Origin of the sequence: Flavisphingomonas formosensis (assembly GCF_009755815.1) — a bacterium.
Classification (GTDB): Bacteria; Pseudomonadota; Alphaproteobacteria; order Sphingomonadales; family Sphingomonadaceae; genus Flavisphingomonas; species Flavisphingomonas formosensis.
Genome location: NZ_WRPK01000006.1, coordinates 115,167 through 172,837, shown reverse-complemented (window position 1 = coordinate 172,837; position 57,671 = coordinate 115,167). Strand labels below are relative to the sequence as shown.

At 64.1% G+C, this 57,671-nt stretch carries 50 protein-coding genes (2 of these 50 cut by a window edge); 28 read left to right on the top strand and 22 right to left on the bottom strand.

The window, feature by feature from the left end; all coding sequences use genetic code 11:
• The 5 genes in view from GQY20_RS17545 to GQY20_RS17525 are tightly spaced (at most 23 nt apart) and all read left to right on the top strand, a layout consistent with a single transcriptional unit that may run on beyond the window.
• A protein-coding gene (locus GQY20_RS17545; protein WP_157218429.1) for a glycosyltransferase family 4 protein crosses the window boundary here: on the top strand, positions 1–1,012 show its 3' portion. The gene continues 98 nt to the left of window position 1, outside the view; only the last 1,012 of its 1,110 coding nucleotides appear in the window; its start codon lies beyond the left edge, outside the window; it ends in the stop codon at positions 1,010–1,012.
• On the top strand, positions 1,009–2,127 hold the full coding sequence (locus tag GQY20_RS17540) for a CgeB family protein (protein ID WP_157218428.1): 1,119 nt from the start codon (positions 1,009–1,011) through the stop codon (positions 2,125–2,127). The genes GQY20_RS17545 and GQY20_RS17540 overlap by 4 nt, the downstream gene beginning before the upstream one ends.
• On the top strand, positions 2,124–3,212 hold the full coding sequence (locus tag GQY20_RS17535) for a CgeB family protein (protein ID WP_157218427.1): 1,089 nt from the start codon (positions 2,124–2,126) through the stop codon (positions 3,210–3,212). Before GQY20_RS17540 ends, GQY20_RS17535 begins: the two co-directional genes overlap by 4 nt.
• Entirely contained in the window at positions 3,209–4,279 is a 1,071-nt protein-coding gene (locus tag GQY20_RS17530) for a CgeB family protein (protein ID WP_157218426.1), read from the top strand. Before GQY20_RS17535 ends, GQY20_RS17530 begins: the two co-directional genes overlap by 4 nt.
• 23 nt (positions 4,280–4,302) lie before the next feature.
• On the top strand, positions 4,303–5,337 hold the full coding sequence (locus GQY20_RS17525) for a UDP-glucuronic acid decarboxylase family protein (RefSeq protein ID WP_157218425.1): 1,035 nt from the start codon (positions 4,303–4,305) through the stop codon (positions 5,335–5,337).
• Between the two features lie 11 nt (positions 5,338–5,348).
• Here GQY20_RS17525 and GQY20_RS17520 read toward each other — a convergent pair whose 3' ends face one another.
• Entirely contained in the window at positions 5,349–5,546 is a 198-nt protein-coding gene (locus tag GQY20_RS17520; protein ID WP_157218628.1) for a KTSC domain-containing protein, read from the bottom strand.
• On the opposite strand from GQY20_RS17520, the gene GQY20_RS32200 reads away from it, so the two are divergent.
• The 3 genes from GQY20_RS32200 (at position 5,530) to GQY20_RS17505 (ending at position 7,577) form a co-directional block, all read left to right on the top strand.
• Positions 5,530–5,925 carry a hypothetical protein gene (locus tag GQY20_RS32200; protein ID WP_198351055.1) on the top strand — a complete coding sequence of 132 codons (396 nt, stop codon included), beginning with the start codon at positions 5,530–5,532 and terminating at the stop codon, positions 5,923–5,925. The genes GQY20_RS17520 and GQY20_RS32200 overlap by 17 nt on opposite strands.
• Before the next feature lie 328 nt (positions 5,926–6,253).
• Complete coding sequence (locus GQY20_RS17510; RefSeq protein WP_157218423.1) at positions 6,254–7,144, top strand: glycosyltransferase family 9 protein; 891 nt, start codon at positions 6,254–6,256, stop codon at positions 7,142–7,144.
• 4 nt (positions 7,145–7,148) lie between these two features.
• On the top strand, positions 7,149–7,577 hold the full coding sequence (locus GQY20_RS17505) for a DUF6165 family protein (protein ID WP_157218422.1): 429 nt from the start codon (positions 7,149–7,151) through the stop codon (positions 7,575–7,577).
• A 269-nt stretch (positions 7,578–7,846) separates the two neighbouring features.
• On the opposite strand, the gene GQY20_RS32605 is transcribed toward GQY20_RS17505, so the two are convergent.
• Positions 7,847–8,416 carry an exonuclease domain-containing protein gene (locus tag GQY20_RS32605; protein ID WP_232476124.1) on the bottom strand — a complete coding sequence of 190 codons (570 nt, stop codon included), beginning with the start codon at positions 8,414–8,416 and terminating at the stop codon, positions 7,847–7,849.
• Positions 8,417–8,772: 356 nt separating this feature from the next.
• Here GQY20_RS32605 and rnk point away from each other — a divergent pair, with 356 nt between their 5' ends.
• Together rnk and GQY20_RS17490 are read left to right on the top strand one after the other, a co-directional pair.
• Positions 8,773–9,174: a nucleoside diphosphate kinase regulator gene (rnk, locus tag GQY20_RS17495; protein WP_157218421.1), complete on the top strand. Its 402-nt coding sequence runs from the start codon at positions 8,773–8,775 to the stop codon at positions 9,172–9,174.
• Positions 9,174–10,505, top strand: coding sequence for an ATP-binding protein (locus GQY20_RS17490; protein WP_157218420.1), 1,332 nt, complete (start codon positions 9,174–9,176; stop codon positions 10,503–10,505). The genes rnk and GQY20_RS17490 overlap by 1 nt, the downstream gene beginning before the upstream one ends.
• A 120-nt stretch (positions 10,506–10,625) precedes the next feature.
• On the opposite strand, the gene GQY20_RS17485 is transcribed toward GQY20_RS17490, so the two are convergent.
• Together GQY20_RS17485 and GQY20_RS17480 are read right to left on the bottom strand one after the other, a co-directional pair.
• Positions 10,626–11,447, bottom strand: a complete 822-nt coding sequence (locus tag GQY20_RS17485; protein WP_157218419.1) for a phosphate/phosphite/phosphonate ABC transporter substrate-binding protein — start codon at positions 11,445–11,447, stop codon at positions 10,626–10,628.
• Positions 11,444–12,445, bottom strand: coding sequence for an ornithine cyclodeaminase family protein (locus GQY20_RS17480; RefSeq protein WP_157218418.1), 1,002 nt, complete (start codon positions 12,443–12,445; stop codon positions 11,444–11,446). Before GQY20_RS17480 ends, GQY20_RS17485 begins: the two co-directional genes overlap by 4 nt.
• 196 nt (positions 12,446–12,641) lie before the next feature.
• Between GQY20_RS17480 and GQY20_RS17475 the strand changes: the two genes are divergently transcribed.
• From GQY20_RS17475 to GQY20_RS17465, 3 genes are read left to right on the top strand one after another with little or no spacing between them, the layout of a single operon-like run.
• Positions 12,642–13,994, top strand: coding sequence for an NAD(P)-binding domain-containing protein (locus GQY20_RS17475; protein WP_157218417.1), 1,353 nt, complete (start codon positions 12,642–12,644; stop codon positions 13,992–13,994).
• 4 nt (positions 13,995–13,998) lie between these two features.
• Positions 13,999–16,296 carry a DUF1989 domain-containing protein gene (locus GQY20_RS17470; RefSeq protein WP_157218416.1) on the top strand — a complete coding sequence of 766 codons (2,298 nt, stop codon included), beginning with the start codon at positions 13,999–14,001 and terminating at the stop codon, positions 16,294–16,296.
• A 42-nt stretch (positions 16,297–16,338) separates the two neighbouring features.
• Entirely contained in the window at positions 16,339–17,979 is a 1,641-nt protein-coding gene (locus GQY20_RS17465) for an APC family permease (RefSeq protein WP_157218415.1), read from the top strand.
• A 273-nt stretch (positions 17,980–18,252) separates the two neighbouring features.
• On the opposite strand, the gene GQY20_RS17460 is transcribed toward GQY20_RS17465, so the two are convergent.
• From GQY20_RS17460 to GQY20_RS17445, 4 genes are read right to left on the bottom strand one after another with little or no spacing between them, the layout of a single operon-like run.
• Positions 18,253–18,912, bottom strand: coding sequence for a helix-turn-helix domain-containing protein (locus tag GQY20_RS17460; RefSeq protein WP_157218414.1), 660 nt, complete (start codon positions 18,910–18,912; stop codon positions 18,253–18,255).
• A gap of 56 nt (positions 18,913–18,968) precedes the next feature.
• Entirely contained in the window at positions 18,969–20,030 is a 1,062-nt protein-coding gene (locus GQY20_RS17455; RefSeq protein WP_157218413.1) for a heme-dependent oxidative N-demethylase family protein, read from the bottom strand.
• A gap of 11 nt (positions 20,031–20,041) precedes the next feature.
• Complete coding sequence (locus tag GQY20_RS17450; RefSeq protein WP_157218412.1) at positions 20,042–20,986, bottom strand: PDR/VanB family oxidoreductase; 945 nt, start codon at positions 20,984–20,986, stop codon at positions 20,042–20,044.
• Positions 20,983–21,411: a dimethylamine monooxygenase subunit DmmA family protein gene (locus GQY20_RS17445; RefSeq protein WP_232476123.1), complete on the bottom strand. Its 429-nt coding sequence runs from the start codon at positions 21,409–21,411 to the stop codon at positions 20,983–20,985. The genes GQY20_RS17450 and GQY20_RS17445 overlap by 4 nt, the downstream gene beginning before the upstream one ends.
• 376 nt (positions 21,412–21,787) lie before the next feature.
• On the opposite strand from GQY20_RS17445, the gene GQY20_RS17440 reads away from it, so the two are divergent.
• A complete protein-coding gene (locus GQY20_RS17440) occupies positions 21,788–22,924 on the top strand; it encodes an aminomethyltransferase family protein (protein WP_157218410.1) in 1,137 nt (378 codons plus the stop codon).
• A 188-nt stretch (positions 22,925–23,112) separates the two neighbouring features.
• Here GQY20_RS17440 and folB read toward each other — a convergent pair whose 3' ends face one another.
• From folB to GQY20_RS17405, 7 genes are all read right to left on the bottom strand, one after another.
• Positions 23,113–23,481, bottom strand: a complete 369-nt coding sequence (gene folB / locus GQY20_RS17435) for a dihydroneopterin aldolase (protein WP_232476122.1) — start codon at positions 23,479–23,481, stop codon at positions 23,113–23,115.
• Positions 23,474–24,343, bottom strand: a complete 870-nt coding sequence (gene folD, locus GQY20_RS17430; RefSeq protein WP_157218408.1) for a bifunctional methylenetetrahydrofolate dehydrogenase/methenyltetrahydrofolate cyclohydrolase FolD — start codon at positions 24,341–24,343, stop codon at positions 23,474–23,476. The genes folB and folD overlap by 8 nt, the downstream gene beginning before the upstream one ends.
• Positions 24,344–24,348: 5 nt before the next feature.
• A complete protein-coding gene (purU, locus tag GQY20_RS17425) occupies positions 24,349–25,209 on the bottom strand; it encodes a formyltetrahydrofolate deformylase (protein ID WP_157218407.1) in 861 nt (286 codons plus the stop codon).
• A gap of 104 nt (positions 25,210–25,313) precedes the next feature.
• Positions 25,314–27,104 (bottom strand): aromatic amino acid ammonia-lyase, encoded by a 1,791-nt coding sequence (locus GQY20_RS17420; RefSeq protein ID WP_198351032.1) that lies wholly within the window; start codon positions 27,102–27,104, stop codon positions 25,314–25,316.
• A gap of 108 nt (positions 27,105–27,212) precedes the next feature.
• Complete coding sequence (locus GQY20_RS17415) at positions 27,213–29,654, bottom strand: TonB-dependent receptor (RefSeq protein ID WP_232476121.1); 2,442 nt, start codon at positions 29,652–29,654, stop codon at positions 27,213–27,215.
• A gap of 174 nt (positions 29,655–29,828) precedes the next feature.
• Positions 29,829–31,697 (bottom strand): LysR family transcriptional regulator, encoded by a 1,869-nt coding sequence (locus tag GQY20_RS17410; protein ID WP_157218405.1) that lies wholly within the window; start codon positions 31,695–31,697, stop codon positions 29,829–29,831.
• Positions 31,698–31,998: 301 nt separating this feature from the next.
• Entirely contained in the window at positions 31,999–32,862 is an 864-nt protein-coding gene (locus GQY20_RS17405) for a class I SAM-dependent methyltransferase (RefSeq protein ID WP_157218404.1), read from the bottom strand.
• 315 nt (positions 32,863–33,177) lie between these two features.
• Here GQY20_RS17405 and GQY20_RS17400 point away from each other — a divergent pair, with 315 nt between their 5' ends.
• The 5 genes from GQY20_RS17400 (at position 33,178) to GQY20_RS17380 (ending at position 38,711) form a co-directional block, all read left to right on the top strand.
• Positions 33,178–34,800, top strand: a complete 1,623-nt coding sequence (locus GQY20_RS17400) for an ABC transporter substrate-binding protein (protein WP_157218403.1) — start codon at positions 33,178–33,180, stop codon at positions 34,798–34,800.
• Between the two features lie 109 nt (positions 34,801–34,909).
• A complete protein-coding gene (locus GQY20_RS17395) occupies positions 34,910–35,851 on the top strand; it encodes an ABC transporter permease (protein WP_157218402.1) in 942 nt (313 codons plus the stop codon).
• A 5-nt stretch (positions 35,852–35,856) separates the two neighbouring features.
• Entirely contained in the window at positions 35,857–36,747 is an 891-nt protein-coding gene (locus GQY20_RS17390) for an ABC transporter permease (protein WP_157218626.1), read from the top strand.
• A 3-nt stretch (positions 36,748–36,750) separates the two neighbouring features.
• Positions 36,751–37,728 carry an ABC transporter ATP-binding protein gene (locus GQY20_RS17385; RefSeq protein WP_157218401.1) on the top strand — a complete coding sequence of 326 codons (978 nt, stop codon included), beginning with the start codon at positions 36,751–36,753 and terminating at the stop codon, positions 37,726–37,728.
• Complete coding sequence (locus tag GQY20_RS17380) at positions 37,725–38,711, top strand: ABC transporter ATP-binding protein (RefSeq protein WP_157218400.1); 987 nt, start codon at positions 37,725–37,727, stop codon at positions 38,709–38,711. The genes GQY20_RS17385 and GQY20_RS17380 overlap by 4 nt, the downstream gene beginning before the upstream one ends.
• Positions 38,712–38,958: 247 nt before the next feature.
• Here GQY20_RS17380 and GQY20_RS17375 read toward each other — a convergent pair whose 3' ends face one another.
• Positions 38,959–39,402, bottom strand: coding sequence for a MarR family winged helix-turn-helix transcriptional regulator (locus GQY20_RS17375; RefSeq protein WP_232476120.1), 444 nt, complete (start codon positions 39,400–39,402; stop codon positions 38,959–38,961).
• Positions 39,403–39,597: 195 nt separating this feature from the next.
• On the opposite strand from GQY20_RS17375, the gene GQY20_RS17370 reads away from it, so the two are divergent.
• A complete protein-coding gene (locus GQY20_RS17370) occupies positions 39,598–40,467 on the top strand; it encodes a quinone oxidoreductase family protein (RefSeq protein WP_232476119.1) in 870 nt (289 codons plus the stop codon).
• An 87-nt stretch (positions 40,468–40,554) separates the two neighbouring features.
• Here the strand turns inward: GQY20_RS17370 and GQY20_RS17365 are convergent, their stop codons facing one another.
• Positions 40,555–41,856: an NtaA/DmoA family FMN-dependent monooxygenase gene (locus tag GQY20_RS17365; protein WP_157218397.1), complete on the bottom strand. Its 1,302-nt coding sequence runs from the start codon at positions 41,854–41,856 to the stop codon at positions 40,555–40,557.
• Between the two features lie 175 nt (positions 41,857–42,031).
• Between GQY20_RS17365 and GQY20_RS17360 the strand changes: the two genes are divergently transcribed.
• The gene (locus tag GQY20_RS17360; RefSeq protein ID WP_157218396.1) at positions 42,032–43,414 is read left to right on the top strand and encodes a UbiD family decarboxylase; all 1,383 of its coding nucleotides are present in this window, start codon (positions 42,032–42,034) and stop codon (positions 43,412–43,414) included.
• Positions 43,415–43,427: 13 nt separating this feature from the next.
• On the top strand, positions 43,428–44,060 hold the full coding sequence (locus GQY20_RS17355; protein ID WP_157218395.1) for a UbiX family flavin prenyltransferase: 633 nt from the start codon (positions 43,428–43,430) through the stop codon (positions 44,058–44,060).
• 232 nt (positions 44,061–44,292) lie between these two features.
• Here GQY20_RS17355 and GQY20_RS17350 read toward each other — a convergent pair whose 3' ends face one another.
• Together GQY20_RS17350 and GQY20_RS17345 are read right to left on the bottom strand one after the other, a co-directional pair.
• Positions 44,293–45,351, bottom strand: a complete 1,059-nt coding sequence (locus GQY20_RS17350; protein WP_157218394.1) for an AI-2E family transporter — start codon at positions 45,349–45,351, stop codon at positions 44,293–44,295.
• Between the two features lie 229 nt (positions 45,352–45,580).
• A complete protein-coding gene (locus GQY20_RS17345) occupies positions 45,581–47,095 on the bottom strand; it encodes an AMP-binding protein (protein WP_157218393.1) in 1,515 nt (504 codons plus the stop codon).
• 373 nt (positions 47,096–47,468) lie between these two features.
• On the opposite strand from GQY20_RS17345, the gene GQY20_RS17340 reads away from it, so the two are divergent.
• Positions 47,469–48,635, top strand: coding sequence for a thiolase domain-containing protein (locus GQY20_RS17340; protein WP_157218392.1), 1,167 nt, complete (start codon positions 47,469–47,471; stop codon positions 48,633–48,635).
• An 83-nt stretch (positions 48,636–48,718) separates the two neighbouring features.
• Here the strand turns inward: GQY20_RS17340 and GQY20_RS17335 are convergent, their stop codons facing one another.
• Positions 48,719–49,357 (bottom strand): PilZ domain-containing protein, encoded by a 639-nt coding sequence (locus tag GQY20_RS17335; RefSeq protein ID WP_157218391.1) that lies wholly within the window; start codon positions 49,355–49,357, stop codon positions 48,719–48,721.
• Positions 49,358–49,957: 600 nt separating this feature from the next.
• Here GQY20_RS17335 and GQY20_RS17330 point away from each other — a divergent pair.
• The gene (locus GQY20_RS17330; protein ID WP_157218390.1) at positions 49,958–52,450 is read left to right on the top strand and encodes a TonB-dependent receptor; all 2,493 of its coding nucleotides are present in this window, start codon (positions 49,958–49,960) and stop codon (positions 52,448–52,450) included.
• 382 nt (positions 52,451–52,832) lie between these two features.
• Positions 52,833–53,105 carry a hypothetical protein gene (locus GQY20_RS17325; protein ID WP_157218389.1) on the top strand — a complete coding sequence of 91 codons (273 nt, stop codon included), beginning with the start codon at positions 52,833–52,835 and terminating at the stop codon, positions 53,103–53,105.
• Between the two features lie 211 nt (positions 53,106–53,316).
• On the opposite strand, the gene GQY20_RS17320 is transcribed toward GQY20_RS17325, so the two are convergent.
• A complete protein-coding gene (locus tag GQY20_RS17320; RefSeq protein ID WP_157218388.1) occupies positions 53,317–53,802 on the bottom strand; it encodes a MucR family transcriptional regulator in 486 nt (161 codons plus the stop codon).
• A gap of 143 nt (positions 53,803–53,945) precedes the next feature.
• A complete protein-coding gene (locus GQY20_RS17315; protein ID WP_157218387.1) occupies positions 53,946–54,629 on the bottom strand; it encodes a GntR family transcriptional regulator in 684 nt (227 codons plus the stop codon).
• Positions 54,630–54,826: 197 nt separating this feature from the next.
• Between GQY20_RS17315 and GQY20_RS17310 the strand changes: the two genes are divergently transcribed.
• From GQY20_RS17310 to GQY20_RS17300, 3 genes are all read left to right on the top strand, one after another.
• A complete protein-coding gene (locus GQY20_RS17310) occupies positions 54,827–55,681 on the top strand; it encodes a hypothetical protein (protein ID WP_157218386.1) in 855 nt (284 codons plus the stop codon).
• A 70-nt stretch (positions 55,682–55,751) separates the two neighbouring features.
• Positions 55,752–56,438, top strand: coding sequence for a cysteine hydrolase family protein (locus GQY20_RS17305; protein WP_157218385.1), 687 nt, complete (start codon positions 55,752–55,754; stop codon positions 56,436–56,438).
• A gap of 20 nt (positions 56,439–56,458) precedes the next feature.
• On the top strand, positions 56,459–57,671 hold the 5' portion of the coding sequence (locus GQY20_RS17300) for a regulator (RefSeq protein WP_157218384.1). It continues 395 nt past the right edge of the window; the window shows 1,213 of its 1,608 coding nt (coding positions 1–1,213); its start codon is at positions 56,459–56,461; its stop codon lies beyond the right edge, outside the window.

The following is a 57,671-nucleotide window of genomic DNA, read 5'->3' as shown; positions in this document are numbered from 1 at the left end:
CAGCCTGCTGGTCGGCGGCCCGCCGCCCACCACGAAGCAGCGCAGCGCTTTCGGCGGCATTGCCGGCGCGGCGTTGATCGAGACCGACATCGTTCTGGACTGGCTGGCCAGCGACAAGGATGCCGTCTTGCGGGCGGGCGCGCGGACAGCGGAGCTCACCGCTGAACTCGGTGCCGACCTCGTCCATCTCAACAGCCCCGCCCTCGCCGCGGCAGGCGGCTATCGCGTGCCAGTCGTCACCGTGCTGCACAGCTGCGTCGCGAGCTGGTGGCGGGCGACGCGCAATGGCCCGCCGCCCGAGGATTTCGTTTGGCGCACGACACTCGTCGCCCAGGGCCTATGTCAGGCGGCTGAGATCGTCGTGCCGTCTCGTGCATTCGGCGAGGTAGTCCAGCAGATCTACGGGCTGCGCACACGTCCCCGCGTCGTGCACAATGGCCGTACACCGCTGACCCGTCAGCCGCTCGACATGGCAGACTTCGCCTTCACCGCCGGCCGCCTTTGGGATGCGGGCAAGAATGCGGTCCTGCTCGACCAGGCGGCTGCTCGGCTTCCAATACCATTCAAGGCGGCAGGACCGGTTCGCGGTCCGCAGGACGAAGTAGTGGAGCTCGACAACCTGGCATTGCTCGGCTCGCTGGACGAAAGCGCGCTGGCCGGCTGTCTCGCCGCGAGGCCCGTCTTCGTCTCCGCCGCCCGCTACGAGCCCTTCGGGCTTGCGGTGCTCGAGGCGGCCTCGGCGGGTTGCGCACTCCTGCTGTCCGACATAGCCACATTTCGAGAGCTTTGGCAGGACGCCGCGCTGTTCGTGCCCGACGACGACGCAGATGCTGTCGCGGCAGGCGTTGCGCGGCTCATCGACGACAGGCGATTGCGGCTATCGCTCGGCAGCCGGGCAGCAGCAGCAGCCCGGCGCTACACGCCGGCCTCCATGGCAGAAGCCATGGCCACTCTCTACGCAGCACTCCTGGCGACGCCCACGTCTGCCGTCGAGCGGAAAAGCGCGGCATGAACATCGTCTATTTCACTCACTCGCTGAGATCCTGCTGGAACCACGGCAATGCGCATTTTCTACGCGGGGTGCTGCGGGAACTGATCGCCCGCGGCCACCATGTGCGCGCCTGCGAGCCGGAGAGGAACTGGAGTCTCGACAATCTCCTGGCCGATCATGGCGAGAAGGGTCTGGAGAGCTTCCACAGCAGCTATCCAGACCTGCAGCCATGCGCCTATGCGGCGGGCGAGGATCCGGTCGCGCTGGCGCAGGATGCCGATCTCGTCATCGTTCATGAATGGAACGACCCGACATTGGTTGCGGCGCTGGGTGTAGCGCGCCAGCGCGGCGGCCGCTTCACCCTTCTCTTCCATGACACGCATCACCGTGCCGTAAGCGAACCAAACGCAATCCGCGCCTTCGATCTCTCCGCCTATGACGGCGTACTGGCGTTCGGCGAGGCACTTGCCGACGTCTATCGGCGCTGGGGCTGGGCCAACCGCGTGTGGACCTGGCACGAAGCCGCCGACACGCACCATTTCCATCCGCCAGCGGAGCCGACCGAACGCCACGGCATCATATGGATCGGCAATTGGGGAGACGATGAACGTACGAGGGAGATCGGCGATTATCTACTTCGGCCAGCGGAGGCGGCCGGCATGCCCCTCGACATCTATGGCGTGCGCTATCCACCTCAAGCCATTCGCACGCTCTTGCGACACCATGCCCGCTATCATGGCTGGGTCCCGAATGCGCGCGTGCCCGAACTTTTCGCGCGTCATCTTGCGACGGTACATGTGCCGCGCCGCTATTACGCCACCGTCCTTCCTGGCATCCCGACGATACGGGTGTTTGAGGCATTGGCATGCGGCATACCGCTCGTCACCGCTCCTTGGTCCGACAGCGAGCGGCTGTTTACGCCTGGCGAAGATTTCCTGGTTGCGCACAGCGGCGCCGAGATGACGCGGCACCTACGCGCGCTCACGGCCGATGCAGCATTGCGCGCGCACCTCATCTCACATGGGATCGCGACCATTCGCGAACGCCATAGCTGTGCTCACCGAGCCGGCGAGCTGCTCACCATCGTCGCCGGGCTGCGTCCGGCCAGCGTCGAGCCGCAAAGGAATTTGGCATGAAGATCGCCTTTTACGGCTCCAGCCTGCTCTCCTCTTACTGGAACGGGGCCGCCACCTATTATCGCGGAATCCTCAACGCTCTCGCAGACCGCGGCTACGCGATCAGCTTCTACGAACCCGATGTGCTCGATCGTCAGCAGCACCGGGATATCGACCCGCCCGACTGGGCACGCGTGATCGTCTATGAGGCAACGCCGGAGGCGATGCGGCGCGTGCTGGCTGAGGCCGCCGACGCGGATATCGTCGTCAAGGCCAATGGCGTCGGCATATTCGATCGCGAACTGCTCGAAGGGATCATCGCGCACGCGCAGCCGGACGCACTGCGGGTCTTCTGGGACGTTGACGCTGCTGCCACCCTCGATGAGATGCGGATCTCGGCTGATCATCCCGTGCGAAGCGCCCTGCCTCAACTCGATCTTGTCCTCACTTATGGCGGCGGGCCTCCCGTCGTCGACGCCTATCGCCGCTTCGGTGCGGCGGACTGCATCCCGGTCTATAATGCACTCGATCCGGGGAGCCATTTCCCGGATGCCTCGGACGATCGCTTCGCAGCCGATCTCGCATTTCTCGGCAACCGTCTCCCGGACCGGGAGGCTCGCGTGGAGGAATTTCTGCTTCGGCCGGCCGAACGGCTCAAAAAACGGAGTTTTCTCATCGGCGGCAGTGGCTGGGATGCGCGGCCTCTGCCGCCCAATGTGCGACATTGCGGCCATGTCTACACCTATGAACATAACCGCTTCAACTCGACGCCGCGCGCCTTGCTCAACGTCGCTCGCGAAAGCATGGCGCATGTCGGCTTCTCGCCGGCGACCCGGATATTCGAGGCTGCTGGCGCAGCTGCCTGCCTGATCACGGACGTCTGGGAAGGGATCGAACTGTTCCTCCAGCCAGGAACCGAAGTGCTCGTCGCCCGCGACGGAAAGGATGTCGCGGACCTGCTCGAGGCGCTGACGCCGGAGCGCGCCCGATCGATCGGAGAGGCCGCGCGTAGGCGCGTCATGTCCGAACACAGCTATTCTCTGCGCGGCGCACAAGTTGACGCAATATTCTCAACACTTCGCGCGCGCGCGAGGGTTGGCGTATGAAGATCGTCGTCTTCGGCCTTAGCCTGTCGTCGTCCTGGGGAAACGGCCATGCCACGACATTCCGTGCGCTGTTGGCGGCGTTCGCGGCGCGCGGCCACGAAATACTCTTCCTGGAGCGCGACCAGCCCTGGTACGCCGCCAATCGCGACCTTAGTACGCCCCGCTACTGCCGGCTGGCTTTCTACGGTGCGCTCTCGGAACTCGAGCGCTGGCAAGACGAGATCGCGACTGCCGATGCAGTAATCGTTGGATCCTATGTACCAGATGGAATCACAGTGGGTCGCTTCGTGCAGCAACATGCACGGGGCATTACCGCATTTTACGACATAGATACGCCCGTGACTCTTGCTCATCTTTCCACCGGTGATTGTGATTATATCTCCCCTGACCTGATACCAGGCTATGATCTCTATCTTTCATTCACCGGCGGACCAACGCTGGATTGGATCGAGCGGACCTATGGCGTGGCCGCCGCGCGTCCGCTTTATTGTTCGGTCGACATCGACGCCTACCGACCGCTCGCCGTACCCCGGCGCTGGGATCTCAGCTATCTCGGCACTTACAGCGCCGACCGTCAACCCGCGCTGGAGGCCCTGCTGCTCGAGCCCGCCCGTCGCCTACCGCATAGGCGCTTCGTCGTCGCCGGTCCGCAATATCCCACAAACATGAACTGGCCGCAAAATGTCGAGCGCATCGAACATCTGCCGCCAGCCGCCCATCCGGATTTCTACAGCGCATCGCGCTACACGCTGAACATCACGCGGGCTGACATGGTTCGTGCCGGCTGGTCGCCGTCGGTGCGGCTGTTCGAAGCCGCCGCCTGCGCCACGGCCATCATCTCGGACATCTGGCCCGGCATCGAGACGGTACTGCTGCCGGGGCGGGACATCCTTCTCGCACGGGACAGCGACGATGTCGCGCATGCGCTGGAGAGCAAGGAGGAGACCCTAGGCCTCTGTGCCAGGGAAAGAGTGCTGGCCGGACACAGCTCCGCCCGGCGTGCGGAACAACTCGAGACGTGGCTCGGCGAAGCGTGCGGCACCCTTCCGCTCGCGCGGGCAAGTTGAGCGACAGTAATAAAGGATGGTCGATGACGAATGCTAAGCAGCCTCTTGCCCTGGTCGCCGGCGGCGCCGGCTTCATCGGATCGCATCTGTGCGCCGCCCTGCTCGATCGTGGCTTCTCCGTGCTCTGTCTCGACAATCTGCAGACGTCACGTCCGGTCAATGTCGAAAATCTGGCGCGACACCAGGGCTTTCACTTCATCAAGGCCGATATCACCGCCCCCTTGCCGCGCACGGTGCTGGATCGGTCGGACGCGATAACGCGCATCTACAATCTCGCCTGCGCTGCTTCGCCGCCGCAATATCAGGCGGATCCTGAGCACACGATGCTCACCAACGTCCTCGGCACTGATCGACTGCTGCGCCTTGCCGAACGAAGTGGTGCGCGTTTTCTTTTGACGTCGACCAGCGAAGTCTATGGCGATCCGGAGACCCATCCGCAAAAGGAGGATTATCGCGGCTGGGTGAACTGTACGGGGCCCCGCGCCTGCTATGATGAAGGCAAGCGGGCAGCCGAGGCAATGAGCTTTGATTTCGCCCGGCTAGGACGTGCTGATGTTCGCGTCGCGCGCATCTTCAATACCTATGGACCGCACATGCATCCGGATGACGGACGCGTCGTGTCCAATCTCATCTGCCAGGCGTTGTCGGGACGCGACATTACCATCTACGGGGACGGCAGCCAGACGCGAAGCTTTTGCTATGTGTCGGACATGGTCGACGGTCTCATCAGGCTGATGGAAACGGACGGACTACCGTCCGCACCGATAAATCTTGGCAATCCCGAAGAATATTCGGTCAACGAACTTCTCGAGCAGATACTGGGACTTGTCGAGACAAGCGGCGAGACCGTCTACCGCCCGCTGCCGGTCGATGATCCGCGCCGCCGTCGGCCGGACATTGCCAGTGCCCGGCGATGGCTGGGCTGGGCGCCGCAGGTTCCACTCGCGGACGGGCTCGCCTCGACATGCGACTGGTTCGCCGCAGAACTTGGCTGCTCCGGCCTTGCAGCCAGTGGTGCAGGCGCGCGCCGGACCATGCCCCTCGCGGCTGTGCGCTGATGCGCTCCGCTTCAGCGTATGCGGAGGAAAGGAAAGTGATCGCGAATATGACGATTGAAGAAACGGCCTTTGGAACGCGCTTTCTGCAACGCAGCAGCCTTGTCTGCCGGAACACCGAGATAGACGTAACGACGACCGCTCAGAAATTCGATCTCCAACCGGGCTACGTCCGGAAGATAGTTGAAAGCGCGAATGACTGACGACGGCATCTCCGGCAAACGCTCCAGCGGCGGATCGGATGCTTGCGACGCCGCCTCGCCGCAGCCCCGTGCTCGGCAATCCACGACAGACGCTGGCACGGTCGCGCGCTCAGGGGCGGCGTGCGCTCTCGGCCGGCGGCATGGGTTCGCCGGCACGGTGCGGCATCGCCTGCGCCTGCGAAGATGGCAGCACTGCCGGCCGCTGGGCCTCGCCCGCGTCCGTCAGCGCATTCTGGACAGCGACATCCGAACTGCCAGCCTGGCCCTCGCGTACCGCGTCGGCCCGATTGGCCAAAACCGCCGCTGCAGCGGAATCGCTCTGTTCCGCCGCACGATCGAGCCGATCGGCAGTATTATCCGCTCGGGAATCGGGATTGCTTCCACATGAGGCAAGGGTCAGAAACAGCAAATATCCCGGCACTCTCATGCTACGCTCCATTTTGACCAGCGCTATCCCTACGGCGAGGGGCGCTTCGATCAAAGCGCAACGTGCGAACGCAGGTTCCCATGCCAGCGCCGCTCTGCACATCCAGATCGTGGTTCACCAACCTGGATCATCGCGCTCCTGCATAAGCGTGCGATCTCGCGCAATGCCGCAGTTGGATCTAACCGCTGATGCGCGAGAGCAGTGAAGGAAACTCAGCGCTCAGGCTGCGCAACCGGTCCAACATAGATCCATTTCGGGAACCTGCATACTCACAGGCGATTGCGAATAGATGATCGACATTGGCGAGATCTGGCAGGATGCGATGCGCGCCGGACACTATGAGACGGCATGGACGGTAGCAGCGAATATATTGCAACAACGGGATCCCGCCAGCCGAGACGATCCCTCTCTGCCCTTCCATCAGCGTTGGGTCTGGGACGGCAGTCCACCCGACGGTCGGCAGGTTCTCGTCCGCTGCTATCACGGGCTCGGGGACACTATCCAATTTGCCCGCTATCTTCCTGTGCTGGCGCGTCGGGCAGGTCGCGTGTCGTTCGAAGTACAGCCACGGCTCCGTGAGCTGCTCGCCGGGCTGAACGGTATCGATCAATCTATTGCGTTCGATCCGGCCGCGCCCGAGCCGAAATCCGAGTGCGATATCGAAATCACCGAGCTCGATCTCGTACTGCGCATTCCCCCCGAAGCGGCTCCGCCGCCCTATATAGCGGCTCGCCATGCCGAGCTTCCGCCCGGTACGGTGGCGCTGTGCCATGCCTCCGGCGAGTGGGATCGGGACAGAGACCTGCCAGCGGATCTTTTCCGTTCCTTGACCCGCATCGCACCTTGCATCACCCTCGTCCCCGCACCATCGACGCTGGACGTGCTCAACCCGCAAGGTTGCCCGTTCGACATGGGCATCACCGCATCGCTCATAGCCGGAGCGGAGCTGGTGATTACCGTCGACACGATGATCGCACACTTGTCAGGAGCCATGGGAAAACCGACCTGGCTGCTCATCAAGGCGGCTCCCGACTGGCGCTGGGATCCCGGCAGCGTGACGAGCAGCTGGTATCCGTCGATGCGAATCTACGCGCAACCCGAACCGGGCGACTGGAAAACCGTTATGGCCCATGTGTCGCATGATCTCGCCCATATTCGTCGCCGATCTCGTAAAGGATAACACCATGACCGATCCGGCTAGCCCTCTCGTTCCGATATCGTGGGGCGAATTGCTCGACAAGATGACCATATTGGACATCAAGCTGGATCACATCGATAACCCTGAAGCACGCACAAACCTCCTAAGGGAGTATCAGATCCTTACGGAGATCAGCCTGCCCGTTACGCGAGACAGAGAAGTCGCCAATCTCGTGGAGCGGCTCAAACATATCAACGAGCAGCTGTGGGATATCGAGGATGCCATCAGGGTCGAGGAAGCGCAAGCAACGTTCGGGTCGACCTTCATAGCGCTTGCACGCGCAGTCTATACAAAGAACGACCAACGGGCACGATTGAAGCGGGACATCAATATGCTGCTCGCCTCTGAATTGATCGAGGAAAAAAGCTACGCTGCGGCGGGCTCTGCTTCGATCAACCCTCCGGCGCTTGCGTGACACCTCACGCTGCGGGCTGGAATCCATCTGGACACGACACGTCTCGCAAGGACCCAACAGAAAGGCCGAAAATCCCCGCCGATCGCAGGACCGCCAGCAGTTCAACCGAATAGCGGCGTCGCGCCACTGTTGATATCTCTGTAGCCTCGTCTCGTACGGCTTCGATTCGGCGCTGCCGGGTACCAATAAGCTTCCGTAGCAAACGACGCCGCATAAACGTCCACCAAATACATATACGATAATGCTGCTGCCCCCGCTTCACGCATAGCTCATGCGCCGCGATGCAAGCCCCGCCAACGCGGCAAGGAGCCGGCGCTGCGTTTCGGCGCCGGCTCCGATCTCTCAACAGCCGACCGCTCCGCCTCAAGCTGACGGAGGTCAACCGCCTTCGCTAAGAGGGCCGCCGAACGTTCATAAAACCCCGGCGCGCTGTCCAGCCAGGTCGTTTCGATCGGCTGACGATCGTGGACACGACAGGCGGATGCCAAGGCTCCTTTGTCGAAAAGGGAATGCGCAACCGTGATCCGGCCGGCAAGATGCCTATCGATGACGGCATGGATCTGGGCGAAGGTCGGTTTGCTAATGACATGGTCGCTGCTGATGCCGTGGATCCGAGTGTTGAAAGACGAGAAGTCGTCGCACGGGTCCACCAACGTCTCGTAAGCAAGTACCTCCGTCCCGTCGCGAAAACCGACGACGCCGATCTGGCAGATGCTGCTGACGCGCGAACAGGCCGTTTCCACATCCACTACGACGAAATCGGGTGGCGCGATGGCCTCGTCCTCCAGACGGCCGGGCTCGGTGATGGGTGGGGCGGAGAACAGCATGGGATCGGACATAGCATGTCCATCATCCCTGAATAGCCTCCAGCCCAGCATCGACGCCCGTCCAACGGCATGCTCCACGTTCGCCAGAAATTCGCACGACTTCCGACAAGCGCCGAATGATCTTTGCTCCTTCGCAGAGGCCGGCCGGCCGATTCATATTCAGCATTATTTCAAATCGTGGCTGCACCCCGGGCGCGATTGACTCATTTGTGCTTCGATGACAGCCTAAGCAGATGGTAAATCGGCTTCGCCATCACGGAGGACAGCTTCTCGCGGGCATCTAGCCCCGGGTTCGTCGGCGTCCGCCCCGAGCCCGGGGCCCTCTCGACGACCAGATGCTCCATCTTTCGAGGCAAGCGGGATTTTCCATGAAGAATGCGATTACCGCGCGGCACCCGCGCATTCAGATGATTGCCGAAGAGGCCGATGCGCTGACCAGCCTCGCCATCGGTGCCGAGAATCAGATGCCCGAGGTAAGCCGGCTGCTGCTGGACGAGATCGACCGGGCGCAGATCCGCAGCGCCGAAACCATCGGCGACAACGTCGTCACCATGGGATCGGCCGTCACCTACACCGACGGCGCAAGCGGCAGCAACCGCACGATCCGGCTCGTCTATCCCCGGCAGGCCGATATCGCGGCCGACCGAGTCTCGATTCTGACACCCATCGGGGCCGCGCTGATCGGTCTTCGCGAAGGCCAGTCGATCCTCTGGCCCGATCGCAGCGGCCGGGAGCGCGCGCTAACCGTCTGCGAGGTGCGGCACGACTGATGGACGCGTATCCACAGCAGGCCTTCGGCGCGCGGCTGCGCTCGCGCCGGCTGGCGGGCTATGCCGCCTCCCTGCTGTTGCTCATCGGCGCGGTCCAGCTGGTGGCAAGCCTGATCTTCTATCATGCGATCGACCGGCAGACGCTGCGGGAAGATCATGCCCGCCGCGTCGCCGAACTGCTCGTCGTCAGCGATCGCGTGCGCACCATGGCGCCGGACCGCGTCTCGCAGATCATGACCAGCCGGCATCTCGAAGTCCGGCTCGCCGTGACGCCGTCGGTGTTGCGGAGCGGCAGCGATGAGGAGATCGCCGACATCGCCGCGCATATCCTGGTCTGGGAACCCGGGCTGGCCGGGCGGCACATCCTGCTCGCCCTCGAACAAGGTTCCGAAGGGAGCCGCGATCTCGTCGGCTCCATGCCGCTCGCCGACGGCGCATGGCTGAACTTCCGATCGCGCGACATCTCCACGAACTGGCCGATCGCACTGCGCGCCACCGCCATGTCGCTGCTCACCACCCTGTTCTGCGTGGGCGCGGGCCTTCTCGGCCTGCGCTTTCTCACCACCCCGCTGCGCACCCTGTCCGACGCGGCCAATGCCATTGCGCAGGGCCAGCATGTGCCCGTGCGCGAAAGCGGCGCCGCGGACCTGCGCAGCCTCGCGCGCTCGATCAACGACATGCAGGCAAGGATCAGCGGCCTTGTGGAGGATCAGGCTCGATCCTTCGAGGCGATCAGCCATGATCTGCGCACCCCGCTCGCCCGGCTGAAGATCGCCGCTGACTTTGTGGAAGACAGCGATATCGCGCGGTTGGTGGGATCGAGCGCCGACGAGATGGAAGCGATGCTGATGTCGCTCCAGCACTATCTGCACGCCCAGCATCTCGCCGCCGAACCCGAGCTGGTCGACCTTGCCGCCGCCATCCGCGACGTCATCGCTGCGTTCGACGGCCAGGCCACGCTTTGCGCGCCCATCGATGCCGAGACACTCAGCTATCGGCTCCCTCTGCTCCTCGCGCTGCGGCCACTGGTGGAGAATGCCGTGCAATATGGCGGCCATGCGCAGCTCAGCATCGAAAAAGCAGGAGAGGACTGGCAGATCAGGATCCAGGACAGGGGGCCCGGCATAGCGGAGGATTATTTCGGCCCGATCCTCGATCCTTTCTTCCGAATCGACGAGGCGCGGGCACGCGATACCGCCGGTTTCGGGCTCGGCATCCCGACGGCCTACAGCCTGCTGCGCCGTTTCGGCGGAGCGCTGACCTTTGCCAACGCGCGCGAAGGCGGCTTGATCGTCACCGTGACGGTGCCCCGGCCCCGATCCTTGCAATGAGCCCGCTCGGCGTGTGAGCAAAATCGGTCCCAGACGCGTCAGCGTCTTCGGAGCTGCGTACAAGTGACGATTGATATTGTCTGCAACCGCGCGGGGATGCCCATCGCGGGCTCGCGATAGTCAGACGATCATTCCATAGCCGGCCGCTACGGCCTCATCTTCGCGCTCGGCAAGGCAGCGATAGCTTTGCGGGTCGATTGGCGCGAAACCCTGCAGCGCCAGCGCATCGGCATGGCGTTCCACGCCGCCTCCCCCCGACAGCAACGCTTCACGCAGCGCGAGCACGACCGCGTCGGGACAGGCGGCATGCGCCACGAGCAAGGGGATTGGCGCGGCCTGCGTCGTGGCCAAGATGCGGATCGCGCTCGCCAGACCCGGCTCGTGAAGCCGAATCAGCTCATAGGCGAAGCTGTCCAGCGGACCCACGTCGATCATGCCAGCGATTACTGCCTCGATCACGCGTCGTGGCGTATGCAGGCCGCCCACCGTCTCCGTATAGAGCGCCGCGCCGCCGCGCTGCCGGCGATAGGGCAGAAGATGGTGGCGCACTGCATTATAGCCGGAATGCGACGTCTCGACGGTCGTGCCGATGCGCCGGCCGAACGTATCCTCGATCATGCGGTATGGCGCGCCCGCGGCAACCACGAAGTGGGTCGCGTAGGCGGCCCGACCCGCGGTCGGCCCGCTCGCCGGTATGGGAGCGGCGATCGGCGTCACCGCACCGGCACTGCGGGCGAAGGGCAGCCCGCACATGAAGCCGCAAGCCAGGTCTGGCCGCGCCCAAAGCGCGGGCAGCGGAGCGGGATAAGCATGGTCGATGATCTCGAGGGAGATACCGCTCGCGTCCGTCAGCCAGCCGAAAAAGCGGCGCCAGGCCGCCGCCGCACCGGGCGCGACCGCGTACATGCGCGCATTCGCGATCCGGGCCGGTGCAGCGTTCATGCAAAGCGAAGCCGCTGACCGATGCCGAGCCGCGCCGCCTTCTCCAGCATCGCATGGCCCAGCGCGATGTCGGACAGGGAAAGGCCGCGATGCCAAAAGAGGTTGGTTTCCTCCGCGCTCTCCCGGCCCGGCCGCAAGCCGGCCACGATCTGCCCCAGCTCGGCATGCAACGTCGCCTCGCTCAGCCGCCCCGCCTCGACATGAGCCCGCAGGCTTCCGAACTTGCCGGCACGGCATTGCCCCCAATCGTCGACCACGATCTTGGCCATGATGTCGGTCAGCGACAATTCCACCGCGCTCATCGTGCCATAGGGGATCACCAGGGCACCGGGCTTGATCCACGACGTCTTCAGCAGCGGTGCGGGCGCGCCGAGGCGCGATGCCTCGACGACGATGTCGGCACCGTCGACGCAGCTGCGCCAATCCTCCGTCGCGATCACCGGCTTGCCGAGATCGCGGCTCAGCCGGGTCGCGAAGGCGGCCCGGCTTTCCGGCCGGCGCGAGTGGATGCGAATCTCCTGGAAATCGAACAGGCGATCCAACAGCCGTACGTTCCAATAGGCGGTGCCGCGTGCGCCGACGTGGCCGAGGATGCGCGAGTCGGGCCGCGCGAGATATTTGGCGCCGATCGCCGTGACGGCGCCCGTTCGCATGTCCGTGATGCCGGTCGCGTCCAGCATCGCGCGCGGCACGCCGGTCCGTGGATCGAAAAGTAACAGGATAGCGAGCTCGGACGGCAGGCCGAGCGTATAATTGTCCACGAAATCGCCGACCACCTTCACGCCCGCGGCATCGATCGGCGCACGCAGCGCGCCGCGCAATATGTTGAAATGCCCATCCGCGGCGCCGGGTTCGAGATGCACCCGCGGCTCGATCACGGCCTCGCCGCGTCCCTGCGCTGCGAGGCTTGCCTCGATCGCGTCGAGTATCTCCGCATCGGTAAGCGCGATCGCCTCGACATCGATGCGGTTGAGATAGGTGAGATGGATCGGCGCCATGCCCGGCTCTCCTGCCGCCGTGCCGCCGCACACGTCAATAGAGCGGAAGGATATTTTCTTACAGGGAAAGTAAGTGTGCCGGAAATCCGGCGCTTTCTAGGTCAATACAGCTTTTGCGATGAGCTCATTCGGCTTCGCTTATATTGACACTCATTTCACTCTGACGAAAGTTTTTATCCGTCTCTCCGGAGGAATCATGACCAAGCGGATCGCCATAATCGGCGCAGGCCCGAGCGGCCTTGCCATGTTGAGAGCTTTCGAAAGCGCGCGCCGTACCGGCGCCGAAATCCCCGAACTCGTCTGCTTCGAAAAACAGGACGATTGGGGCGGCCTGTGGAAATATACGTGGCGCACTGGACTCGACCAATATGGCGAGCCGGTGCATGGCAGCATGTACCGCTATCTGTGGTCGAACGGGCCAAAGGAATGCCTGGAGTTTGCCGACTATACGTTCGAGGAACATTTCGGCCGCGCCATCCCCTCCTATCCGCCGCGCGCCGTGTTGCACGATTACATCATGGGCCGCGTCGCCAAGAGCGGTGTGCGTCCCTATGTCCGCTTCGACACGCCAGTGCGCTGGGTCGATTATGATCCCGCGACGGAAAAATTCACCGTCCGCGTGAAAGACCAGAAAGAAGATCGCGACTATAGCGAGATATTCGATCACGTCGTCGTCTGCTCCGGACATTTCTCGACACCGAACGCCCCCGAATTCGAAGGACTGACTTCCTTTCCCGGCCGCGTGATGCATGCGCATGATTTCCGATCCGCCGACGAATTCGCCGGCAAGGACATGCTGATGATCGGCAGCAGCTATTCGGCCGAGGATATCGGCACGCAATGCTTCAAATATGGCGCGAAATCGGTGACGTTCAGCTACCGCACCAAACCGATGGGTTTCGCCTGGCCCGAAGGGTTCGAGGAGAAACCGCTGCTGACCAAGCTCGTCGGCAAGACCGCCTGGTTCGGCGACGGCAGCAGCAAGCAGGTGGATGCCATCGTGCTGTGCACCGGCTATCAGCATCACTTCCCGTTCCTGCCCGACGAGCTGCGGCTCAAGACCAATAATCGCCTCTGGCCGCTCAATCTCTACAAGGGCGTCGCCTGGCAGCCCAATCCGAAGCTGTTCTTCATCGGCATGCAGGACCAATATTATACGTTCAACATGTTCGACGCGCAGGCCTGGTATGTGCGCGACATCATCATGGGAAAGATAGCGCTGCCCGACGCGGAAACCCGCGAGGCGGACAATCTCGCCTGGCGCGCGCGAGAGGAGGCGCTCGAGAATCCTTTCCAGCAGATCGACTTCCAGACCGACTATGTGCGCGAGCTGCTTGCCGCCACCGACTATCCGCATCTCGACGTCGACGGCGTCGCCGCCCTCTTCAAGGAATGGGAGCACGACAAGGAGCACAGCATTCTCGGCTATCGCGACAAGAGCTACCGCTCGGTGCTGACCGGCACGCTATCGCCCCAGCATCACACCACATGGATGAAGGCGCTGGACGACACGTTGCCCGTGTTCCTCGGCATGCCGGCCGCCGCCTGATCCGATGGCCGCGCCCCCTGCCCCGGCGGAACCCGGCCTGCGGGAGAGGATCGTCGTCCCCGGCGGCGGCGCGGCGCTATTCGCGCTGAAACCGGGGGACAGAGGGACGATCGTCGATCCGGAGGGACTGCAGCAGGGGATGCTGTATGTGGTCAACCCGTCATCCCAGCGAAAACTGGGATCGGTCGCCGACAACGCACCACTTGACGTAGAGAGTGATCCCAGCTTTCGCTGGGATGACGCGGATGAGATAACGGGCGCCATAGCCACTCTCTTCGAGCAGGCGACCGGCGCCATCCCGGATGCCGTCGTAACCCCGCTCTTCCCCGCCGACGCCGCGCCCGGAACCTCCGCCACCTTCACCGCCGAACAGTCTTTACTCTGCGTCCTCGAAGCGCCCGGCTCCCCGATGCTGCCGGATGCGCAGGATGCCCCGACCGAGCTGCATTTGTGGATCGACCGCGCCGTGGCGCCGTCCAGCGATCTCCCTGCCCCGCTCGCCGAACCCAAGGCGGACATCCGGATCGATGCGGCGACCGCGCGCGCCTATCGGGTTGCGGCCGGCGACTATATCCAGATCATCGACGTCGCCGGCAAGCAATGCTCCGACTTCCTCGCCTTCGACGCGGCCGCGCTCGCCGGCGGTACCGAATATGGGCTGGATCCGACCGTCACACGCACGCTGATGGGCGCAGCCTTCTCCTCGCCCGGACTGCACTCGCGCTATTTCGACGCGCGGATGCGGCCGCTGGTGGAGGTGGTGCGCGACACGGTCGGCCGGCACGACACCTTCCTGCTCGCCTGCAACGCCAAATATTATGACGATCTCGGCTATCCCGGCCACGCCAACTGCACCGAGAATTTCAACCGCGCTCTCGATCCCCATGGCGTCGCGCCGCGCAAGGGCTGGCCGGCGATCAACTTCTTCTACAACACCGCCGTCGGCCATGACGACCGCATCGGCATGGACGAGCCCTGGTCGCGCCCCGGCGACTATGTGCTGCTGCGCGCGCTCACCGACCTCGTGTGCGCCTCCTCCTCCTGCACCGACGACGTCGACGCCGCCAATGGCTGGAACCCGACCGACATCCATGTCCGCCTCTACGATCGCAGCGCGGATATCAGCCCCGGAATCGCCCATCGCATGACCCCCGACGCCGCCCCGCGCCTTACCCGCCATTCCGGCTTCCATCCGCGCACATCGGCGCTGACGCGCAACTTCGTGGAGTATCGCGGCTTCTGGCTGCCGAACTGTTACACCGGCGAGGGGCCGATCGCGGAATATTGGGCCTGCCGCGAGCGGGCGGTGGTGATGGACCTTTCGGCATTGCGCAAGTTCGAGGTGACGGGCCCGGACGCCGAGGCGCTGATGCAGCTGGCGGTCACGCGCGATATAGCCAAGCTCGCCATCGGCCAGATCGTCTACACCGCGATGTGCACCGACACCGGCGGCATGATCGACGACGGCACCGTCTTCCGCCTCGGCCCACATAATCTCCGTTGGGTCTGCGGCGACGATTATTGCGGCGTCTGGCTGCGCGAGCTGGCCGAGAAGCATGGCCTCAAGGCCTGGGTCCGCTCGTCGACCGACCAGCTCCACAACATCGCCCTGCAAGGCCCGCTGGCGCGCGACATCCTCGCGCCGCTCGTCGAGACGCCGCGCCACCTTGCCACCGTGGCGGAGCTCAAATGGTTCCGCTTCACCACCGGCCGGATCGGCGACGTGCCGGTGCTCATCTCGCGCACCGGCTATACCGGCGAGCTCGGCTACGAGCTCTGGTGCCACCCCGACAGCGCGCCGGCGCTCTGGGACGCGCTGTTCGCGGCGGGCGGCCCCAGGGGGCTGCTTCCGCTCGGCCTCGATGCGCTCGACATGGTGCGGATCGAGGCCGGCCTCGTCTTCGCCGGCTACGAATTCTGCGACCAGACCGATCCGTTCGAGGCCGGCATCGGCTTTGCGGTGCCTGCGTCCAAGACCGTCCCTTATGTCGGCGCCGAGGCGTTGGCGCGGCGCCGGGCGAGCCCGCAGCGCGCGCTGGTCGGCCTCGATATCGCGGGCTTCGAGGATGTCGGCCATGGCGACGGCGTGTTCGACGGGCGCACCCAGATAGGCGTCGTCACCAGCGCCACCCGCTCGCCGATCCTCGGCAGGACGATCGCCCTGGCTCGGGTCGATATAAGCCGCGCCGCGATCGGCCAGGCGCTAGAGATCGGCAAGCTCGACGGACATCAGAAGCGGATCGCGGCCGAGGTGGTGCGCTTCCCGCATTATGATCCGGACAAGACGAGGGTTCGCGCCTGACCGGCAGCGTCCGGCCGGCGGAGGAAATTGGGGGTCAAGGCGATGGCGACTGTGGCGGAAACGGGCATGGGAGCGGCGGCGGGCACGGGGGAGACGTTCGTCGACACCGGCGGGCTGCAGCGCGGCATCAGCTGGACGGGCGCCTTCTGGATAGCGAGCGGCGTGCCGGCGCTGGTGCTCTTCTCGATCGGCTCGATCGCCGCAACGGTCGGCATGGCGAGCTGGGCGGTCTGGACGATCTCGATCTGCTTCGGCTTCATCCAGGCGTTCAGCTATGCCGAAATCGCCGGGCTGTTCCCGCACAAGTCGGGCGGCGCGTCTGTCTATGGCGCGGTCGCCTGGGTGCGCTACAGCAAGATGTTCGCGCCGGTCTCGGTCTGGTGCAACTGGCTGGCCTGGTCGCCGGTGCTGTCGATCGGGTCGGGCCTTGCCGCGGGCTATGTGCTGCTTGCGCTGTTCGGCCCGGATGCCTCGATCAACACCTGGCAGATCACGATCGCCAATCTCGGCTTCATCAAGACCGGGCTCACGCTGCGGCTGAACGCGGTCTTCTTCCTCGGCGCGGCGCTGCTGCTGATCGCCTTCGCCGTGCAGCATCGCGGCATCAGCTCGACCGCAAAGGTGCAGGTGATCCTCGGCGTCATCGCGCTGCTGCCGCTGCTGCTGATCGGCCTCGTGCCCTTCTTCACTGGCGACGTGCTGTCGAAAAACCTCTTCCCGATCGTGCCGCTGGCGCACGACGCCGCCGGCAATCCGGTCAACGGCATGTTCGACATGGCCGGCATCACCCTCTTCGCCGGCGGCTTGTTCATCGCGGCCTGGTCCACCTACGGCTTCGAGACGGCCGTCTGCTACACACGCGAGTTTCGTGATCCGAAAAAGGATACGTTCAAGGCGATCCTCTATTCGGGCCTGCTCTGCATCGTCGTGTTCACGCTGGTACCGATCAGCTTCCAGGGCGTGCTCGGGCTGTCAGGCATGCTCGCGCCGGAAATCTACAACAATATGGGCGTCGGCCATGCGATGGCGAACATGATTTCGGCCGGACCTGCTATCGCCAACGTGATCCTGGTGATGATGATCCTCGCCCTGATGCTGGCGATCATCACCTCGATGGCCGGATCCTCGCGTACGCTCTACCAGGCGAGCATAGACGGCTGGCTGCCGCGCTATCTCGGGCGCACCAACCATGCCGGCGCGCCGACATCGGCGATGTGGACCGATCTCGGCTTCAACCTGATCCTCCTCTCGCTGTCCGACTATGTGTTCGTGCTGGCGATCAGCAATGTCTGCTACATCGTCTTCAACTTCCTCAACCTCAACTCCGCCTGGATCCACCGCATGGACCGTCCGAACTGGGAGCGCCCGTTCCGCGCGCCGACGCTGCTCCTCGTGGCGGGCACCAGCCTCTCCTTCGTGAACCTCGTCCTGATGGGGATGGGCGCGGACGTGTGGGGCAAGGGCACGCTGATTACCGGTGTGATCGTGATCGCGCTGATCCTGCCCGTCTTCGTCTGGCGCCACCATGTCGTCGACAAGGGCGTGTTCCCCGAAGCGATGACGCAGGACATGCACCTGGCGCCGGAAGCGGGCGTGAAGACCGGCGCAGGCGTTCTGCCTTATCTCACCATAGCGGCCGGCATAGCGGTTGTGCTGATCGCACGGATGCTCGCGAAATATTGAGCAGGAACTACTCCCGTCATGCCGATGAGAATCGGGATGACGATTGAGAATGGGATCGTCGCGCTCAATTATTATAGTGATGAATTCAGATCGCTACGTCATCTCGGCGAAAGTGTGAATCGCTGTCGACATGGGCGCGGGCGAAGTCAGTTTTCGCTGGGATGACGATCGGGGCTCTGCCCGATGCCCTCGAGCGCCAGGTTTCGCTCTTCGCTTTCGAACCCTCTACGCCATGCCGGAGGCCGTGAAGGTCCGTGCAGCGCTTGCGCCCTGCTATCCCGCTCCACGCGGGTAGATGATGATCGAAAGATAGCGCATCGGCAGCTGGTTGAGTTCCTCCGGCCCATGCTGGGCGCCGCTGTCGAACATCATCGTGTCGCCCGGCTGGAGACGATAGCTTGCCGCACCATGGCGATAAGTCAGTTCGCCTTCCAGCATATGGATGATCTCGATCCCGGCATGGCTGAAGCTGGGATAGGGCGATGCATTCTCGTGCAAGGTGATGAGATAGGGCTCTACCACCACGTCTCCGCGCGGCAAATGACCGAGCAGCTCGTAATTATGGCCGACCTTCGTACCGCGCCTCTCTATGTTCACGCCCCTGCCGGCTGGGACGAACGAGCAATCCTGCCTTTCCTCGACCGATTCGAAAAGCGACGAGATCGGTACCGAGAGCGCAGCAGCAAGCGATTGCAACGTCGTGAGGGAGAGCGAGATCTGGCCATTCTCTATCTTGGAGAGCATGCCGAGTGAGATTCCCGCCGCCGCTGCGAAGTCCGCGCCCGACAGGTCCTGCCGCCGCCGCAGCAACCGGATCTGCAGGCCGAGCGCACGTTCGAGCGAGCGTGGATCGCTGCTCGGCGCGCTCGATCCGGTTCGCAGCTCCTCGATCTGCGCTGCGGCCGCCTCGATGTCCTTGAGTCGCCTGGCCATGACCAGCGCTCCTTCCCCCTGCGCTTTCCCTGCTGCGTCGATCCTGATGGTTCGGCTCAGGCAGGCAGAGTCCGGATATCGGGAGCGATACCGGGGCTCGTCGGCGCTCCGTCGTCGTAGCGCGAAAGATGCTCGACTGCGATGTCGCGATAGCGGGTAAGGCCCTTATATCCAGCCAGTTCCTCGCGCAGATCGCGCAGCACGCGGTGAAGACGGCGGCCCCATTTCGGCACGCGGGCGAGTTCGTCGATACTGGCGAGATAGGCCCGAATACCGAACAACAGCGCATTGGAGCGCGGCAGGCGGAAAAAGGTCTGCAGCTCGACGCGCAGATGCAGCCGCTCGCCGACATTGTCCGGCGTGATCGTCGTCCGGTCCGGGCCCCATACCGGATAATTTTCCGGTGAGGTGTCGAGCCGCGGATTGACGGTCATCGTCCAGTTGAGCCGCCGCGCGGGATGGCCATATTGCACGCGCAGCAGATATTGCAGCGCGCGATCGAATATCCCCATCTCATGGGCGAGGGGTACTGGCCCATGCCATTCGTGGAAGGTCATGCCGAGATCGAATTCCAGCGACCAATCGGCCTGGGTCGTCACCATGCCGCCATCCATGTAGAGATTGCCGTCGCGCTGATCCTGCAGCGTGAAATCCCCCTGGGCCTGCCGCGTGATATATTCGAAAGGCTCGTAGGGCAGCGTGTCCGGCATGCCGAAGGTGAAGCGATCCTCGATGCCGAGCGGCCGGTTGCGCCACGTCCACCGCCGTCCGTCCCTTTCCAGCTGGAAATGGTCCGGATAATCGCGCGCCAGGCTTTCCATGATCAGTTCCAGCGTATCCCACTGGGCTTGCATCATGTGGGGCAGCACGATGCAGCGATTGGGATCCTGGCGCAGCACCATCTCCCGCTCGCGGCATTCGCTCACATAATGTTCGTCGACATCGAAAGCGGTATCGAAAGCATCGGTAGCCCCGCCGGCGAAATGCGGCTCGAGATTGACCGCGTACATATATTCATCTTCGCCGAACGGGAAAGGAAAACGCAATATCGCCGCATCGCTGTTCGCGTAGCGGAAGTCATCACGGAAAGACTCGCCGGTCTTGAAGGCGATAGTCATGGCCGTCCTCCTTACAGATCCAGTACCAGCATATCGCTGTGAGCACGCGAGACGCAGGGCATGACGAACTGGCCCGACGCCTTTTCTTCGGCGGTGAGATAATGATCGCGATGCTCGGGTTCGCCTTCGAGCACGCGGGTGAGGCATTCGCCGCACGCCCCGCCACGACAGAGCGAAGGCGCGGCGACGCCGGCATTCTCCAGCGCCTGCAGCATCGATTCGTCCGGTCCGACGCGAACCTCTCCACCGGACCGGGCCAGCCTTACGGTGAACGGCTCGCCGCCGCTGGCGCCGAAGCTTTCCCGATGGATCCGACCGTCCGGCCATCCCAGCGCCACAGCCATGCCCTCGACACGATCCATGAGTGCGGCCGGGCCGCACACATAGACGTGGGTGCCGAGCGGCTGGCGGGAGAGCAGTGCCTCCAGATCGAGCCCCTCCCGCCCGCCATGCACCTGCACGTCGTCGCCCGCCCAAGGCGCCAGCAACTGCGTGAACAGCGCAACCTCTTCGGCTGCGGCCAACTGATGGAGTTCCACGCGCGCGCCTTCACGCCGAAGCGCGGCAAGATGCGCGAGCAGGGGCGTGATGCCCACTCCCCCGCCGATCAGCAGATGCTTGCGTGCGTGACTGAATGAAGGAAACAGATTGTGCGGCACGTAGCCGGCGAGCACGGCACCCACCGTCAGCTCGTCGTGCACGAAATGGGATCCGCCGCGGGACGGGTCCGTCCGGCGCACGATCAGTTCGTAACGGCCGGTCCCGTCCGATGGCGCGATCAGCGAATAGCTGTTGCGCAGGATCCGGTCGCCGCACTTGAGCGTCAGCGCGATATGCGCTCCGGCCGCTCCCACCGGCAGCGGATCGCCCGTCGCTGATTCCAGGACGATGCGCTTGAGCGTCGGCGAGAGCGATTCGATCGCCCGAACGCGATAGGCGATGTCGCGCTGGATCATCTGTAGAGCTCCTCCACCGGGATCGTCTCGCCCGGCACTTCGGCATCGATCTGGAAACCCATGAAGGCATTGAGCCTGCGGGAAAAATGGTCGCGGACGAAAAGCTGCGCGCCGCATCCCGAGCAGGTGACGAGATTGGTCGTGACGCCATCCGTCATCGTCCGGCAATGCACGCAGAAGATGCGGCGTTGCGCGCTGCCGGAATGGCAAAGGCGATATTCCGCCTTGCCCATGCCCGCCGCTTCGCAGGCGCCCGCCACGTCCCACAGAAAGCCTTCGGTGCCCGCCGCATAGAGGCGGAAACCCATATGCTCCTGCGCCAGGCGCCGCCGCAGCGCGATCAGCAAATGGCTGGCGGAACGGAAGCCATGCACTGTCTCTTCGGGAAGGGGCGATGGAATTGCCCGGCTGTGGCCTTCGATCATCCAGCGCTCGGGAAAATCCCGTGGACCGACGCCATCGGCAAAGACTTCAGGCAGAATCTCTGCGCTGTCCACGACGAGAAGATGAGTCCGTCCAGTCGGATCCAGTGCTAGAGGCGTATAGCGCGGTCTGCTTTTGATGCCTTGATCGCTCATGACGACACCGGCATGGGACGGCAAGCGGCAAGTGCCACGTCAATCTCCCGGAATTCGGCGGTTGCACGCTGCTGAAGCGCACGGGTGACTTTCCCTTGAGGAAATAAACTTGTCAATAAAGCATCGGAGGCCCTCGACAGATTTTCGTCCCAATGATAAAAATTCTTTCTGTCAGAGAAAAACCGGCCGCGGCCGATTCCCCCATGCAGAAGAGGAGCTTTCCATGCCGAACAGCTGGCGTCATTCCACGCTTGCCGACCGTCACCGCGCCCTGGGATCCGCGCTCGAGGATTGGAACGGGATGGGAACCGCGTGGACCTATGACAAGGATCTGCAGGACGATCATGCCCTGATCCGCACCAAGGCCGGACTGATGGACGTCTCCGGCCTCAAGAAGATCCATCTCGTCGGGCCGCATGCGTCCGGCGTGCTGGATTATGTGACGACCCGCAACGTCGAGAAGATCACGCCAGGCCGCTCCGCCTACGCCACGATGCTCAACGACGACGGCAAGTTCGTCGAGGATTGCATCCTCTACCGAACGGGGCCCAACAGCTGGATGGTGGTGCATGGTTCGGGTGCCGGCCACGAGCTCCTGAGCGCATCGACGACAGGGCGTAACGTCGCGATGCTGTTCGACGACGATCTGCACGATCTTTCGCTGCAAGGGCCCGCCGCAGTGGACTTTCTCGCCGGACATGTGCCCGGTATTCGCGACCTCAAATATTTCCATCACCTGCAGACCACGCTGTTCGGTGCGCCGGTGATGATCTCGCGGACCGGATATACCGGTGAGCGCGGTTACGAAATCTTTTGTCGTGGCCACGAAGCGCCGATGATCTGGGATACGATCCTCGACAAGGGCCGGGAATTCGGTATCGAGGCGACGGCCTTCACCGCACTCGACCTGCTGCGCGTCGAAAGCTACCTGCTCTTCTATCCCTATGACATGTCGGAAATGTGGCCCTTCGAAAATGGCGAGGGCCCCGGCGACACGCTGTGGGAGCTGGGCCTCGATTTCACCGTAAGCCCGAAGAAGACCGGCTTCCGCGGCGCCGATGCCCATTATCGCGCCAAAGGCAAGGAGCGGTTCAAGATCTATGGTATCGAACTCGACTCGGACAAGCCGGCGGATCCGGCGGATATCCTGCTCGCCGACGGCAAGAAGGTGGGCGTGGTCACGATCGGCATGGTCTCGAAACTGACCGGCCGTTCGCTGGCGATCGCGCGATTGGATCCCGGCGCGGCGGTGCCCGGCACCGCGTTGGAGCTCGAAGGAGCCCAGGGCAAGGTAAAAGCGACAGCACAGCCGCTGCCCTTCGACGATCCCGACAAGAAGAAGCGCACCGCGGTAGGGTGATGCGCGCTCCACCCCCCTCCCTTTCTTCATCTTCCCTCGCAGGGGGAGGGGGAACGCGCGAAGCATGATGGAGGGCTTCCGCACGCAATGCAGGCGTGAGGGCGAGAATGACGCGAGCAGGACCCCCTCCACCAATCCGCGGCTGGTTCCTCTCCCCGTTCCGGGGAAGATGAGGGGGACCAGGCCCCTCATCCGCGCCGCATCCTCAATTCCACGCCCGCCGTCTCCGCATCCGGCACCAGCGCGGCCGGCTTCGCGACCCTGATCCGTACGACCTCGACATCGCCGGCCCCGAACAGCCTCCGCGCGATCCGCTCCGCGAAGGTCTCCACCAGATCGATATGCCCGTCCGCGATCACCGCATGGGCGGCGTCCCGCACCAGCGCATAGTCATAGGTCGCGCCGATCCGGTCCGCCGCCACCGGCGGCACGTCCATTTCGACGTCCAGAATCAGGGGCTGCGGTGCGATCCGCTCATGCGGATGGATCCCGATCGACGCGACGACGCGTAGCGCGCGGACGAAGAGCCGCGTCGTCTCGATGACGGGTTCAGCCAAGTCCACGGCGTGCCTTGGCCGCCTGCAGCGTGTTGGCGAGCAGGCAGGCGATGGTCATCGGGCCGACGCCGCCCGGCACCGGCGTGATCGCACCGGCCACCGCACGCGCCTCGGCGAAGGCGACGTCGCCGACGAGGCGGGACTTGCCCTCCGCACCCTGCACGCGGTTGATACCGACATCGATCACGATCGCGCCGGGCTTGATCCATTCGCCCCGGATCATCTCTGCCCGACCGACCGCGGCGACGAGGATGTCCGCCCTGCGGCAGACCGAAGGAAGGTCGACTGTACGGGAGTGCGCGACCGTCACCGTGCAACCGGCGCCGAGCAACAATTGGATCATCGGCTTGCCGACGATGTTGGAACGGCCGACGATCACCGCCTCGAGCCCCGTCGGATCCGGCTTCACGCTGCGGATCAGCATCATCGATCCAAGTGGCGTGCACGGCGCCAAGCCTCCGGCACCGGTCGCGATCAAGCCGACATTGATCGGGTGAAAGCCATCCGCATCCTTGGCCGGATCGATCGCCCGCAGCACGCGGGTGGCATCGATCTGCGGCGGCAGCGGCAGCTGGACGAGGATGCCGTCCACCGCCGGATCAGCGTTGAGCCGTTCAACGAGCGCGAGCAGTTCCGCCTCTGATGTGCCGGCATCGAGACGATGCTCGAACGAGGCCATGCCGGCCTCCACCGTCTGCTTCGCCTTGTTGCGCACATAGACCTGGCTCGCCGGATCCTCGCCGACCAGCACGACGGCCAGCCCGGGCTTTATCCCCTGCCCCGCCAGCGCCGCCACCTCGTTCGCGATGTCGCGCCGGAGGGCCTCGGCGATCGCCTTGCCATCGATCAGATCAGCAACCATGGGCATCAATCCCGGAAGACGACGGTGGTGGAGCCGTTGAGCAGGGCGCGGCCTTCGAGGTGGAAGCCGACGGCGCGGGCGAGCACGCGGCGCTCGATGTCGCGGCCCTTGCGGACGAGATCCTCGGGGCTGTCATTGTGGCTGACGCGTTCGACGTCCTGCTCGATGATCGGGCCTTCGTCGAGGTCCGCGGTCACATAATGCGCCGTCGCCCCGATCAGCTTCACGCCGCGCGCATGGGCCTGGTGATAGGGCTTGGCGCCCTTGAAACCGGGCAGGAAGCTGTGATGGATGTTGATGCAGCGGCCCGACAGATAGGCGGCGAGATCGTCCGACAGGATCTGCATGTAGCGCGCCAGCACGATCAGCTCCGCGCCCGTCCGCTCGACCACCGCCTTGATCTGCGCTTCCTGCTGCGGCTTGGTCTCCCTGGTGATCGGCAGGTGATGGAAGGGGATGCCGCCGAAATCGATGCCCGCATAGGTTTCGAAGCCATGGTTGGAGACGATCCCGACGATATCCATCGCCAGCTCCCCGATCCGCCAGCGATAGAGCAGGTCGACCAGGCAATGATCGAATTTCGAGACCAGGATCAGCACCTTCTTGCGCCGGTCGTTCGGGCTCAGCGCCCATTCCATGCCATGCTCCGCCGCAATCGGCGCAAAATCCGCCTCAACCTTCGCCACCTCCCCACCCTCCGGCAGGTTGAACACCGTCCGCATGAAGAACCGGCCGGAGGCGCGATCGTCATATTGATGGGCTTCGAGAATGTTGCCGCCATGCGAGAACAGCATCGTCGCAATCTTGGCGACGATGCCGGGCCGATTGGGGCAGGACAAAGTCAGCACATAATGAATCTCGGTCATCGCAATCGTCGTTCCGATCTGTCGGTGCCGCGATCCGGCGATGCGGCGGCCGTTGAATTTTTGGCGTCAGGCGGCCCGGCCCGAGGAAGGCAGAGCCGAACCGCCTAACGCTGCCCCACGACGGGGACGGGTGAGGCCGGCGGCATGGTCGGCCCGCCGGTGTAGAAGGAGCGCGCAGACGTCGCGGCCAGGAAGTCCGCGACGATCTGGCCCGCCGGCTCGCGGGAGACAGCCGCTGCCGTGCTCTGGAACGGCAGCACCTTGCGCAGCGCGGACAGGGCAGCCGCCGGCGCCGTGCCGAGGCTGCGCTGCGGATCCTGCAGCTTGCGGATATCCATCCAGTTGGACGACATGATGACGTCCTGCGCGAGCAGATGGCGCGTCACGTCGACGGCGTCGCGCGCGCGCTTCACCTTCAGCCGCGTCTCAGCCTGGAGATCCTCCACCGTCGCGACGATCGCCTGGCCTTGCGGCGTCACGGGATTGATCAGTCCGGTGAGCTCGATCCACAGATCCGAATGCAGATAGCCACCCGCCGCCGGCATGGCGCGGATCTGATCGGGCGAAAGCACGTCGCTGGCCTTGATCGCGGTGAAGAAGGGATTGGTGAAGCGATCGACGCGCTGCGTCAGCACCACGCCCATATTGGCAAGGGCGATGGTGAAATATTCGAGCTGATTGGCGAGCGGGTAAGGATCCCAATTAGCGTTCGAGAAGATGTAACCGCTCTTGCCTTTGCTGAGCGGACCGCCCTTCACATAGAATTTCATCATCTGCGGCGTCGCCAGCTCCCAGGAATCGGACGGCTTGAGGCCGGGCCGCACCGCCGGATTGTGATCCGAGCTGTTGATCGAGATGAGCACGGTTTGGCGCAGGTCGGCCAGCGCCTGCCACACCGAACCGGTGCGCTGGGTGGACGCGCGCAGGCTCTCGGGATCCTGGATGATGCGTTTGGGATCGGCGTCGAACAAATAGCTGCCGCGCACCATGTCGAGCACGCGCGCCGCATCCCAGTTCAGCCACGGATAGGGCCGGTTGGATTGAACCGGCATCGAAAGCGGCGTCAGACTGCTGTTCATGCCCAGCAGCGCCATCGCCGTGGCCATATCGGTCCAATCGAGCAGGTTGCCGGCATCGGCGACGAGCAGCGCGCTGTTGGCGACCGCATAGGCGTTGGTGCTGATCAGGGCGCTGTCGTCCGCACCGAACGGCTCCAGCGGCTTGAGGCCTGCCTGACGCAGTGCATCGGCCGCGGCCATGCGCGTGCCCTTATAATAGACCTCGCCTTCGCCGACCATCGCCGCGCCGATATCGCCCATCAGCGCCAGATCGCCTTCGCCCAGGGTGCCGCGGCTGCCCATCACGGGAGTGATCCCGGCATTCAGCAGATCAATCAGCGCCTGGGTGAGGCCCGGACTCGCGGCTTCATAGGACATGGTGTTGACGCGGATCGCCATCATCGCGCGCACGACATCCTCATGATCCACCTCGGGCGCATAGGAACCGAGGCCGCCGCGGCCAAACCGCGCGCGCTGGATCGCCTTCAGCTTCGCGCTGTTTTCCGGCGAGGTCGGATCGCCGGAAAAGATCACCGTCTCGCGCTGATCGCCGGCGCCGCGGTTGAACCAGTAGACGCTGACGCCCTCGGCCGCTGCCTCGAGCAGCAGGCCATAGGCATCCGCCGAACGCTGCCGCGCCTCCGGCGACAAGGCCACTTTCGCGCCATGCCGCGCGATCCGCACGACCTGGTCGATCGTCAGGTCGTGGCCGGTCAGCGTGATCGTCTCGCCGGTCGCATCATAGCGGATCGGCACATAGGCCGAAGCCGCCCAGGCCGGCGTCTGGAATGCGGCGGCCGCGGCGACAAGCAACGCGACGAAAGCCTTTTTCAGCATCATCTCTCTTTTCTCCATGAGCTGCCTCGCAACCCGCCGCCCGAACCGCGACCGCCGGATCTGCCCATCACAGATCGGCGGCCACGGCCATCCGTCAGAGTGACGGCATCAGAAGCGATAGGAGGCCTCCACGCCGAATTCCTGGGGACGGCCCGGCGTGTACCGATCGATACCCATGCCGCCCGAAAGATAGCCCGAGCGGGTCAGCTGGATCACCTTGTCGAACACGTTGGTGCCGTACACGCCGATCCTCCAGGCGCTGTCCCGGCTCGGTACATAATCCAGCCGGAAGCCCACCAGCGCATAGGCCGGCAGATTGCAGGTCGCGCGCTGGGGTGCCGTGGCCGTACCCGACGTATAGCAGGCCGGCTTCTTGCCGATGCCACGCACATCGGCGCTGGGTGTCAGGACGCCATTGGCTCCGACATCGAAATCATAGCTGACCGCCGCGCTGAACTGATATTTCGGGGCGGAATTGACCGGTGTCTCCTTGTCGATCAGAGCGCCTGAGACGATCTTGTCATAGCCCTGCTCCAGATAGGAGCCATTGCCGCGCAGCGTCAGCCTTTCGGTCGGACGGAGAACGAACTCGGCCTCGAAGCCCGCTTCATGGGCCGTCGCCGCGGTCGCGAACTGGCGGCTGGTGATATTCCCGATCGTTACGAGGATCGTGGACTGGATATCGCTATACTTCTGATAAAAGCCCGATGCGCTGATCAGGAAGCGATGATCGAGCAGATCCAGCTTCACGCCGCCTTCGTAGGACCACAGCTTTTCCGGATTATAATTGGACGGGAAACGGCCATCGGCAGGCTGGCCACCGAGTTGCTGGTTGAAGCCGCCGGCATTGTAGCCGTGTGCGGCGGTCATATAAGTATAGACGCTGTCGCTCCACTGGTAGGAGAGCTGGACCTTGGGATCGAAACTGTTCCAACTCTTCGAACCCGACGCGGTGTAAGGCGCGCCCGCGCAATTCGCGAGGCCGCCGAGGAAATCGCCGATGAACCAGCCGCATGTCTGCGTAGCACCGTTAGCATCGACATATGTCGCACCGTTGCCGGCATAAAAGACATAGCTGTTGCCGGATTTGTGGTCGTGCGTGTAACGCCCGCCGACCGTGAGCTCGAGCTTCGGCGTGATCTTGAAGGATCCCTGCAAGAAAGCGGCGAAGCTCTTATATTTCACGTCGGCATCATAAACGTAACCCAGAGGATCAATCCAGTCCGGACCGGTATCCTGAAGAAACGTTGTCTTCTGATTGTAATAATAGAGACCACCGATGAAGTTGAGCCGGCCGTCTATGGCTGATCCACCGAGGGTCAATTCCTGAGAGAATTGCTTGGTCTTGGTATTGTCATACTCGGCATAGATGTCGTCCGGGGCATCGAGCGTCGGCGTGTACCATTCCGCGTGCGAACGTCGATACGCCGTGACCGAATGGATCGCGATATCGTCGGTCAGCGCATAGTTGAGCCGCCCGTTGATGGTCCAGACATCCGTATCGTTGAACGGCCCTTTGCCAATATATCTGTTCTTTCCGGAGTTCGCATCGCCGCCGACAGCCTCGTCCGTGATCGCCGAACTCGTCGGGGCACCCAGCGTAGCGCCGCCATAGACCGTATAGTCTTTGCCGATTATCGGATATTTGTCACAATAGTCTACGGAATGAAGAGCATTGTAATTCTTAGTGTAGCTGTCAGTTCTGCAAGCCGTCGCTATGGTCGCACCGCCATCTGTGTGCGATGCGTTATATTCTCCGAGCAGATCCGCAGTCAGGGCCCCGGACTCCCAGCGAAGCTGTGCACGAACCGACTTGTTGTTGATGTTGCCGCTGCGCCCGTTGTCGAGCAGATGCTTGATGTAGCCGTCGGCATCCTGCGTGCGGAAGCTGACGCGGCCGAACAGCCCGTCGGCCAGCGGCACGTTGAGCGCGCCTTCCAGCTCGACGCGCTTGTAGCTGCCGACCCGGATCTTGCCGTAACCCTCGAAATCATGGGTCGGAAGCTGGGTAGTGAGCAGCACGGCGCCGGCCGTCGTATTCTTGCCGAACAGCGTGCCCTGCGGCCCCTTCAACACCTGCAGCGATGAGACGTCGTAGAAATAGAGATCGTTGCCTTCCTGGCGGCTGACATACATCTCGTTGACGTAGAAGCCCGCCTTGGAGTCGGCGTTCACCTGGTTCGAGGTCTGGCCCACGCCGCGCACGGTAAAGCTGGCGCCCCCGGACAGCAGCGGAACCAGCTCGAGGTTCGAGACGGCGCCGCGTAGATCCTGGAAGTTGCGAACATTCTGCTGAGCCAGATTGTCTCCCGAAAGCACCGTCGCGGAGACCGGTGTCGTCATGAGATTCTCGACGCGTTTGCGCGCCGTCACCAGAATTTCCCCACTGCCCGCGCTCGATGCCTCGGCCGTCGCGTCTGCCGAGCCCGTGGCGGCTGCATCGGCAGCCCACGCCGGATCGGCACAGGCCAGCGCTATGGCGCTGACCGAAAGCGACATGGCAAACAAGCCACGGAACGCGCGGTCACGGTTTCCCTGAAGGTCGATCATGTCGTTACCCCGCCCAGAAGCCAGTCCGGCGAACCCCTTGCTCGCCGGCGGCATCTCTCTCCGCTGAAACTGATTTTCTTGTCGGGAAAGTTACGGGTGGGTCAGCAAATCAGACAAGATAAAGCTTTTGCCCACACAGCCATAAGAGTTCTCGCACATGCAAGGCCGCCGCGGTCAGCCGCTCATGGCGAGCGAGGGCACGCGCTCCTGCGCGCCGCTGGACAGATGCAGGCGAAGCAGCTTCACGAGATCGCGCTCCGCCGGCGTCAGGCTGCGATCGCCGGAATAGATGACGAAGAGGCGCCGGTTTATGGTCGGCTCGACGATCATATGCGCGCTGAGCTCGCCAGCCACGATTTCGGGCATGACCGCCGATGCGGGCAGCACCGTTGCGATCGGCTCGCGCGTGAGCAAGGCGATCAGCATGGTCAGCGCATCGATCTCATGCCGCGGCCGGATCTCGATGCCCGCCGCCCGTGCCGACGCGTCCAGCAGCTGCCGCAAGCCGAACAGGCTGGTCGGCAAGGCCAGCGGAAGATGCGCCAGATCGGCGAGCCTCACCGGCCCCGGCGGCAGCAGCGCGTAGCGCGGGTTGGCGATCACCGCCAGCTCCTCGCTGGCATCGAGGGCGAGTCGCGGCATTTGCGACAGCGCCGTCTCGACGATCGCGAGACCCACGCGGCCGCCCAGCACGAGATTCTGCAGCGTGCCGTTGGGCGCTTCGCGTACGGCCACGCTCATCGCCGGATATTGCTCGCGCAGGGCGAGCACCGCCTCGGTGATTCGGTTGACGAGGTGGCCGTGATGGCTGACCGACGGCAATATGCCGAGGCTTAGCCGGCCGCCCTCGATCAGCGAGGCCGTCGATCCGCTCATCGCCAGCTCGCGCAATCGCCGGTCGAGCAAATTGGTGGCCAGCGCGAAATTGGCGCTCGTCTTCGTTCGGACGAGCCCGAAGGTGCGCCGGTCGAACAGCGTGGTGCCGAGCGAGTCCTCGAGCTTGTGCAGTTGCTGGCTGAGCGCCGGCTGGGCGACGCTGGCCGCGCGCGCGGCAGCCGAGACGCGGCCCAGCTCATAAGCAAGATTGAAGTAGCGGATGCGCCGGCCGGTGAGGATCGGCTCGAACACCGGGCCCGGGCCGCGATCCTCGAACGCGGCCTTCAGCCGATCGACGAAGCGCAGCGCCGTCGCGCTGCCGTCCGTCCGCGCGACCAGCGTTGCAGACAGCGGCGGATCGAGCGGCGTTGCGTTGATCCGGGCGACGCCGAGCCGCGGCGCGATGGCGCTTTCCGGCAGGAGGAAAGCGCAGCCGGAATGCTCGTCGAGCAGTTGCGGCCAGTCCCCCGGGGCGGCGTCCAGCGCCTGGAGCGTCATGCGCCTTGCACGCAGATGGGCCATCAGCTGGTCGACCACCGCGGGCTGGAACGCCGGGACGACCAGCCGCTGCGCCGCCACGGCACCATTGCCGCCCGTCTCCTCGTCCAGTCCGAAATTGCGGCTCACCACCATCCACGGGTCTTCGCGCAACGCGATTTCGCCCGCCGCAGGATCCGCAGTACGCGCCACTGCCTCGACGACGACGCTCGCATCTTCGTCGAACCCGAGCATGTCCGCGCCTGCCGTTCCGAACGCCGCGCCCGTTTCGAGCGGCCATTGCGGATCGACGAGCACCAGCGGCTCCGCCCGTGCCGTCTCCGCCGTCGCCTTGCCAAGCGCCAGCCGGAATTGACCGAAGGCGAAGCGCAGACGCACGTCGACCCGCAGACGCGTGATCGGCGCCTCCGGGCTAGCGGCCACCCGCCGGCAGGCGAAAGCTTCCATCAGGAGCAGCGGCACCGCCGCCCGATAGAGCCAATGAGCCAGCCGCTTGGGCGACAGGCCCGCGCCTTGCTTGCGGAACAACGATCCCCCGAAATCGGTCTCCAGCGCCTTCAGGCTCGCGCTCAACGTCGACGGAGCGATACCGAGCTCCCGCGCCGCAGCACCGAGATTCTCCTGTTCGCATGCGACCACGAAATAACTGAGCGACCGAAAATCGATCATCGACGGATGGGGACCTCCTGCACGATGCCGGACGGCAAGGCTGCGCGCAGCCGGATGTCATGTCAATGAAATATGCCGCAGCGCAACAAGCGGTCCCGAATTGGCTTTGGCGAAACTCCGCGTCCGCGGCAGGCCATGCTGCAGCACAAGCACGATGAATCGCCTATGGAACGCCAATAAAGAAAGTGATGTCCGCCGATCCGCCGTTACGCAGAAGAGTAATCGAGCCCTAGCCAGAAGCGATCCGGAAAATATGGCGGACTATTCAAAAGAAGATCCGTCCATTATTCAAATCCCTAAATCATGCACTGGCGGTCACGAGGTGTACGGAAGCCGGCAAGACTGCTCCGCTCGGCCCCACATAGGGACGCAGCAGTTCCGTAAGTGAACGATGGACCATCGCGCGCAGTTCGGCGCTTGCATCCTTCAGCGGCTCGGCGATCGATCCCGTCATCATCGAAAGCTCGGCCACCTCTTCCGCGGTCGCGCCCGGCCCGCCGATCTTCACGCTGCCCGTCCAGGGCGTGATGCTGACGGAGGAGAATCCAGCGCCTTCCAGCAGGCCGCGCAGATAATCCTCCTCGCTGAACGCAAACGGCCCCGGCGCACGCGGCTCGGGCGGGACGAGGCCGAGCGGCTCACGCGCGGCCTGCATCATCGTCGCCGCCCAGGGGTTGCCGGCGATCGGCGCCCACACCGCGAAATCGAGCCGCCCGCCCGGCTTCAGCATGGCGCGCAGATTGGCCATGGCCGCCGCCGGATCGGCGAAGAACATCACCCCGAACCGCGAGACGAGCCGGTCGAACGGCGCCTGTCCGGGCATGCCGGTCTGCGCGTCGATCGCCGTAAAGCTAATGTTGCCGATGTCGTCGGCTGCCGCGCGGTCCGTCGCGAGCGCGACGAGTGTTGGCGAGATGTCGACGCCCGTCACTGTGCCGTCCGGCGCCACCCGGCCGGCGATTTCGCGGGTCAGGCGTCCGCCGCCGCAGCCGATCTCTACCACCGTCTCGCCGGGGCTGAAGCCGGCATGGGCGAGCAGCGCAGCGCCGATCTCGGTCAACATCGTTTCGAAATGATCGACGTTGCTGGCCCAGCGATCGCCAGCCGATCCTCGCCAGTCCGCAGGTTCGAGCTTGGCCATCGTCGAGCCTTTCGCTGGGTTCATCACATGTCTCCCGCTGCTTGCATGATCCTCGTCATCCTAGCCGGAGTCGCCGTCCTCACCGGATCGCTTCCCCAACACAGCGCCATAAGAAAATCCGAATCGCTCGGAGCGGCAAGCCCCGAAGCCGGATCGAAGCCGGGCAAGCCTGCCGAGCAAACGCCGAGGACACGGCCTCAGCGGTCCGACGGCGGCGATGCGGCGAAACTTATAACGAAATTCGAGAGGCTATATTCGTGGGAATAAAATTTGATTCGTAAGCTCCATGCTGCATAAGCGAAAGATCGGGTTGCTGCAGGAGCGAAGGCGAACCGCTTGATGAAACGCAGGGAATTCCTCTCCTCCTTCGCGATCGGCGTTCCGGCGCTGGCACTCGCTCCAACCGTGCTGCTCAGCGCGTGCGGCTCGGGCAGCGATATGGCGGGCGAGGGCGGCGGGAAGGACGCCACCTTGCGCGTCATCCATACACAAAGCCTCTCCAGCCTCGATCCGATATGGACGACGGCGCCCGGTGCTCGTGAATTCGGCTTTCTCACTTATGATCAGCTCATCGCGGTCGACGATCATTTCGTGCCGAAGCCTCAAATGGCGGAAGGCTGGACAATCGGCGATAATGGCCGATCCTATGTGATCGCGCTGCGCGAAGGGCTCAAGTTTCACGACAACGAGCCCGTGCGGTCGCAGGATTGCATTCCTTCCATTCAGCGCTGGGCAGCACGCGACGGATTCGGTCAGATATTGCTCGAGCAGGTCGACGGATTCGATGTGATCGACGACAGGCACTTCCGCATCCGGCTGAAAGCGCCCTTTCCGCTCCTTCCCGCCGCGCTCGGCAAATCCTCCGCGCCGGCCTGCCTGATCATGCCGGAACGGCTGGCGAAGACCGATCCCACCACCGCCGTCACGGAGGCGATCGGCAGCGGCCCGTTCCGTTTCCTGAAGGATCAGTGGGTCACCGGCTCCAAGGCAGTGTGGGAACGGTTCGACGGCTATGTGCCGCGCAAGGAGCCGGCGAGCGGGCTGGCTGGCGGCAAGATCGCGCGGGTGAAGAGCATCGTCTGGTCGCAGATCACCGACGCCTCCACCGCACTCTCCGCGATCCAGGCCGGCGAACAGGATTATTGGGACTTGCCGCCCGCCGATCTCCAGCCGGCGATGGCCGGCAATCCCGACATCGTGCTCGGTCGGCGGCTCAATGCCGACACCTATTTCATGCTGCAACCCAATCACCAGCAGCCGCCGTTCGACAATCCCGCGATCCGTCAGGCACTGGCGATGGCGCTGGACCAGATGGCCATGATGAAGAGCATCGCCGGCAACCGGCCGGGCGATGCGCATCCCTCGCGCAGCTTCTACGCATCCGAATCGCCCTACTTCACAGAGGCAGGCTCGGACGTGCTGAAGGTCGCCGATATCGGCAAGGCCAGGCAGGCGCTCGCCTCGGCCGGTTATAAGGGCGAGAAGGTGGTGCTGCTGTCCGGCGCCGAGAATCCCGCCGCCGCGCTCGGGCAGATAATCGAGGACGTGCTGCGCCGCATGGGCATGACGGTCGAGCTCGTGACGCTCGATTTCTCCTCGCTGACCCAGCGGCGCACCAATCATGGCCCGGTCAGTGCGGGCGGCTGGAGCCTGTTCGTCACCGGCTGGACTGGCGGAGATATACTCGATCCCGTCGTCCATCCGATGCTGCGCGGCGCGGGGCTCAAAGGCTATGCCGGCTGGGCGGAGGATCCGAAGATCGAGGCCCTGCGCCGGCAATGGGCGCTCGCGCCGGAGGCCCAGCAGAAGCCGCTCGCCGAGCAGCTCCAGATCGAAGCGTTCAAGACGCTGCCCTACATCCCGCTCGGCGCCGTTACTGCCAACGCGGCCTGGCGCAAGACAGTGACCGGTGTGCTTCCCGCGCCTTATGGCGTCTATTGGAACATCGGGAAAACCGCGTGATCATCGAGGCACCCCACCGACATGCCGGACGGAGGGGAGCGACCGACTTTTCATCCCGCGCGCCGATCCTTGCCGCCATGCCGGGGAGTGGCGAAGCGAGTCGCCCGCGATGATCGGATACGCCCTGCGCCGCACGCTGCTTGCGATACCGGTGATGGGCGTCGTCGCGGTGATCGTCTTCAGCCTGCTCTATTTCGCGCCGGGCGATCCGGCGCTGGTCATCGCCGGCGATACCGCCTCGGCGGAAGATATCGCCCGCATCCGCCATTCGCTCCACCTCGATCAGGATCCGGCGGTGCGCTTCGCGAGCTGGGTGTGGCAACTTCTTCACGGCGATTTCGGCACGTCCATCTACAGCGGCGAGCCGGTGCTGCATCTCATCGGGCAACGCGCCGGCGCCACTGTGGGCCTGATGCTTCTCGCGACTCTCTTCGCGGTGACGATCGGCATCACCCTCGGCATCCTCGCTGCCCGCCGAAAAGGCGGTGCATGGGACAGGCTGCTCGCCGGCTACGGCACGCTCGGCTTCTCGCTGCCGCCCTTCGTCATGGCCTATATATTAGCGTTCGTCTTCGCCTCCACGCTGCATTGGCTCCCGGTCCAGGGCTTTCAGCCGATCTCGGCCGGGCCGGGCCCGTTTCTGCGCACCGCGATCCTGCCCGCCTTGTCGCTCGGCATCGTCTTCTCCGCGTTGATCGCCAATGTGACGCGCGCCGCGATGATCGAGGCGATGGGCCAGGATTATGTCCGCACCGCCATCGCCAAGGGCGTCGGCGAACGCACCATCCTTTTCCGCCACGCGCTCAAGAACGCCGCCATCCCGATCGTGACCGTGATCGGCAGCGGCGTGCCGGTGCTGATCGGCGGCACGGTGGTTGTAGAAGGGATCTTCGTCGTGCCGGGCATCGGCGGACTGATGGTGGATGCGATCCTCCACCGCGACTATCCGGTGATCCAGGCAGTCGTACTGCTCTCCAGCCTCGTCTATGTGCTGACCAACCTCATCATCGATCTGAGCTATACGCTGCTCGATCCGAGGATCCGCTATTGAACGACATGTCGACTACGCTCGAACCCATGGTGGTAATCGCCGCTCCGCCGCCGCAGCGCGCGATGCGGATCCGCTTTGCCTTTCGCGGACTGCTGCGCAACCGCCCGCTCGCCGCCGGCGCCGCAATCCTGACGGCGATCCTTCTGCTGGCGATCTTCGCTCCGCTGATCGCCGGACATGATCCACGGGCCGTCTCGGTCGGCGATCGTCTGCTGCCGTGGGGCGCGGACCATCTCCTCGGCACCGACATGCTCGGGCGCGACATCTTCGCGCGCATCCTCTACGGCGCACGCGTCTCGCTGTTGATCGGCGGCTGCTGCGCGCTGCTCTCCTGCCTGTTCGGCACCGTGATCGGCATGATCTCGGCCTCCTCCCGGCTCAGCGACGCGATCGTGATGCGGGTGCTCGATGGGGTGATGTCGATGCCCGCCGTGCTGCTCGCCATCGCGCTGATGGCGATCGCTGGCGGCTCTGCGACCAACGTGATCGTCGCGGTGACGATCGTCGAGACGCCCCGCTGCGCCCGGCTGATCCGCGGCCTCATGCTGTCCTTGCGCGAACGTCCCTATGTCGAGGCCGCGATCGCCGCCGGATCGGGCCAGATCCGCCTGCTCACCCGCCATCTCCTGCCCAGCCTGATGGCGCCGCTCGCCGTGCAGGCGACCTTCATCTGGGCGGCTTCGATGCTGATCGAGGCCGCCCTCTCCTTCATCGGTGCCGGCGTGCCGCCGAGCACGCCCACCTGGGGCAATATGATCGCGGAGGCCCGCTCGCTCTGGCAGGTGAAGCCGGCGCTGATCTTCGTGCCGGCAGCAGCCCTCTCGCTCACCATCCTCGGCGTCAATCTGCTTGGCGAAGGGCTGCGCCAGGCGTTCGACGTGAAGGCGGGGCGCTGAGCGATGGCGTTGATCGAGGTGGATGCGCTCAGCACGCTCTTTCCCTCCGGCGAGGGCGATCTGCGCGCGGTGGACGGTCTCTCTTTCGCGGTGCAGCCGGGCGAGACTGTGGCGATCGTCGGAGAGAGCGGATCCGGCAAGTCGGTCACCGTCATGTCGATCATGCGCCTGCTCGGCGCTGCCACGCGCCACGAGGGCGCGGTTCGCTTCGAAGGCCGCGACCTGCTTGCGCTGAGCGAGGCTGAGATGCGGAAAGTACGCGGCAACCGCATCGGCATGATCTTCCAGGAGCCGATGACCGCGCTCAATCCCGTGCAGACCATCGGCAGCCAGATCGCCGAGAGCCTGCGCCTGCACCGCGGTCTCTCGCGCCGCGACTCGCGCGCCCGTGCGCTGGAGATGCTCAGTCTTGTCGGCATACCGGCGCCCGAACGCAGGATCGACGAATATCCCCACCAGCTCTCCGGCGGCATGCGCCAGCGGGTGATGATCGCGATGGCGCTCGCCTGCGATCCCGCGCTGCTGATCGCGGACGAACCCACCACCGCGCTCGACGTCACCGTCCAGGCCCAGATCCTCGACCTGATCCGCGAGCAGGCGCGCAAGCTCGGCGCCGGCGTCATCCTCATCACTCATGATCTGGGCGTGGTGGCGGAGCTCGCCGATCGCGTGATCGTCGTCTATGCCGGCCGCAAGGTGGAGGAAGGCACCGCCGCGGAGATACTCGACCGGCCGCGCCATCCCTATACGCGCGGCCTGCTGGAGGCGACGCCACGGCTGCGCGGCGGCGGCGGCCATCGCGCCGGCCGGATGACCGAGATCCCCGGCAACGTCCCCGGCCTTGCCGAGATCCTGGCCGGCTGCGCCTTCGAGCCGCGCTGCGCGCACGCCCAGCCCTGCTGCCGCATCGAACGGCCGCCCGAGGTGCCCGTGGCACAGGATCATCTCGTCGTCTGCCGCCGCGCGGAGCCCGTGTCATGACCACGCCGATCCTCGACGTCCACCAGCTCAGGACATGGTATCCGGTGCGGCGCGGGCTGCTCGGCCGGGGCGCGGCCTGGCTGCGTGCGGTGGACGATGTCACCTTCACCGTGATGCGCGGCGAGACGCTGGCGATCGTCGGCGAAAGCGGCTGCGGCAAATCCACGCTCGGCCGCACGATCCTGCGCTTCGTCGAGCCGACCGAGGGCAATGTCTGGCTCGATGGCCATCGCATCACCGAGATGAGCCGCGTCGAGCTCCGCCGCCTGCGCCGGCACATGCAGGTGGTCTTCCAGGATCCCGCTTCCAGCCTCAGCCCGCGCATGCGGGTACGCGACATCATCGCCGAGCCACTGGTCAATTTCGGGCTGGCCGGAGACCGGGCGGCGGTGGATGCGCGCGTCGCCGATCTGCTTTGCCAGGTCGGCCTGCCTCGCTCGGCCGCGGAACGCTACCCGCATGAATTTTCGGGCGGCCAGCGCCAGCGCATCGCCATCGCCCGCGCTTTAGCGCCGGAGCCCGATCTGATCATCTGCGACGAAGCCGTGTCGGCACTCGACACGTCGAGCAAGGCACAGATCGTCAATCTCCTGTCCGATCTCCAACAGCGGCTCGGTCTCGCCCTGCTCTTCATCAGCCACGACCTCGCGGTGGTCGAGCATATCGCCGATCGTGTGGCGGTGATGTATCTCGGCAAAATCGTCGAAATCGGCGAGCGCGCGGCGCTGTTCGAACAGCCGGCCCATCCCTATACGCGCGCGCTGCTCTCCGCCGTGCTCGATCCCTCGCCCGCGCGCCGCCATGCGCGCATCATGCTGCGCGGCGAGGTGCCGAGCCCGATCGACCCGCCAAGCGGTTGCCGCTTCCGTACCCGCTGCCCCTATGCCTTCGATCGTTGTGCGGCAGAGGAGCCCGAACTGCGCGAGCGGCCGAACGGCCAGTCTGCCGCCTGCCACCTGGATGCGCTTCCCGCATTGAGCTGAACGCGTATCGATCCAGCGCCTTCCTCGCGGCAGGTGCAGGGATCCGGTGGTCGAGATGCTTCGGCCCGGCCCTACGACGGCTCCGCAACCCTTGCCAATCGGACCGGAACGGCACGCGTCGAACCGAACCAGATCCGTCAACTCCTTGGAGCATCGTGCGGAAAAGTGGGAACCGGTTTTCCGCAGAAACGATGCGACGGCAAAGGCTTAGAGCAAGCTGGGTGATTCACATATCGCCCAGCTTGCTCTAGGATTTCAGCCTCTCTTTGATCTCGCTCTCCCGCATCGCGTCAGCAAATCGGCGCACCAGACGGACGAGGTCGTCGATCTCGCTTTCCGCCCAATCGGCGAACCCCGCGCGCAGAATGCGCTCGCGTGCGGCGTCGATCCGATCCGTCATCGCCTTGCCGGATTCGGTGATCGCCATCAGCCGCACCCTGCGATCACCGGTCACGCATCGCTCGATCAGCTGCTGGGCTTCCAGTTTGCCGAGCTGCCGGCTCACGGTCGTGTAATCGCGGCCCACGCGATCGGCGAGATCGACCACGCCGATCGGCCCGAACCGCTCGACCAGCACCAGCAAGGGAAACAATGCGCGGTCGAGCCGGATCCCCGCTTCCCGGATCATCATCTCGTCGCGCTGGGGACCGTTCATCATCCCGACGATGTCCAGCACCGCGCCGTGCAGCATTCGAAGCTGCGTGGTTATATGTGTACTTTGCACATTTTTTCTTGTCGGCATGTCTACCCTCATATATATGCATCATACACATATTTCACCTTCGGGAAAGGTCAGCCGATGAAAGCCGCCGTCGTTCAAGCATCCGGGCAAGCCCCCGTCTTCGCCGACTTCGCAGTCCCCGTTGCCGAGGCCGGCGAACAGCATATGCGGGTCTTGGCCAGCGCGCTAAGCCCGCTGACCCGCGGCCGAGCAGCCGGAACGCATTACAGTTCCTCCAGCCTCTTCCCTTTCGTCGCGGGCGTCGATGGCGTCGGGCAGCTGGACGATGGGCGCCGCGTCTATTTCCTTCTGCCACGGGCACCGTTCGGCGGCATGGCGGAGGAAACCGTCGCGCCCGAAGACCATTGTCTGCCGCTTCCCGAGGGGCTCGACGACATGACGGCGGCCGCGATCGCCAATCCCGGCATGTCCTCCTGGGCCGCTCTCACCGAACGGGCCCGTTTCAAGGCTGGCGAATCCGTCCTGATCAACGGGGCCACCGGAGCTTCCGGACAACTCGCCGTACAGATCGCGAAGCATAAGGGCGCCCGCCGGATCGTCGCCACCGGTCGGGACCGTGAGACGCTGGCCGCGCTCCAAGCGCTCGGTGCGGACGCGATCATCCCGCTCTCCGAGGATGCGGACGCTCTCGAAGCCGCGTTCAGGGAGGAATTCGCGAAGGGGATCGATGTTGTGCTCGATTATCTGTGGGGTATGAGCGCCGAGCGCCTGCTGATCGCGGGCGCCAAGAGCAGTGCAGATGGCGTGCCGCTGCGCTTCATCCAGATCGGCAATGCCAGCGGCGCGAACATCTCCCTTCCGGGCGCGGTGCTGCGCTCGTCCGCCATCGAGCTCATGGGAAGTGGGATAGGCAGCGTGCCGCTCGGGCGGCTGATCGCGGCGATCGGCGCCATGCTCGAGGCCGCCGTTGCGGGCGGCTTCTCGCTCGCGACGGAAACGATGCCGCTTGCCGATTTGGACCGGGGCTGGAACGCAGGCGACCGCCGCCGGATCGTTTTCATCCCGAACGGATAATTGGAACGCGCACCCCAGCGCAGAAGAATTCAACGAAAACGGCGGTCCGATAATCGGACCGCCGCCAGGGGAAGCTTGCTCGGACGTTCAGAATGCCATCAGATTGTCGCGGAAATGGGCATGGTCATACCCCTTGCGCGTCAGCTTGCGGCGCTGCAGCTCGGGGACGAGCTGGTCGCAGATCTGCGTCACATATTTGGGTTTGATGTAGCCCGCGATGAGGAAGCCGTCGCCGCCCACCTCCTCCACGATTTCCTTCATCATCGACGCGATCATGTCCGGCGTGCCGACCATCTGGTTGAAGCCGTCATCCGCCGAATGGGTCATGATCTGGCGCAACGTCGCCTGCGGGCCATGCTTGGCGAAGGTCTGCAGCATGGTCTGCATGCCGTTGGTTTTGATTTCCCCGATCGGTGCATCGGGATCGAAGCTGCCGAAATCGATGCCGGAAAGAAAGGACATGGCAGCCATGCCCTTTTCCATATGATGCTTCTTCGCATCGGCGAGCTTAGCCTTCATCTCCGCTACTTCCGAAGGAGAATCGACCACGACCGGGCTTACCGCGAACATGACCTTGAGATCGTCCGGATTGCGCCCGAAACTGGCCGCATGGGCGCGTACGTCCTCGCGATACTTCTTCATGTCCGCCATCGTGCCCGAGGTGGCGAGCACGACATCCGCGTTGCGGCCACTGAACTTGCGGCCGCGTGGCGACCCACCCGGAGCAACGTAGACGGGTCGGCCCTGGGGCGAGCGCGGCACGTTGAGCGGCCCGCGCGACTTGTAATATTTGCCTTCGAAGTTGAGCGTCTTCACCTTCGTTGGATCGATGAAGGTGCCGCTCTCCTCGCACATCACCACCGCATCTTCGTCCCACGCGTCCCAGAGCTGGGAGACGAGGTCGACATATTCGTCCGCCATGTCGTAGCGCAGATCATGCTCGAACTGCTTGTCGTAGCCATAATTTTGCGCAGCGGCGTCGCTCGTCGCGGTCACGATGTTCCAGGCGATGCGTCCATTAGAATAATGGTCCATCGTCGAGAGCGAACGCGCCAGCAGCCAGGGCGGATAGAAGGTGGACGTCATCGTCACGGCGAGGCCGAGACGATCGGTCACCTGCGCGAGATACGGCGTCAGGATCACCGGATCCAGCTTCGGCGTCATCGTCGCGGTGCGCAGATAATAGTCCATGCTGCCCTTGTAGGTATAGGGCACCGCCGACGTATCCTCGAGAATGAGCAGATCGAAGCAGGCGCGTTCCAGCGCGCGGGCGCCGTCCTGGAAAATATCGGGCTTGCTCCAGTCGTAGCCGCGGCTGAAGCCGGGCTCGTTCCAGCCTTGCACGGTGATGCCCGGCCCGAGAAACCATCCCAGATGAAATTCAGCCATCTTTATCCCCATGCATCATCACGACCCGAGAGTGGCACGCATGCCGCAGCTGCGGTCATCGGTTTTTGTGCAGCAAGCGATAATCCGGCTCGAAAATACGCAGCATCTCTTGCGTGTCGCAAGCCATGGCGTTCAAACGGCTGGTGAAAATGCTGCAACGCGGTAGGCTCATTCGATGAACGCGCACCAATCCATCCGTCCTTTCCTCGAATGGCTCGACCGGACAGGCGATCTGTTGCGCGTGCCGGACACGGTCGATCCCTTCCATGAAGTATCCGCCTGCCTTTCCCTTGCCGATCGCGGTCCGGCGCTGCTGTTCGAAGCGGTGGCGGGATCGCCGCTCCGCATCGCGGGCAATCTGCTCGCCGGGCGGGAGCGCATCGCCGCCGCGCTTGGCATCGCACCGGCGGAGATCTCCGAACGAATCCTGCGTTCGATCCGTGAGCCGATATGGCCGGTCAGCGCGACGCACCGCGCCGTGCAGGCGGTCGTCGAGCGCGACGCCCCGCTCGCCGCGTTACCCGTCCCCACTTTCTTCGAGCGCGAGGAGCGGCCGTACATCACCGCCGGCGTCATCCTTGCTCGCGATCCCGAGACGGGGCGCGGCAACGCCTCCTTCGCACGCGTCGGCCTGCTCGACGGACGCACGGCGCTGGTCGGCATCGCGCCCAACCATCATCTCGCCCTCTTCGCCCGGCGCGCTGCGGCGCGCGGACGGCCGCTCGACATCGCGGTCGTGCTCGGCGCGCATCCGGCCATCCAGCTCGCCGCATGCCTTTATCTCGGCGTGGGTGACGACGAGTTGGAATGCGCCGGCAGCCTGCTCGGCGCGCCGGTCGAACTGATCGACGCCCTGACCGTCGACCTGCGCGTGCCGGCCGGCGCCGAGATCGTGCTGGAAGGCCGTATCGACGCAAATGTTTCGGTTCCGGAAGGATTTATTTCCGAATATCATGGCATGTACGAAAATTACGGGCCGGGCGTCTTCGCCACCTTCTCGGCGATGACACGACGCGAGGACGCGATCCTGCAGGTGATCGAGCCCGGCTACCATCGCGAGCACATCTATCTGGGCGCGCTGCCGATCGCCGCCGGACTGCTGCACGGCATCGCCAAAGTGGTGCCGAACGTGCGGGACGTGGCCGTGACCGAGGCGGGCGCCGGCCGCACCGATGTCGTCGTCCAGCTCGACGCGCCCCGACCCGGCCAGGCCCGCCGCGCGATCCATGCCGCCTTCGCGGCGGTAAGCCTCGTCAAGCGGGTGACGGTGGTCGACGTCGACATCGACCCCTGGGATCCGGTGATGGTAGATTGGGCACGGATGAATCGCATGAAGCTGGAGCGCGACCTGATGCTTTTCCCTCACAGCGGCACCGACCGCTCCGAGCCGATGGAGGAAGGCGGCCTCGTCACCAAGGCCGGTCTCGACGCGACCGCTAAGCCGAGCGACCGGGCGGAAGGCATAGAGCGGGCATTGCCGCCGGCCGCCGCCCTGGCGAGCGCCCGGGAGCGGCTGCGCGCATGCATGCCGCGCGTGCCGGCCTGGCTCTCCGCATGACCTGGCTCCATCGATGAGCGTCAACGCCTCGGCTCCGCGCCGGATGATCGTCGGCATCACCGGCGCCACCGGCATCGTCTTCGGCATCCGCGCGCTGGAGATACTGCGCAGCCTCGGCATCGAGACTCATCTGGTCGTGAGCCGCGCCGGCGAAATGACACGCGCTCATGAAACGGACGTAAGCCGCGATGCGCTGCATGCTCTCGCCGACCACGTCCATCCGATCAACGACGTCGGCGCATCGATCGCCAGCGGCTCCTTCCGCACCATGGGGATGCTGATTGCGCCCTGTTCCGTGCGCACCCTCGCCGAAGTCGCGACCGGCGTCACCACCACCTTGCTCACCCGCGCCGCCGACGTCGTTCTGAAGGAACGGCGCAGACTGGTGATGCTGACCCGCGAGGCCCCTCTCCACGCCGGACACCTCAAGAACATGCTCGCGGTCACCGAAATGGGCGGGATCATCCATCCACCGGTTCCGGCCTTCTATCAGCGCCCTCAAACGATCGCGGATCTGGTCGACCATGTGCTCGCCCGCGCGCTAGACTGCTTCGACCTGGAAGTGCCCGGCGCCCGTCGTTGGGGCGAGGCCGAGCAAGAGGAGAAGCCATCTGACAACGGAACGCCGGTCAGAATCCTGCGCTGATGTCGAGCCGCATGGCGACGGCCGCGATCTGCTTCGACTATCCGGTGCGGGCGTCGCAATTCCAGGCGAGCTCACCAACTTCATCGTAACCCGCCGGTCGCGCTTCAAGGTTCCACGCTTCGTCTTGATACGATCCGATCTGCCGCGCACGACGTGCGGCAATATCCGCAAATTTCAGCTGCTCACCGAGTTGGATCTGTCGTCATGCCGGGATCGGGGAGCATTCGCGATTTTACCGTTCCTCGGCAGATGCAGCCCGCGACTGGCTGAGTATATCCCACATCGCGATGAATAGCGCCGCGATCACCGGCCCGATGATAAAACCGTTGAAGCCGAATACTTCTATGCCGCCCAGCGTGGAAATCAGCACGACATAGTCGGGCATGCGCGTATCGTGCCCGACGAGGATGGGGCGCAGCACATTGTCCACCATGCCGATCACGAACAGGCCGCAGAGGACCAGCACGATGCCCTGCCAGATCGCGCCCGTCACCAGCAGATAGATGGCGACCGGAACCCAGACGAGACCCGTGCCGATCGCCGGCAGGAGCGAGAAGATAGCCATGGAGACGCCCCACAGCAGCGCGCCGTGAATGCCGAGCGCCCAGAAGACGATACCGCCGATTGCGCCCTGCAATGCCGCGACGACGAGGCTGCCTTTCACCGTCGCGCGCACCACCGCGATGAACTTGGCCATCAAGGCGCTGCGCTGGTGCGGATGCAGGGGCACGGCTACTTCGACCTTCGCCGCCAGAGATCGCCCGTCCCGCAACAGGAAGAAGCTCAGATAGAGCATCACGCCGAGCGCCATCAGGAACCCGAAGGCGCTTTGCCCGATGCTGAAGGCCTGGGCCGCCAGCGTCTGGAAACTGGCCGCGAATCCCGCCTGCAATCGCGCGCGCATCAGATCGAAATTGGTCAGGCCGAGCCGATCGAACAGATGCACCACCCAGCTCGGCAGACGATGCAGCACCTGCATCACATAGCGGCCGAAATCCACCTCGCCGGCCTGCACCCGCAGATAGACCGAAGACGCTTCCTGAAGCAGCGACGCGGCGAGCACCACCGCCGGCACGATCACCATCGCGACGATGACGAGCAGCGTCAGCAATGCCGCACGGTTGCGCCCCGTCGGCATGAGACGAAGCAGGCGATCGTTGAGCGGCATGAACAGCACCGCCGCGATGAACGCCCACAGCACCGCTCCGAAGAAAGGCTGCACGATCCATGCGAAGGCGATCGATACCGCGAGGACGAGCGCGAGGAACAGATTATCCTCTAGACGGCGCATCGGCTGGCTCCGGCGTGGGGTAAACGAAAGGCGGCAGACCTCGGGCACGACCGGCAAGGCCACGGGGTGGGAAATCGAACAGGGTGGGCCATTCCATAGATGAACGGATCGTAATGATCATTTCCCCCTCATGCCAGCAGGTTCGGCACCCGCTCCTGTGCTGCGGGTGCAAGCCCGATCGCCCGGCCATGGCCGCCGGCGATGCCGCGACCGCTACGATCCTGGGCTGCTATGACAGGGGAAGCAAACGCTTGCGCAGTTCCGTCTTCAGGACCTTGCCATAGGCATTCTTCGGCAGATCCTCGACGAACAGGTAGCGCTTCGGGCGTTTGAATCGCGCCATATGGTCAAGGCAATGGGCATCGATCGCAGCGATCCCGAGGCCGGTGCCAGCGCGCGCGACGATGAAGGCCAGGACATTCTCTCCCCACTCCGGGTCCGGCTCGCCGATCACAGATGCCTGCTCGACATCCGGATGGCGGAGCAGCACTTCCTCCACCTCGCGCGGATAGATGTTGCTCCCGCCGGAGATGATCACGTCTTTGGCGCGATCGGTGAGGGTCAGCAGCCCATCCTCGTCGAAACGGCCGATGTCGCCGGTATGCAGCCAGCCATCAACCAGCGCGGCCGCCGTGGCGGCCGCATCGCCCCAATAGCCCATCATGACGGTCGGACCGGCTACCCGGATCTCGCCCGGCATGCCGCAGGGAAGCTCCACCCCGTCCGCGCCGACGACCTGCACGTCCATGCAGGAAAATGGCAGGCCGACCGAACCGAGACGCTCTCGCCAGCGGAGATGGCAGCGATCGCTCACCATGGCGCGCGGCAGATAGGTGATCGTCATCGGCGTCTCGCCCTGGCCGTAGATCTGGACGAAACGATCGCCCATGACCGCGACGGCCCGCTCTATGTCGGCGGAATACATCGGGCCGCCGCCATAAACGATCGTTCCGATCCCGACCGGCGGCTCCTGCGCTTCCTCGACCTTTTCGACCAGACGGCGCACCATGGTGGGCGCTGCGAACAGCGAGAGGGGGGCAAGCCTGCCGCCCGCGCCGAGCGCCAGGATCTCGTCCGGATCGAAGCCGCCCGACACCGGCACGACATGCGCGCCGCCGACCAGCATCTGCGGGACGGCATAAAGCCCCGCGCCGTGCGACATCGGCGCGGCATAGAGCATGGCCCGCCGCGCCGTGTCCGGATCGACATGAACGACATAGGCATGAGCCATAGCCAGAAGATTGCCTACGGACAGCATCGCACCCTTCGGGCGGCCCGTGGTTCCCGAGGTATAGAAGATCCAGGCCAGATCCCCGGACGCACGCGGCACCGCACCGGCCGCCCGAGCGCCCGCAACCGGGCTGGCGAGATCCTGCTCGCCGGTCCGGATCACCGGCACCCAGCCGATCTCCGCCGGGGCCCCGGCATCGGCGAAGATCAGCCTCGGCCGCGCGTCGGCGACGATCGCCGCCACCTCGTCCGGATGCAGCTTGTAGTTGAGCGGCACGACGACGGCGCCCGCCGCCCAGATCCCGAACATCGTCTCGATATAGGCGGGGCTATTCGCCATCCACAGCAGGATGCGATCGCCGGCCTTGACCCCGCGCGCGGCAAGGCCGCCTGCGACCGTCAGCACGCGCCGCGCCAATTCCGCATAGTCGGCGACCAAGCCGTCGCCCAGGAAGAGGGCTGGCGCAGCCGGTGTCGTCCGTGCCCGCACCAGAAGCAATTCCGCCAGATTCATCGGCCCATCATCATTCCCGGTCCTCGCCCGCCTCGATGAGGACGGCCGGCGTCGGTGCATCCTGCCCCGCAGCCCTGCGCCATACGCGGCTTATGCCCATAGTGGTAGCGCCCCGTCAGCTCCCGGTTCTCGGGCCAGCCTACCGCTTCGTGCACGCCACCCAGCGCGCGGCCTCGCCCGAATGGCTGAACGGCGCCCCAAGCCATATCGGGGCCGGCTGCTCTCCCTCTTCGCGCGGGCACCGGTAGCTGGTTGATGACGCTTTTGCCGCCCCGCCCACCGACTTGCCGGGAGTGGAACATTTCGCCGCTGATGAAATGGCCAGGACGCTCTGCTAGGCGTTACGCGGCAGCATCGTGGTATCGGAGAGAAAATGGACGCATTCATCGTCGGCTGGGGACATACGCGGTTCGGCAAGTTCGACGGGCTCGATCTCGAAGCCCTGATCAAGGATGCAGCGTCCGCCGCGCTCGTCGACGCCGGTATCGCCGGCGAGGATGTCGATGCCGTATGGCTCGGCAATTTCAATTCCGGCCTGGTTCCCGACGGCTTCTGCTCATCGATGATCCTCCATGCCGATCCCGGGCTGCGCTTCAAGCCGGCGATCCGATGCGAGAATGCCTGCGCCTCCGGCAGCGCCGCGCTATATTCGGCGCTGGATGCGGTCAACAGCGGACGATGCCGTGTCGCCCTGGTGGTCGGGGCGGAGAAGATGACCGGGCTCGACACCGCCGGCGTGACGAAGGCGCTCGGCGGCGCGAGCTACCAGGCCGAGGAAAGCGGGACGAGCTTTCCGCAAATCTTCGCGCGCTTTGCCGAGGCTTACGCGCAGAATTTCGAGGATCCGACCGAAGCGATGGCGCGGATCTCGGTCAAGAACCACGCCAATGCGATGCGCAATCCCCTCGCCCATCTGCGCCGGCCGGTCGATCTCGATTTCTGCCTCGCCGTATCCGACAAGAACCCCGTCATCGCGCCGCCGCTCAAGCTGAGCGACTGCTCGCTGATCTCCGACGGCGCCGCGGCGGTGGTCGTGGCGCACCGCTCCCGCCTTCCGGATTTTCGCCGCGCTGTCGGCTTCCGCGCCGCCGAGCTGGTCAGCGACCTGCTGCCGCTTTCCGCCAAGCGTCCCGAGCGGTTCGAAGGGCCAGCGGTGGCGATCGCACGCGCTTATGCCGCCGCAGGTGCGACGGTCGACGACATCGGCGCCGCCGAAGTCCATGATTGCTTCACCATCGCCGAGCTGCTGTCAGTTGAAGCACTGGGCCTGGCGAAACCCGGCCAGGGCTCGGCCGTCGTCCGCGAAGGGCAGACTGAGCGGGACGGCCGGCTGCCGATCAATCTTTCGGGGGGACTCAAGGCGAAAGGCCACCCGGTCGGCGCGACCGGCGTCTCAATGCATGTGATGATCGCCCGCCAACTGCTCGGCGAGGCGGACGAGATGCAGCTGGCCAGCCCGCCCGAGCTCGGTCTCTGCCTCAATCTCGGCGGCGGGGCGGTGACCAGCGCGGTCTCCATCCTCGAAGCGGTCAAAGCATAAGCGCGGGATACAGCCATGCCGGATCCGCTTCCGGGGAGAGAGGCGTCGGCCGGAACGTCGATCCGTTCGCTCGAAGCGGCCCTTCAGCAGGGCAGTGGTGGCGAGATGCGCTGCTCCACACCGAGCGGTTCCGGCGCAGAGTGCGGCAAAACCGGCTCGACCGAAAGCGAGAGCGAATCGCTGCGTGGCCGCTGGGTGAGAACCCATTGCGAAAGCCGATCGAAGGGCAGGCGCGTCACGAACGCCATGCCTGCACATCCGTGCCGACGCCAACGGATTCTGGCCTGGCATTCCGGAAGGCCATCGACGAACAGGCTTAGCGGCATACCGATGCGCAGCGTCGGCAGATCGCTTATCTTAGCGCCGGCGAGCGAGATGTCGTAGAGTTCGACCGGGTGCCGATCGCCGTGGACGTCGATGCTGCCTTGCGACTGCAGCTCGAGCCGCACCGATTCCGCAAGCCTGTCGCCATCGTCGCCGCGGCGCTGCCGCGCGAGCAGCTGATCCAGTGCGACGGGTCGCAGGAAACGCACAAGCGCCAAATCCTCGTGAAGCCGCTCGACCGATCCAGCCATTAATTCCGAAGACCGCAAGCCGATCGCCACCTGCTGATCCACCTTGAGCGGTGTGGTCGTGCACAGCACGATGCCGCCCGGCGCGACAACGCGCACGAGACACAGCGACTGCACCGTTTCGGTGAGCAGCTTGCCGATCTGCAGCATTGTACGCCGCTCGGAGACGTCGCCGAGCAACGGGTCCGCCATCAGCGCCAGCCTTGTGCTTCCATCGTCGCCGGACGGATTCATCCCTGCCTCACCCCATGGTGTCGAGTGCAGTCTTTCCGCTGTTGCCCGACCAGATGGACACCGTAGGACCGGTGTTCCTATCGACCCGTTTGATCCTTCCATGGTTTTCGGGTTTTAACAAGTTACTACCAGCCATGATTAACGGATATATTATTATCCTGACCGGCCGTCCGCGCGCGGCTCAACGAGCCGCCGTCAGGGTGCTCCGTCTGGGAAAGCGGATGCATCGGGCAATGCTGCCAAATGCAGGGCCGACACAACACGCAAGTCAGCCCGTTGTGGATTCCTGACATTATTTCGAAGAATTGACCTCATCTTGCGCACCCATTCGCACATATATAACATGAAAATGCGCAATTCTAACAAAAAGTTCATGATTATATTACTTACGCCATTAGAGATGGTCTATTTGGATATAGCCATAATATAACCTATTATTGAGCGCAAAAGATCGCGAAACTTGGTATTAATTGTCATTTATATTAGAAATAATCATATAATTTGGGGAGGTTCATTATGGAATTTATGCACGCGCTGCCGTCGGGGCGGGCCGTCAGGTCCTCATTACTCCTCGGTGCTGCCTTTTTTGCCTTGCCGCTGAGCGTCCGGGCGCAGGACAACGGACGGCCGGGACAGATCAACGGCGTCCAGGACATCGTCGTGACCGCCCAGAAGCGCGAGCAGAATTTGCAGAAGGTGCCGATCTCGATCACCGCGCTCAGCGCCGACTCGATCAAGGCGAACCGCATACAGAGCGTGAACGATCTCAATGCCATCGCGCCCAATCTCACAGTGCGCCTGGGCAGCGGCGGCAACCAGTCGCCCAACTACACGCTGCGCGGCATATTAGGAGGCAATTCGGCAGCCGGCACCGACAAGGGTGTCTCGCTCTATCTCGACGGCGTCTATCTGCAGAACCAATCAGGCTCGGTATTCGAATTCGCCGATATCGAGCGTATCGAGGTGCTGAAGGGGCCACAGGGCACGCTGTTCGGCCGCAATGCCACCGGAGGCGCGATCAGCATCATCACCAAGGATCCGACCGGCCGCTTTGGCGGGCACCAGGATTTCACCATCGGCAACCAGAACAGCTTCCGCAGCAAGACCCATATCGATCTGCCGCAGTTCGGCCCGATCAGCGCTTCCTTCACTTATCTCCATTCGCAGCATCGCGGCGACGTACGCAACCTCGGCGCGGGCACGACATGGGATTACGGCCCCGCCACGGGCGGCGCTTATGGCGTCGCTAAATCTCCCAAATGGCTCGGCGGCGATAATACCGAGGCGGTGCAGGCGGCCCTCAAGTTCGACCTCGACCCGAATCTCGATCTCGTCTACAAGTTCGACTATACGGACGACCGGTTCACGCCCAATGCACAGGGCACCGATTATCTGCCAGCCGGATCTTTCCTGTCGGAACTTTACGACGCGAGCCCAAATCCCAAGACGCCGATCACCAACAAGCGCCCGGATGCGGTGAACAACTGGTTCACGACGCCCGGCCATACCGTCAATTGGGGTCACAATCTCACTGCGAAATATACGTTCAACGACAATATCTCCATCAAGAACATCTTCGCACTGCGGAAATCTCGCCTGCATGTGAATTTCCAGCTCGACGGCCTCGGCGGGCTGATGAACCAGCCCGTCGCGGGCCTCGGCGGCTACCCGCCGGGCATCGCCATTCCGTTCGCGCCGGGCGGCAATCCGACGCTGTTTTCCGCCAACCCCTCCGCCCCGTTCATCTTCCTCGGCAACAATGCCTATAGCAACGAGAAGCAGTGGAGCGACGAGTTCCAGCTCAACATCACGACGGACTGGTTCACGCTCACCGCGGGCTATCTGCATTTCCACGACCATTTCGTGACGGCCGGCTACAATAATGCCTATAATACCTCGATCACTCAGGTGATCGACGGCCAGAATACATCCGCGGCCGGGACGGCTTTCGTGATTCCGGCCAACCCCGGCTATCTGCACACGACCGTCTCCACCAATTCCGACGCCTTCTTCCTCCAGCCGGAAATCCACCTGACCGATCAGCTCGATCTGGTCGGCGGCGCCCGCATCACGATCGATGACAAGAATGGCATCGAATATCTGCCGGACCAGTATCTGGCCGGCAACGTCACGGGCATGAGCCCGGTGAGCTCTCCGATCCGATACAAGCATAGCAAGGCCACCTTCCTGGCCGGCATCAACTATCGCGTGAACGACCATATTCTCACTTATGCGAAATATGCGACCGGCTATGTGTCGGGGGGCGAGCTTGCGACGCTGCAGTTCAAGCCCGAGACGGCGAAATCCTTCGAAGGCGGCATCAAAGCGGATCTGTTCGACCGGCGCTTCCGCACCAATCTGGCTCTCTTCCACGTCAAATACACCAACCTGCAATATGATACGTCCGGCCAGCTCACCGGCGTACCGAGCACCTTCCTCTTCTCGCAGGCGGTGGTCTCGTCGGGCGACGCGAAGGCCTATGGCTTCGAATGGGAAAATACGCTGGTTCCGGTCAACGGCCTCACCTTGCAGGCCAATCTCGGCTACACCCATTTCAAGTTCATCAAGGACACGATCTTCCCGGGCTTCGCCTATGTATCGGGCGCGCCGGGCTATCTGCCCTTCCAGCGCCCGAAATGGACGGGTAACCTCTCCGCCCAATATGATTCCTCGGCGGTGCTGCTCGGCGGCCACCTGACCGCGCGGGTCGATGCCAATTTCCGCAGCAGGATATTGATGACGTCCGACATCACGCCCGGCGTCGGCCCGACGGCGCAGGCCGATCCGGCGCTGGTCAAGGCCGCCACGACACCTTTCCAATGGATCGTCAATGCCCGCGTCGGCCTGGCGGACGTCGATCTCGGACGCTCCAAGGTCGAAATCGCGGCATGGGGCCGCAACATCCTCAACAACCGCAACATCACGCAGTTCACCGGCTTGGGGCTGGTCGCCTCGGTGATCTACGAGCGGGCACGGACCTATGGTCTCGACGTAAGTTTCGCCTTCTGAAAATCCGGTCTGGAACGGCGCCTCTCGCGCCTTTCCAGACCGCTTCACCAGCCTGCCCGACCGGCCGCCGTAGCACCGCTGCGGCGGCCGGTCTCACGGTCTGCACGCGCCTATCCGCGAGCGCGCGGCCGGACGATGCGCCACCTATAATCACCGATCTGGTTGAAATGACAGAATTAACACTTGTGTGACCACGTCGCTTCGCCCATTCGACACGCGAAGCGACGCAGTCGTCCGGCACGGATGACACGACCGCTTCGCGGTCAGCTTGCGGACCCTGTGCCATCAAAGCGTACAAAGACGAGAGGATGCCCCAGCTCAGGAGCGTCATGAGAATAGTTATGTCCGTTTGCCCGCGGCCTGCCGCGAAGAGTGCCGTATCATGATCCACGTCGCCCGCGACCTCGCCGGCCTGCTCGATGATCTGGCCGAGACCCGCACATTATCCGACATGGCATCGATGCGCATCGAACAGACCGCCCGGCGCCTGCTCTCGACCTATGGACGCTGCGTCATACAGAAGCTGGATGGGGAACTGATCGCCGCGCTCACCGCCGCCGATCACCGGGGGACGGCGATGTGGAGCCTCGTGCGGAGCGCCGTCACCCTGCTTTGCGCGGCCTGCGATGGGGGTGCTGCCCCTGAAGCAATGTAGCGCTCCGCTTGCCTGACTGCGCAATCCGACTTGTGCGTCGCATCATAATGGCGCGATTTCTCTACGCGAAACCGGCCATTCTGATGTTTGCAATTGCAAAAGATGCGCGATGACGCGATGGTAAAGCTGCCTTTCAGGCATCCTCTCCTAAGACTTAGGGCCGCCCGCCGGGCGGCCCTTTTTTTGTCCGGAGGATGTGGTCGGGCAACGGTCAGGTGACGATCGACAGCTTCTTCCGGGCACGCGTCGCAGATGCCGCGGGCGCATCGGTGCGCGCCTCGCCGCTCGACCGCCTCGGCCTGCCGCCGAGGCCCAGCCGCTTGGCGACCGCGCGGCGCGCATCCGAATAAGCCGGCGACACCATCGGATAGTCCGGCTTCAGCCCGAATTTCTCGCGATACTGGGCGGGCGTCAGGCCATGGACCTTGAGATGCCGCTTGAGGCTCTTGTAAGGCTTGCCGTCGATCAGCGACAGGATATGCTCTCGCGAGGCAAGGCTCTTGCGCACCGACACGGCGGGTCGCGACGCGACATCCGCCTGCGTCACCGCGGCATCGGGCTCCTTGTCGATCGCTATGATGGCGGCGTGGGTCTTCGCGATAAACCCGGCCACCTCCTCCGGCGGAAGCTCATTATGAGACACATAGCTTGCAACTACTTCAATCGTCATGGCGATCAGGTCATTGTCCTCTGCCATTCAATTCCTCGCCGATGGAGCCGTGGATAAAGATGCGATCGTCTCCGGTAGAATCCACCGCAGACGAGAACACGCTACAATGCCGGACGACATTTCTCAACAAGAGGTGGATTATGTCGACGGGATACGACACCCATCGGCCGTCAGGGATTGCGGACCTGCTCCTCGCACAGCTCCTCGAAGCTGCGCTCCACCAGCGTCACATGATGCAGCATCGCAGTATGGGCGCCAGCCGCATCGCCCCGCACGATCGCGGCGATCACGGCGTCATGCTCCGACAAGGACCTCGGTAACCTGCCTTCGAGATGGAACTGGGCGCGTCGAAAGGGCGCGAGCCTGCGGCGCAACGCCTGCGTCATGTCCGCCAGCACGCCATTATGGGCGCCCGCGTAGATCATCGTGTGCAGATCATGGTTGCAGTCCGCAAAGGCGAGCGCGTCGCCTTGCCGCGCCAGCACCCCCATGCGCTCATGCAGGGCCTGCAGCCGGCGGCGTTCGGTCGGCAGCATGGACATGGCGGCGAGACGGGCGCACGTCGCCTCCAGTTCGCCCATCGCTACGAACAGTTCCTCGAGCTGCGCCGGCGTCACCTGCGTCACGATCGCGCCACGCCGTGGCCGCACCTCGATCAGCCCGGTAGTGGCCAATTGACGTAGTGCCTCGCGCACCGGCGTGCGGGAGACTGCATAGCGTTGGGCGAGAAGCTGTTCGTCAAGCCGGGATCCCGGCGCGAACTCGCCGGAAAGGATTGCCTCCGCCATGTCGTCGGCAAGCTTGTCCACCGTCGTTTCGGCCAACGCCTTCGTTCCCTCCACCCGCAAAGCCATATGGCCACGCGCTCGGCGGGACCGCGCGGGACATTGCTTGCATACGAAAATGACGATCACGCAACAATCCTGTTGCCGACTCATTTCTTGTATGCAAGACTTACATTGCGCATACAGAATTGCAGGTAACGCAATCATGCGCGTGTTCGCACACTGAGGGGATGTCTGGGCGCTAACCAAAAAGGGAGCGACCCAAGATGCGGACGATCTATTGTGTTTCGGCGCTCGTGCTGAGCGCCTGCAGCAGCCTTGCAGCGGCTGAAGAGCCGTCGGGCTGGGCCTTGCACGGTTTTGGCGACATCTCGGTACGAAACGACTATGTCACGCCACGCGGCCTCGTCGTGACGACACGCGGCGCAGCGGTTCAAGTCCTCGACGGACTCGTCGCCGTCGCACCGAACGGCATCGCCTTCCATGCGGGAACGTGGCTGGATATCAATCCGGGATATAGCCGCAAGGACGGCAACATAACCGCCATCAACGAATTCGATTTCTTCGTCGGGGTGAGCGGAAACATAGCGAAGAACCTCGAGGCGGGGGTCGAATACAGCCAGTTCATCAGCGGGCAGCCGTCCGTAGCCTTCCAGGATGAACGCAATATCGAATTCAGCCTGAAATATAAGGATGCATCGAAAGATCGCCCCTTCAGCCTCAATCCTTACGCGAAGTTCTTCTGGGCTTTCAAGAGCAAATCCTCCACGGTCGTGACCGGCAAGGCCGGCAAGACCTTCGACATCGAACTGGGCGCGGTTCCGACCTATGCCACGCCGTCCTTCACCCTTTCGGCACCGACCTGGATCACCGTCGGCCCGAAGACCTATTGGGGCCTCGGCCCTTATAAGGATGGAAATTTCGGAGTCTTCACGACCGGCCTCAAGGCGAGCACGCCGATCCGTTTCGTGAAAGGCGGCGCACGCGCTTCGGTCTATGCCTTCGGCCAATATTATCACCTGATCAACGACAACCTCGTTCGCGCCAAGGCGATATTGAACAGCGGAGACGACAAGCGCGATCAACTCGTCTTCGGCGCGGGCATCAACATCGGTTTCTAGGTCGAACCAACAGGCGGGGCGGCCCCTGCCGGGCCGCTCCCGCGCACACGGCAGCAACGGAGGCACGGCGATGAGAAGTGTTCCTGCAAGACCGTATGATTTCATGCTGCAGCCCGAAAAGGCGGCATTGCTGATCATCGATATGCAGCGCGACTTCATCGAACCCGGCGGCTTCGGCGAGATGCTTGGCAACGAGGTCGGCCGGCTCGGCCGCACCATCGCCCCGCTCAAATCCCTCCTTGCCGCCGCCCGCGCATCGGGCATGCTGGTGATGCATACCCGCGAAGGCCACAAGCCCGATCTCAGCGACCTGCACGAGAGCAAGCGCATCCGCGGCCGCGGCACGGTGACGATCGGCGATCCCGGCCCGATGGGCCGCATCCTCGTGATCGGCGAGCCCGGCCACGACATCATCGCCGATCTCTATCCCATCGCCGGCGAGCCGGTCATCGACAAGCCGGGAAAAGGCGCCTTCTACAATACCGAGCTGGCCGATCTCATCGGGACGCACGGCATCACGCAGCTCATCGTCTGCGGCGTGACGACCGAAGTCTGCGTACACACGACCGTACGCGAGGCCAATGACCGCGGCATCGACTGCCTCGTCCTTGCCGACTGTACCGGGTCCTATTTCCCCGAATTCCACGACGTCGCGCTCCGCATGATCGCGGCACAGGGCGGCATCTTCGGATGGGTTGGCGAATCCTCGGGCGTGATCGCCGCGCTCGCCGCGCCGGCGGAACCGGCCGCGAACTAGACGGAAGGGGGTCGATCATCATGGCAAGCGTTACTGCGGATGCCGTACCGGCTACGGCGAAACTACCCTGGTGGACACCGGGCGACTGGAACGCCTTCTTCGGCTTCGGCACCAACATCCTCGTCAACGTGCTGGTGCTCACGGGGCTGCTGCGCTTCGTGCTAAAGCTTCCCGATCCGATCATCTTCGGTCGCATCCTGCCCGCCGTCGGGCTCATGCTCTTCCTCAGCACCGTCTACTATGCCTGGCTGGCTCGACGGCTTGCCGAGCGGACGGGCCGCGATGACGTCTGCGCCCTGCCGTCGGGGATCAGCGTGCCGCACATGTTCATCGTCACCTTCGTCGTGATGCTGCCGGTGCTGCTCAAGTCGGGCAATCCGGTCGAGGCCTGGAGCGCCGGCCTGACCTGGGTATGCGTGCAGAGCTTCGTGCTGATGATCGGCGGCTTCGTCGCCCCGGTGATCCGCAAGATCACGCCGCGCGCGGCACTGCTCGGCTCGCTCGCCGGCATCTCGCTGACCTTCATCTCGCTGAGCCCGGGCGCGCAGGTGTTCATGACGCCGATCATCGGCGTCACCTGCCTGGCGGTGATCCTGGCGAGCTGGCTGGGCGGCTATCGCTATCCGGGCGGCGTGCCCGGCGGCCTGATGGCAATGCTGGTTGGCACGCTGATCGCCTGGGGCGCGCAGTCGATGGGCTTCGAACTCGGCGGGATCGGTCCGGAGAAGGTCACCGGCGCGCTCGCCGATTTCGGCTTTCACCTGCCCCATCCAGCGCTGGCCGAAGTGTTCGGTGGCTTCAAATATATCGGCGTCATCCTGGTGACGGCCATCCCCTTCGGCATCTACGATCTCGTCGAGGCGATGGACAATGTCGAGAGTGCAGAGGCAGCCGGCGATCATTTCCCGACCACGCGCGTGCTGACCGCGGACGGCGTGATCAGCCTGATCGGCTGTCTGATGGGCAATCCCTTCATCAACGCCGTCTATATCGGCCATCCCGGCTGGAAGGCGATGGGCGGCCGCACCGGCTATTCCGCCGCGACAGGCGCGATGATGCTGGTGCTGACCTGGTTCGGCGTCGTCGCGCTGATGATGGCGGTGATCCCCGCCGTCGCGCTGCTGCCCATCCTGCTCTATATCGGCATGCTGATCGGCGCCCAGGCCTTTCAGGAAAGCCCCCATCGCCACGCGCCGGCAATCGTACTGGCGATCGTGCCCAACATCGCGGCCT

Bases quoted from the DNA above. Each gene is read 5' to 3' on its own strand.
- GQY20_RS17540 (WP_157218428.1), top strand. From the start codon at position 1,009: ATGAACATCGTCTATTTCACTCACTCGCTGAGATCCTGCTGGAACCAC.
- GQY20_RS17535 (WP_157218427.1), top strand. From the start codon at position 2,124: ATGAAGATCGCCTTTTACGGCTCCAGCCTGCTCTCCTCTTACTGGAAC.
- GQY20_RS17530 (WP_157218426.1), top strand. From the start codon at position 3,209: ATGAAGATCGTCGTCTTCGGCCTTAGCCTGTCGTCGTCCTGGGGAAAC.
- GQY20_RS17525 (WP_157218425.1), top strand. From the start codon at position 4,303: ATGACGAATGCTAAGCAGCCTCTTGCCCTGGTCGCCGGCGGCGCCGGC.
- GQY20_RS32200 (WP_198351055.1), top strand. From the start codon at position 5,530: ATGACTGACGACGGCATCTCCGGCAAACGCTCCAGCGGCGGATCGGAT.
- GQY20_RS17520 (WP_157218628.1), bottom strand. From the start codon at position 5,546: ATGCCGTCGTCAGTCATTCGCGCTTTCAACTATCTTCCGGACGTAGCC.
- GQY20_RS17510 (WP_157218423.1), top strand. From the start codon at position 6,254: ATGATCGACATTGGCGAGATCTGGCAGGATGCGATGCGCGCCGGACAC.
- GQY20_RS17505 (WP_157218422.1), top strand. From the start codon at position 7,149: ATGACCGATCCGGCTAGCCCTCTCGTTCCGATATCGTGGGGCGAATTG.
- GQY20_RS32605 (WP_232476124.1), bottom strand. From the start codon at position 8,416: ATGTCCGATCCCATGCTGTTCTCCGCCCCACCCATCACCGAGCCCGGC.
- rnk (WP_157218421.1), top strand. From the start codon at position 8,773: ATGAAGAATGCGATTACCGCGCGGCACCCGCGCATTCAGATGATTGCC.
- GQY20_RS17490 (WP_157218420.1), top strand. From the start codon at position 9,174: ATGGACGCGTATCCACAGCAGGCCTTCGGCGCGCGGCTGCGCTCGCGC.
- GQY20_RS17485 (WP_157218419.1), bottom strand. From the start codon at position 11,447: ATGAACGCTGCACCGGCCCGGATCGCGAATGCGCGCATGTACGCGGTC.
- GQY20_RS17480 (WP_157218418.1), bottom strand. From the start codon at position 12,445: ATGGCGCCGATCCATCTCACCTATCTCAACCGCATCGATGTCGAGGCG.
- GQY20_RS17475 (WP_157218417.1), top strand. From the start codon at position 12,642: ATGACCAAGCGGATCGCCATAATCGGCGCAGGCCCGAGCGGCCTTGCC.
- GQY20_RS17470 (WP_157218416.1), top strand. From the start codon at position 13,999: ATGGCCGCGCCCCCTGCCCCGGCGGAACCCGGCCTGCGGGAGAGGATC.
- GQY20_RS17465 (WP_157218415.1), top strand. From the start codon at position 16,339: ATGGCGACTGTGGCGGAAACGGGCATGGGAGCGGCGGCGGGCACGGGG.
- GQY20_RS17460 (WP_157218414.1), bottom strand. From the start codon at position 18,912: ATGGCCAGGCGACTCAAGGACATCGAGGCGGCCGCAGCGCAGATCGAG.
- GQY20_RS17455 (WP_157218413.1), bottom strand. From the start codon at position 20,030: ATGACTATCGCCTTCAAGACCGGCGAGTCTTTCCGTGATGACTTCCGC.
- GQY20_RS17450 (WP_157218412.1), bottom strand. From the start codon at position 20,986: ATGATCCAGCGCGACATCGCCTATCGCGTTCGGGCGATCGAATCGCTC.
- GQY20_RS17445 (WP_232476123.1), bottom strand. From the start codon at position 21,411: ATGATCGAAGGCCACAGCCGGGCAATTCCATCGCCCCTTCCCGAAGAG.
- GQY20_RS17440 (WP_157218410.1), top strand. From the start codon at position 21,788: ATGCCGAACAGCTGGCGTCATTCCACGCTTGCCGACCGTCACCGCGCC.
- folD (WP_157218408.1), bottom strand. From the start codon at position 24,343: ATGGTTGCTGATCTGATCGATGGCAAGGCGATCGCCGAGGCCCTCCGG.
- purU (WP_157218407.1), bottom strand. From the start codon at position 25,209: ATGACCGAGATTCATTATGTGCTGACTTTGTCCTGCCCCAATCGGCCC.
- GQY20_RS17420 (WP_198351032.1), bottom strand. From the start codon at position 27,104: ATGCTGAAAAAGGCTTTCGTCGCGTTGCTTGTCGCCGCGGCCGCCGCA.
- GQY20_RS17415 (WP_232476121.1), bottom strand. From the start codon at position 29,654: ATGATCGACCTTCAGGGAAACCGTGACCGCGCGTTCCGTGGCTTGTTT.
- GQY20_RS17410 (WP_157218405.1), bottom strand. From the start codon at position 31,697: ATGATCGATTTTCGGTCGCTCAGTTATTTCGTGGTCGCATGCGAACAG.
- GQY20_RS17405 (WP_157218404.1), bottom strand. From the start codon at position 32,862: ATGAACCCAGCGAAAGGCTCGACGATGGCCAAGCTCGAACCTGCGGAC.
- GQY20_RS17400 (WP_157218403.1), top strand. From the start codon at position 33,178: ATGAAACGCAGGGAATTCCTCTCCTCCTTCGCGATCGGCGTTCCGGCG.
- GQY20_RS17395 (WP_157218402.1), top strand. From the start codon at position 34,910: ATGATCGGATACGCCCTGCGCCGCACGCTGCTTGCGATACCGGTGATG.
- GQY20_RS17390 (WP_157218626.1), top strand. From the start codon at position 35,857: ATGTCGACTACGCTCGAACCCATGGTGGTAATCGCCGCTCCGCCGCCG.
- GQY20_RS17385 (WP_157218401.1), top strand. From the start codon at position 36,751: ATGGCGTTGATCGAGGTGGATGCGCTCAGCACGCTCTTTCCCTCCGGC.
- GQY20_RS17380 (WP_157218400.1), top strand. From the start codon at position 37,725: ATGACCACGCCGATCCTCGACGTCCACCAGCTCAGGACATGGTATCCG.
- GQY20_RS17375 (WP_232476120.1), bottom strand. From the start codon at position 39,402: ATGCTGCACGGCGCGGTGCTGGACATCGTCGGGATGATGAACGGTCCC.
- GQY20_RS17370 (WP_232476119.1), top strand. From the start codon at position 39,598: ATGCGGGTCTTGGCCAGCGCGCTAAGCCCGCTGACCCGCGGCCGAGCA.
- GQY20_RS17365 (WP_157218397.1), bottom strand. From the start codon at position 41,856: ATGGCTGAATTTCATCTGGGATGGTTTCTCGGGCCGGGCATCACCGTG.
- GQY20_RS17360 (WP_157218396.1), top strand. From the start codon at position 42,032: ATGAACGCGCACCAATCCATCCGTCCTTTCCTCGAATGGCTCGACCGG.
- GQY20_RS17355 (WP_157218395.1), top strand. From the start codon at position 43,428: ATGAGCGTCAACGCCTCGGCTCCGCGCCGGATGATCGTCGGCATCACC.
- GQY20_RS17350 (WP_157218394.1), bottom strand. From the start codon at position 45,351: ATGCGCCGTCTAGAGGATAATCTGTTCCTCGCGCTCGTCCTCGCGGTA.
- GQY20_RS17345 (WP_157218393.1), bottom strand. From the start codon at position 47,095: ATGAATCTGGCGGAATTGCTTCTGGTGCGGGCACGGACGACACCGGCT.
- GQY20_RS17340 (WP_157218392.1), top strand. From the start codon at position 47,469: ATGGACGCATTCATCGTCGGCTGGGGACATACGCGGTTCGGCAAGTTC.
- GQY20_RS17335 (WP_157218391.1), bottom strand. From the start codon at position 49,357: ATGCTGCAGATCGGCAAGCTGCTCACCGAAACGGTGCAGTCGCTGTGT.
- GQY20_RS17330 (WP_157218390.1), top strand. From the start codon at position 49,958: ATGGAATTTATGCACGCGCTGCCGTCGGGGCGGGCCGTCAGGTCCTCA.
- GQY20_RS17325 (WP_157218389.1), top strand. From the start codon at position 52,833: ATGATCCACGTCGCCCGCGACCTCGCCGGCCTGCTCGATGATCTGGCC.
- GQY20_RS17320 (WP_157218388.1), bottom strand. From the start codon at position 53,802: ATGGCAGAGGACAATGACCTGATCGCCATGACGATTGAAGTAGTTGCA.
- GQY20_RS17315 (WP_157218387.1), bottom strand. From the start codon at position 54,629: ATGGCTTTGCGGGTGGAGGGAACGAAGGCGTTGGCCGAAACGACGGTG.
- GQY20_RS17310 (WP_157218386.1), top strand. From the start codon at position 54,827: ATGCGGACGATCTATTGTGTTTCGGCGCTCGTGCTGAGCGCCTGCAGC.
- GQY20_RS17305 (WP_157218385.1), top strand. From the start codon at position 55,752: ATGAGAAGTGTTCCTGCAAGACCGTATGATTTCATGCTGCAGCCCGAA.